Below are 57,671 nucleotides of genomic sequence, written 5' to 3' on the forward strand. Positions count from 1 at the left end.
AACACTATACCTTTTTGAGCCGCCCTGTTATTGTTGATGGTGATTCAATTTTCATCGGTAATAATAAAAAAGTGGTTGAGGCGGCTGTTGAGCATCTGCAACAAAATACTGCGTAACAGTCCGTTTCTTTTTTCACTAACTTTGCAGCCTTAATATTTTTGCATGATACAGTCTATGACAGGGTTTGGCAAAGCATCACTGCAGCTACCCAATAAAAAAATAACTGTCGAAATAAAATCGCTCAACAGCAAAGGGCTTGACCTGAGTGTCCGCATGCCGTCGGCTTTCCGCGAGATGGAGCTTGGCCTGCGCAACCGCATTGCTCAAAAACTGGAGCGCGGCAAGGTTGACTTTTCCCTTTTTGTGGAAGTTACCGGCGAAGAGACATCATCAAAAATAAATGTGCCGATAGTAAAGGCTTACATCAACCAAATGAAGGAGGTAATTGCCGATGCGGATGAAACGGAACTGATGAAAATGGCGGTACGTATGCCTGATGCCCTTAAAACAGAGCGTGATGAAATTGATATTGACGACTGGAAAGAGATTGAAAAAGTGATTGACCAGGCGCTTGAGAACATTCATAACTTCCGCGTGACAGAAGGTGTTGCGCTGGAGAAAGAATTTTTGCTGCGTATTTCATCTATACTCTCGCTGATGAATGAAACCGTAGCGCTTGACGGTGAACGTATACAGACCGTGAAGGACAGGCTGCACAACGCCATTGAGGAGCTAAAGGTGAACGTAGATGAAAACCGTTTTGAGCAGGAGCTTATCTATTATCTTGAAAAGATGGATATTACTGAAGAGAAAGTCCGTCTTGAAAACCACCTTAACTATTTTATAGAAACCCTTGCAGGAACCGAGGCCAACGGGCGTAAGCTGGGCTTCATTACCCAGGAAATGGGGCGCGAAATAAACACCATGGGTTCTAAAAGCAACCACGCCAAGATGCAGAAGCTGGTGGTACAGATGAAAGATGAGCTCGAAAAAATAAAAGAACAAGTGCTTAACGTTTTATAGTTTACGGTTTACTGTTTATAGTTGCCTACTTAACTACAAACCAACAACAACAAACAATACAAAAACACAACAACACAACTAAATGAACGGCAAACTTATAGTATTCTCGGCGCCATCGGGTTCGGGAAAAACAACCATAGTACGGCATTTGCTGGCACAACCCGAACTTAATCTTGAATTTTCGGTATCGGCTGCCACTCGTGAAGCAAGAGGAACTGAAGAGCATGGCAAGGACTACTACTTCATGTCTATCGAAGAATTTAAAAAACACATAAAAGCGGAAGATTTTGTGGAATGGGAAGAAGTGTACCGCGACAATTTTTATGGTACGCTAAAAAGCGAGGTTGAACGTATTTGGGCGCAGGGCAAGAATGTGATTTTTGATATTGATGTTGCCGGGGGCCTGCGCATCAAGAAAAATTCCCTGAAGAAACGTTGGCTGTGTTTGTAAAGCCGCCAAGCATTGATGAGCTGAAGATTCGCCTTAAGAACCGCAGCACAGAAAGCGATGATAAGATAAATATGCGCATCGCAAAAGCATCGGTAGAGATGGCTACAGCGCCGCAGTTTGATACCATCATCAAGAATTATGACCTTGAGACGGCCAAGCAGGAAGCGTATGAACTGGTAAAAACATTCGTAAGCAAATAGCACGATGAAAATCGGATTGTACTTCGGCACGTTTAACCCCATTCATATTGGCCACCTTGCTATTGCTAACCACATGGCAGAGTTTTCGGGACTTGACCAGATATGGCTGGTAGTTACGCCGCACAATCCGCTTAAAAAGAAAAGCACGCTGCTTGATGACCACCACCGCCTGCAGATGGTTCACCTGGCTACGGAAGATTACCCAAAGCTAAAGCCAAGCGACATAGAGTTTAAACTGCCGCAGCCTAACTATACAGTGAATACGCTGGCAAATCTTCAGGAGAAATTCCCGCAGCATGAATACGCTTTGATAATGGGCGAAGACAACCTGAACTCATTGCATAAATGGAAAAATTATGAGCACATCCTTCAGAACCATAAAATTTATGTTTACCCGCGTGTAAATACTGAAGTGATTGACGAACATATCGCGGCCCATAACTCAATTAACAGGGTTGATGCGCCGATTATGGAAATTTCGTCAACCTTTATCCGTGACTGTGTAAAAGCCGGAAAAAACATCCGCCCGCTGCTGCCTGAAAAAGTGTGGCAATACCTGGAGCATAACCTTTTCTACAGGAAATAAATTTCAGATTAACACTACTTTACAATTTCAGCCCGGCGCATTCAGTATCTTTGGTAAAGATAAAAGGCATTGAGGAAGATTCCCAATGCCTTTTAAAAACACCAAAAACAAAAATTTTAACTAACCTGAATGTAATCGTATGTGGAATTGATTCATAACTACAACGGTGATTTTACAGTTAAAGTATGTGCCGGTGAAAAATTAACATTTGTTGCAGTATATGGTGTGATTGATTGCCATTCTTACAATTTTAAGTACTTTTGGACTTCAAAAAACCGGATAGAACGACATGAACGAAACTCCTAAGTTCGCAGTGATAGGCGGCGGAAGCTGGGCAACGGCAATCGCTAAAATGCTGTGTGTAAATGTACCTGAAATTGCATGGTACATGAGGAATAATGATGCCATTGAACATATAAAGCTGCAAAAGCACAACCCCAATTACCTGAGCTCTGTTGAATTTGACACTAAAAAGCTGAGGCTTACAAGCGACCTGAATGAAGCCGTAGCCTATGCTGACTATATCATCTTTGCAATACCATCAGCATTTTTAAGCGGTGAGCTCGAGAAACTTACTGCAAGCCTTGACGGTAAGATAATTTTTTCGGCAATAAAAGGCATAGTGCCCGAAACCAGCCTGATTGTGGGTGAGCATTTTCATGAGAGGTATGACATCCCGTATGATAATATCGGCGTAATAACCGGCCCATGCCACGCAGAAGAGGTTGCCCTTGAAAAGCTTAGCTATCTTACCATTGCCTGCGGTAATGAGAAAAAGGCAAAGATTATGGGTAAGCACCTCAACAGTTATTACATACGCACTAAGATTACTGATGATATTGTAGGTACAGAATATGCTGCCATGCTTAAGAATATCTATGCCATTGCAGCGGGTATTGCACACGGCCTTGGCTATGGTGATAATTTCCAGGCGCTACTTATGAGCAATGCCATACGCGAGATGAAGAAGTTTATAAGAAAAGTGCATAAGATGAAGCGTAACATCAACAACTCTGCCTATCTGGGCGATTTGCTGGTGACGGGTTATTCTGTATTCTCACGCAACAGGATGTTTGGCAATATGATTGGCAAAGGCTATACCGTTAAATCTGCCATGATGGAGATGAGTATGGTGGCTGAAGGCTACTATGCCACCAAAAGCGCCTATAAGCTCAACAAAGAGTATGGCGCTAAAACGCCAATAATAGACGCTGTACACGATGTACTTTATGAAGGCAAAGATGCAAAATCAGTATTCAGCAAACTAACCGAAAAACTGGACTAATACTATGGACCACCTTATAAACCACCCGGGCGTACTGCTTGCTTTTGGCATTATAGTTATTGTAATGCTACTGCTGGACCTTGGTGTGTTTAACAAGCACAGCCATGTGGTTTCAAACAAAGAAGCCCTTGCCTGGAGTGTGGTCTGGATATCGCTGGCAATGATTTTCAGCGGGGTAATTTATTATTTTTTGGGCTTTGAACAATTTACTCAATTCCAAAGCGCCTATTGGATAGAAAAGGCGCTGTCTGTAGATAACCTCTTTGTGTTCATTCTTGTTTTTGGGTTTTTTAATGTCCCGAAGCATCTGCACCATAAGGTATTATTTTGGGGAATTATTGGTGCACTGCTGTTCCGTGCCATATTTATTTTTACAGGGGTTGAGCTTATCAACATGACCTACCTGCCAACGATGAATATCTTCGGATATAATGTGCGCATTAATGCTGTACTATCAATATTCGGGCTTTTCCTTGTATTTGCGGGTATAAAATCGTGGTTTGCCAATGACGATGACGACGAGGAAAAAGATTTCTCTAAGAGCCCGGGAGCACGCCTCATTTATAAATTTTTCAAGGTTACCAAGAATTATGAAGGCAGCCGCTTTTTTATAAAAATTAATGGTGAACTCATGGCAACGCCTTTGCTTGTGGTTGTCGCTGTAATTGAGTTTACCGACCTGATTTTTGCTGTTGACTCTATACCCGCAATTTTTGCTATAGCGCCAAACGACCCTTTCATACTTTACACCTCCAACATATTTGCCATACTTGGCCTAAGGGCGTTGTATTTCCTGCTGGCTAATTTTATGCATATGTTCAGCAGGCTAAAGTATGGCCTTGCCATTATCCTTGCATTTATAGGTATAAAGATGCTCATAAACCCGTTTTACCACATTTCTTCACCAACTTCACTAATAGTTGTAGGCGGAGTTTTATTGCTTGCCGTGGCTGCGTCACTGCTATTCCCTGAAAAGCAGAAACAATAAATTTCTATGTTTTTTCACTGCCATGCAACCTTTTTGGCTTTGCATGCGTCTACCTTATATCAATCACAATCAAAAACACTTTCCGCCGGGAGTAATCAACCCATCAAAGCGGAATCAGCATTAAAAAAGCCAACCTTATCAGTTGGCTTTTTTGTCTGTTTTAGGTATTATTTCACCAATATACCATCTTTAAAGATAACCGGGATTTCAGTTACATTACCTTCGCTAATCGTTCCTGCTTTAAAGATAAAGTTCTTGTCATAAAGCGTATTCCCTTTAAAGAATGTCACCATGAAACTGTTATCAAGCGCCAGTACACTCTCTTCAATCATTTCAATCTTTACAGCTGTCTCGGGCAAAACTTCTACAAATGCATGGCGCAGCATGCTGGTTTTGCGTTCTTCACCATTAAGGATTCCTGATGCGTTTGATACCACTATAACCGTCTCCAGCTTTTCATAACTGTCATTTATCAGGTAGGCATACCATGTCTTTTCCATGAAATCATCATTCCATTCCTGAAGGGCAGCTACATAAACATTTTCGACTTTTGGGATTATTATATCTTTTTTCATTTTCTTTGTTTTAAACTTTAAACATAGCTAAACCTAAATAAAGATTTACAATGAAACTACCGCATATTTTATGCATTGCTGCAATAACATTGCTAACAGCCTGCAAAAATGAGGAAAAATCGGGCGGCAGCCAAACAACTGATGCTGATGCAACAACATTTGCTGATACTACCGAAACAGCTAATACAACCGCACCGGTAAAAAAACCTGCAATACCTATAGTAAAGACAGCCTCATGGCACGGTAAATATTCCGGTGTATTGCCCTGTGGCGATTGCAAAGGCATCTTTACCCTTATAACAGTAAGTGGCGACAACACCTATAAGCTTATTTCTAAAAGGGTTGGAAAAGGCGAAAAAGAAGCTGTATATGACGGGACTTACCATTTTGACAGCGCCAAAAACATGATCACTCTTGATGCTGAAGGCGACCACCTTAAATTCGAAGTGAAAGACGGTATGCTTATAAAGCGTGATAAATTTGGCAATCCTGAGCAAGGTGGTGAGGAAGCACGGTACTACCTCCGCCCCATTAAATAAAAAAATCCCGGTTAATGCCGGGATTCGTTTTTATATGCTTGATTTGAACTGTTCCAGAAAGCGGACATCATTTTCATAAAACATCCTGATATCGCCAATTTGGTAGAGTAGCATAGCAATACGCTCAATACCCATACCAAAGGCAAAGCCATTATATTTTGTGGCATCTATTCCGCAGTTGGTGAGTACGTTAGGGTCTACCATGCCGCAACCCATGATTTCAAGCCAGCCGGTGCCTTTCGTTATACGGTAGTCGGTTTCAGTCTTGAGTCCCCAGTATACATCTACCTCAGCACTTGGCTCGGTAAAAGGGAAGTATGAAGGGCGCAGGCGTATCTTGCTCTTGCCGAACATCTCCTTAGTGAAGTATTGCAGCGTCTGCTTAAGGTCGGCAAACGATACATCTTTATCTATATATAACCCTTCAATCTGGTGGAAGATGCAGTGCGAGCGTGACGATATTGCTTCGTTACGAAACACACGCCCCGGCGAAATAGTCCTGATAGGCGGTTTGTTATTCTCCATATAGCGCACCTGTACTGATGATGTATGCGTACGCAGCAACACATCAGGATTTGTCTGGATGAAGAACGTGTCCTGCATATCGCGCGCAGGGTGGTATTCTGGCAGGTTAAGCGCAGTGAAGTTATGCCAGTCATCTTCAATCTCAGGCCCTTCGCTTACGTTGAAACCAATATTTGAGAAAATGTCGACAATCTGGTTCTTAACGATAGATATCGGGTGGCGCGACCCTACCTGAAAGGGTTCTCCCGGGCGGGTAAGATCGCCGTAAACACCTTTACTTTCTTCCTTGTTTTCAAGGGCTTCCTGTATGGCATTAACCTTATCCTGCGCCGCATTTTTAAGCGTGTTAATAACCTGCCCAAACTCCTTTTTCTGGTCGTTCGGTACATTCTTAAACTCCGCAAAAAACTCATTTAGCAGGCCTTTCTTCCCAAGGAATTTTATCCTGAAGGCTTCAAGTTCTTCTTTAGATGTACCATTAAACGCTTCGGCTTCGGCAATATATTCCTTTATCTTATCTATCATTTCTTCTTATGGTAAAGTGGTGCAAATTTAGCGATTTCGCTTTGCAAATGCATCAAAAAATTGTTGCAGCGTCTTATTTTATCAGTCCTTTTTCAAGGAAGTAATTCACGATGGCATCCTTCATCAGCACGCTTTGTTCACCGGCCTTAAGCGGTGGCAGTTCTTCTTTTACCGTGTAATGCGGCCAGCCGTCTTCATCAAAAAAATCGAAGGTATAGTAGCCATAGGGTTCCAGTAGCCTGCAAATGGCTATGTGCATCAGGTTTACCTTTTCGTCTTTCTTGAATTTACGGTTGAATTTTCCCAGTTCCTGCACGCCTATAAGATAAATTATGGCATCAAGGTCAAGCGTGTCACCATCGGCAAAACGGTCAGATAATATAGTAACAAGCTGCTCCCAGCGTTCTTTCAGTTGTTCGTCTCTTGACATTTGTCTTGTTTAAGCCTGCAAAGATACAACTTGAAATTTAACGGCTGTTGCCTACCTTTGCGCCATGACTGGTATCGATATCATTTTGGGCGGACTCCTTGCTTACGGCTGCGTAAAAGGCCTTTGGAAAGGTTTGGTTAGCGAACTTGCAGGCGTTGTCTCACTTTTGCTGGGCATCTTCATCGCGATAAAATTCTCAGGTTTTGTGGGGAGTATGTTCAGCGGAAACATTAATGAAAATCCCAGGCATGCTGCCATCGTAGCATTTATCATAACATTTGTGGCTGTTGTAATAGGTGTTTCAATTTTATCAAAAATCGTTACAAAACTGGCTGATTTTTCAGGATTAGGATTGGTAAACCGGTTGCTTGGCGGGCTGTTCGGCGGCATTAAAATGGTATTGATGCTTAGCGTGATATTGCACTTTTTCCTGAAGATTAACAGCAATCACACATTTGCCGAACAGGAAACGCTGGACAATTCGCTTTTCTTTAACCCGATTTTGAAAGTTTCGAACCTGATCTTCCCAACTTTGGAAGAATGGTTTGGGGAGTTAAAAAAGTAAGCTACCTCAAAAACCGCAGCGCAGTACTTTCAATCCATCCTTGCCTGTTGTCAGCAAGGCGTATTTTGCACCAATCCATTCCTTGGTCTTCAACCTGTACTTTTGTGCCTTCGTGCAGGGTAAAGGCATCTTCGGACTCGGTATCGGGATCAGTCTTCACAGCGACAGTTTTGCTGAAGACTATAGCAGGGCTGTCATCCATCGCTGCTGAATATAAAAATGCTGCTGAGGCGATGCTTATGATAAACAATACTACCGACAGACACAGCCCTGCAAAAAACAAGCGCTTATGTTTTTCCTTTTTCAGAAGATAATAACCCGCAAAGCCGATAAGCGACAAGAATGCAAATGTTACCGCGGCCCAAGCCCATGAGTCGTAATGATAGCCACCTGCCCAGCTTTCTACCAATCCGCTAAGGCCGGGTTTTGGTAAGGGCGTGATTTTATCCACCAGCTTCTGTTGCGCAAAATCAAGATTATTTTTTACATCGGCATTGTCAGGGTCAAGAATCAGGGCTTTCTCATAGTTGTAAATAGCAGGCGCGAGTTCGTTAAGCTTATAATACGCATTGCCTAAATTGTAATACAGTTCCGGCGACTCCTTTTTTGCGGCAATGATAATGCCGTAGCCCATCACAGCCTCTTTATATTTGCCTGCTGCATATTGCTTATTGGCCATCTCAAAAACATCACGCTCATTATTTGACGGGATCTCTCTTACTTGAGCAAAGGAAACTGAACTTATCAAGAGCAATATGTATAGCAACGTCTTCATTTTACAGCTGTTTTTCAAGTGAGTTCATTACTGTCCCCGCCAGATCATAATCCTGCTGCATGGCCGCATCGGTTGATGGCGCATAACGTGCAAACTCGCAGTTATTCATAATCATCAGGAAGTTATCAATAGTACCTGCATCTACATTTTTAGACGCCAGCAGCTCACGGATATTCTGTTTGCTCATATCGGCAGTTTCAATGCTTAGCTTAGCCCGAAGGAAATTGTGCAATGCACGCTCCAGCGCGATGTAAAACAGCTCCTTGCTGCCAATGTTTGCTTTTGCATCGCCAAGATATTTCTTCGCAAGTTTGCTCGTCTGCTTTTTCCTGTTGCCTTCGATATCGCTGTCAATTTCTTCTTTTCTGCGGCGAGCTATGATGATTACCGGAATCAAAGTAAACGGCAATACCATTAACACGTAAAACAACACCGACCCAAAGAAGTCTTCGCTATCCATCCTGCTGAAACGCGTATCCGTTGCATTGGCCCTGAACTGTGGTTTGTTACTTTCAGCCGAAGCAGCTGCAGCCAAGTCTTCTGCGGAAGCGTCGCTCAATACATTTACCGTAAACTCTCCTGACGTTATGGTTTTGTAGCTGCCTGTTGCCGGGTCAAAATAGCTGAAAGAAATGGGCGCAATAGTATACCTGCCTTTCTTCTGTGCGATGATGCTGTATTTATCGGTAATTCTTCCCTGCATGCCGGAAAGCGGAACATCAACCTCTTCGGTATGCGCCGGGTCATATGCTTCAAGGCCCTCCGGAACAATTGCCTTCGGCAGCTGGAAAAGTTTCAGGTTGCCACGCCCTTCTGAGGATAATGTCAGCTCAATGGCCTGCCCTCCTGAAACGGTAGTTTTAGACGGTACAACCTTAAAATCAAAGCTGCCGACAGCTCCCGTAAAGCTCGCTGGCCTGCCAGCGTCAGGCAGTGCTTTTACATTGATGATTTTCTTATCGGCACGAAGTATCTTTTTCTCCTGCCGTACAATCGGGTCGCCAAAGAAATCTACCTGTCCGGTTGGGACGTCCAGAATTATCTCCAGAGAAAGCGGGTCAATCTCTAATGCGCCGCTCTTTTGCGGGTACAGGACTGTAGGCATCAGTTCTACATAGTTGTACTCCTGCCCTTTGTATATTCCGCCGGTGTGTACGCGGGTATAGTCGCTCTCCAATCGCTGGCTCCAGAAGTCGTTATATTTTGGTGTCTCTGCAATGGAATAATTCCGTACATCCGCCTGGTAACCTACGTATAGCCTGTACACCACGCTCACTGCTTCATTCACGTACGGGTTGGTCTTATTCACTACTGCCACAAGGTACAAGCCTGCGCCGGTTTCGGGCTCAACAACAGGCACCGATGGCGCAGCATCTGTCACCGTGACCTTAAATGGCGCTGTTTTATAACGCTTGTTGTCTATCTCTACAAATGCCGAACCTATAGTAAACGTACCCTTCTTCCTGGGTTGAAGGATAAACGTGTATATCTTGCTGTACGAATGCTTGTTGTTAACCCAATAGTTCCTAATGTTGATCATAGGTCCCGAAGCATCAAACCCCGTGAATGACGGTGCCACAAAATCATCACCGTCACCATTCATGGTAAAGTCTATACGCAGGCGCTCATCAAGGCCAAGAGTGGTCTTGTCAGGTTCAGCCGTAAACTGAACCTGGGCGTACAACCCCTGCACAAATAATACTATCAGTAATAAAAAACGTTTCATTGCTGCTACCAGTCTTTTTCCTGTCTTGCAGGCTGCCCCTGCACTTTGCCTTTATTTACGCGTTCCTGTACTTTTTTCTCCTCATTATCCATAGCATCCAGCAGGTTTTGTATACGCTGCTGTGACGGGCCCTGCTCTGCCTTCTGCTCTTTGTCATTGCCGCCTCCGCCTTTGTTCTGGTCTTTATTTTCACCTTTGCTTTTTTCCTGGTCAGGGCGTTGCTTCTGGTCGTTCTGCTGGCCGTTAGGGTCGCTGTCAGGCCTGTTTTGCTTATTGTCATTACCATCACCTTTGTTCGGGTTTTGGCTCTTGTCATCACCTTCTTTCTGCTTGCTGTTGCCCTGCGACTGGTTCTCTTTCAGCATCTTTTTCGCCAGGGCATAGTTATAGCGCGTCTGTTCATCAGCAGGGTTATTACGCAACGCTTCCTTGTATGCCTCCACGGCACGCTGGTAATCTTTCTCCTTCATAAGCACATTGCCAAGATTGTGCAAAGCCATGTGTTTTTGCTGCTTTGTTTTTGCATTCTTAATGGCCTTTGCGTAAGAACCTGCCGCTTCAATTGGCGAACCCTGCCTGTATATGGCGTTGCCCAGGTTATATGCGGATGCAGATTTAGTCGGTGCGTTGGATGAAGACACCCTGTACTCCGCCTCCGCAGAAGGATATTCTTTCTTTACGAATTTCTTGTTGCCTTCCGGCAGGTGCGGGTCTTTATCCTTTTTCTTTTCCTGGGCGAAAACAGCAACCGTCAGGAAAAGCAGGCAGTAGGTCATCAGTCTTTTCATTGCTCCTTTTCGTTAAACAGGTTAAGCTTCTTTATCCAGGCGGTCTTTCTCTCAAGCAGGAAAAAGTCTAATATCAGCAACAGCAAAGCCGCAGCCAGGAACCACTGGTACTGCGAATCATATTCTGCAACGCGGCGCGATTCAAATCCGGTTTTTTTGCTGCTGCTGATTGTGTTTTTCACATAATCTGTAACAGCCTTGGTACTTTGCCCGGAAATATATCCTCCGCCCGTGGCCTGCGCCAGCGCCTGGAGAGCCTCGGGGTAAAGCTTCGTTGTCACGGTATTGCCTTCGCTGTCCTGCTTGTAGCTGTAGATGATGCCGTTGCGGCGCATCGGGATAGGACCACCCTTGGTTGTCCCTAAGCCTACAGTAATAATTTTAATGCCTTTTTCCTTCGCACGTTCAGCCGCAGAGATACTGTCTTCACCGTGGTCTTCACCGTCCGAAAGAAGGATAATGAGCTTGCTGCTGTCAGGGTCATCAAAAAAGGTTATGGCCATATCAATCGCCGCGCCAATAGCAGTCCCCTGAGACGACACAATATCGGTATTCACCCCCTCGAGGAACATCTTCGCTACGCCATAGTCTGTCGTTATTGGCAGTACCGGGTAGGCTGCACCGGCATAACCCACTATACCTATCCTGTCGCTGCCAAGGCCGTTTATTATTTGAGACACTATCTGCTTGCTGCGTTCAAGGCGGCTCGGGGCCATATCTTCGGCCAGCATACTTTTCGATACATCCATTGCAAATACAATGTCAATACCCTCACGCTTCACGGTCTCAACCTTTGTGCCGATTTTAGGGTTTACGATGGCTATTATCACACAGGTTATTGCCAAAAGCAACACTGCCCACTTAAGCGCCTGCTTGAAAACCGAACGCTCCGGCGCCAGTTTCTCAACCAGCTCTGCATTGCCAAATTCTCTTTGCTTCTTGCGGCGCCAGTACACTTCATACAGGTACAGGGCCACGAGCACCGGCACGAGCGCTAAAAGGTAGAGGTATATGGGCTTATCCAGTTCGTACATTATATAAAGCTTCTGTATAAGGTTTTACGCGCTAGTGCTTCTAAGAGCAGCAGGCCCAGCGCCAGGAACACAAACGGCCTGAACCATTCGGTATAGCTATAGTAGCGTATATCATCAAGTTCCGTAGTTTCCAGTTTATTTATATCTGCATAAATGCTTTTCAGGCTGCTGTTATCCGTTGCGCGGAAGTACTGCCCGCCGGTCTGCTTGGCAATGCCTTTTAATATTTCTTCATCAATCTTTACCGGCTGCATCTGGTAGCGCAGCTTCCCATCCGGGCCCAAAGCGTAAGGGAACTCAGCGTTGCCATTAGTCCCGATGCCGATGGTATATACTTTAATATTGAACTCCTTTGCCAGGCCGGCTGCTGTAAGCGGCTCTATCGTTCCGGCATTGTTCACACCATCTGTAAGCAAAATTATCACCTTGCTTTTGGCCTTGCTGTCTTTTATACGGTTTACTGCCGTTGCCAGGCCCATGCCTATTGCCGTACCGTCTTTTAATATTGTATTGTCAAACCTGATAGAGCGTATCGCTTCCTTTAGCAATGCTTTATCACTGGTAATCGGCGTACGCGTGTAGCTTTCAGCAGCGTATAATACCAAGCCTATACGGTCATTTCTTCGGGCATCTGTAAAGTCGGCCGCCACTTCTTTTAGGGCCGTGAGCCTGTCGGGTTTCAGGTCGCGCGCCAGCATACTGCCCGAAACGTCAATTGCCATAACAATATCTATCCCTTCCAGTTTGCGCGAACGGCTGTCGGGGTCCATAGTCCTCGGCCTTGCCAGCGCTATTATCATGAATACCATTGCAGCGATACGCATCCAGAACAAGGCAGGATACAGCCTCATCCGTAAAGAAGGTGATGCCTTAAACCCCTGTACCGAACTTACATTAAGCACAGCGCGATTCCGGCCTTTCTTTATAAAACGCCAGGCAACTATTGCCGGGATAAGCAGCAACAGCCAGAAGAAAGCAGGATTTAAAAATGATATGCCGCCCATCAGTTAAGTTTCTTAAATTCTATCGATTCTCTTATCCTCTTCACTATTTCAGCTCCGGCGGCATCACCTTCGCGGTGCATCATGATAACCTGCTGCAGGCCATTAGGCTGCTTATAATAAATCGCTTCATAATACACCCTGCCGCCTTCATCATCACCCTGCGCAGGGTAGCGCATTGTCCCGGTAGCCTTAAGCCCCTGAGTGCCATCTTTAACTGTAAAGGGATCCTGCTTAACCGAGATATTTGTCATACCTTGTTTCTCCCATAATTGCACGGTACTATCAAACGCTTGTGCCAAATCAGCATCACCCGGCTGCTTGTACAGCATGGTGGTTGCACTGATAACAAAATCGCCTTTTGCAGTGCCGAACGCAAATACTGCTGTTTCCTTGTTTTTCTCAATGATTTCTTTCGGCAAAATCTTCTTGGCATCTTCGCGCAAGAGTACTTTCGGGGTTTCCATTACTATTCCCGGCACACCGTATTCACTCTTCACCCACTCGCCCTCAAGCAGTTCCTGGGTTGTGTTACCTATGTAATTATCCCTTATGTACCTGCCTCCGAAGAACACACCAACTAATAGCAACAGGAATGCTGCTATGCCGATGCCGGTGTAAATCTTCCTGCGTTTTGCATCGCGCAGCTGTTTTTCGCGAAGCGCCATAGCCATTTTATCTTCCTCATCGATTACATCAACCGGAATGGCTTTTTCAATGATGATGATGCTCTGTTCTATCGTCTGCCTGTCTTCCGCAATGGTATTTTCAGGCGGAATAGCCTTCGCAAATTTCACCATGTCAGCTGTACGCAGCACCTTTTCAAGCTTTGCAAATATTTCTTCCGAAAGCCGGATTTTTTCTTTTGCGTAGTTTTCTGCATCGCCTCGATGAGCTCGCCTGTAGTGCTCTCCATCGCCGGGATTTCAATGGCCTCTTCAATGTAAGTACGGGCAATATCAGTCAGCTCACTGTAGTATTCTTTTACCGCGCCTTTTTGAAGCAACGACTTTTGTTCCAGCTCCTGTAAATGAGTTGTTGCTTTTTCAATTGGCGAAAGTTCGATTATTACCTCGCCTTTCTTCTGCCTTGGTTTTCTTTTCTTATACCATTTCCACCCGAAGTATCCCAACACGCCAACGGCAATCGCAATCAGCACATACAGCCACCAAAGGCTTGGTGCAGGCCCGGCAATTACAGGCTTTATGTCATACATCTTCTGCTTCAGCGTATCAACAACAACATCCTTAACTTCAAGGGTAACGGGCTTTGTATCGACAAGCTTTTTACCGATGACAACCGTAAGCGGCGGGATGGTGTATTTACCGGGATCGAACTGAGTGATGCCATACTTTTTAGATAGTTCCAGCAGTGCACCTTTCTTCACGGTATCTGTCGGGTAAGCCTCAAGCACTTCGAGCATACCGAAAGATTTTCCTGTCGGGAAATTGACTTTTGTGTTGCTGTTTACGGTAGCTTTGATTGTAAGATTAGCCTGTGCCCCTATTTTTATGGTGTCTTTATCAAGCGTTGCGGTAACGCCGTTTTGCTGGGCATAGGATACAAAACCCGCCAGCATTGCCAATAAGATATATAGTGTCTTCAGTTTATACATTCTCAAAAATTCATCAGGCCCGTGCCTTAAAGTAGCCTAACAATTTGGTTACGTAAGATTCATCTGTGCGCACGCTCACCGTTCCGGCACCACTCCGGCTAAAGGTTTCCTTAAAGTTCTGCACCATATCGCGGTAGTACTTTTCATAATTAAGGCGGACTGATTTGCTGCCAGTGTCAACCATCATAGTCTCGCCGGTTTCAGCGTCAGCCATTGGCACAAGTCCCACGTCAGGCATCTTTTCCTCACGGATGTCGTACACGCGCACGCCGGTTATATCATGTCTTTTCGCCGCAATCTTAAGTGTATGCTCATAGCCTGTCGCCATAAAATCACTTATCAGGAATACGATTGCTTTTTCTTTTGCGTACCGCTCAAAAATTGTAATGCCTGCGCCAGGTCGGTTTTTTTGCTCTTCGGCGTAAATTCCAAAAGCTCACGGATAATGCGCAGCACATGTGATTTTCCTTTCTTCGGCGGGATGTACAGCTCTATGATGTCACTGAACAGCAGCAGCCCTATCTTGTCATTATTCTGTGTTGCCGAAAAAGCCATGGTTGCAGCAATCTCGGTAATGATATCTTTCTTAAACCCGTTTTGCGTACCGAAACTCTCACTGCCGCTCACATCTACCATCAGCATCATAGAGAGTTCGCGCTCTTCCTCAAAAACTTTTACGTACGGCTCATTGTAGCGCGCGGTCACATTCCAGTCTATGGCCCTTACGTCATCGCCAAACTGGTACTGGCGCACTTCGCTAAAGGTCATACCGCGCCCCTTGAACGAAGTATGGTACTCGCCCGAAAACACGTGGTCACTAAGCCGCCGCGTCTTAATCTCTATCTTGCGTACTTTCTTTAAAAGTTCTTTTGTATCCATTTTTTGTTTGAATGTTGAAAGTTGTAATGTTTGAAAGTTCTTCGCGATGAACGGTGACCGTCCAACTTTTAAACTTTCAACTTTCTAACTTTTAACTATGGCACCTCAACCTCATTCACAATCTTGTTGATGATATCAACCGATGTGATGTTTTCAGCCTCTGCCTCATAGGTTACACCCACACGGTGGCGAAGCACATCATACACCACGGCTCGAACATCTTCAGGGATTACGAAGCCCCTGCGCTTGATGAAGGCATGGCATTTTGCCGCCATGGCCAGGTTGATGCTACCCCTTGGCGATGCGCCGAAACTGATGAGCGGCTTTACTTTCTCCAGCTTGTACTGCTCAGGGAAACGGGTGGCGAATACCAGGTCCAGTATATATTTTTCTATTTTTTCGTCCATGTACACCTCGCGCACTGCCTGCTGCGCGCGGGCTATCTGCTCCAGCGATGCTACCTGATTTACCGTGGCGTGGCTGCCCTTCAGGTTCTGGCGGATTACCAGGCGCTCTTCATCCATTTTAGGGTAATCGATAACCGTCTTCAGCATGAAACGGTCTACCTGCGCTTCCGGCAACGGATACGTTCCCTCCTGCTCTACCGGGTTTTGCGTTGCCATTACCAGAAACGGGCGCTCCAGCTTAAAGGTCTGCTCGCCAATGGTTACCTGCTTTTCCTGCATGGCTTCAAGTAATGCCGATTGTACTTTGGCCGGAGCACGGTTAATCTCATCGGCCAATACGAAGTTGGCGAAGATTGGCCCTTTCTTTATGGAAAACTCGTTTTGCTTTATGTTGTATATCATGGTACCAACCACGTCTGCCGGCAGCAAATCGGGCGTGAACTGGATGCGGCTGAAGCTGCCATGCACTGCCTGGCTTAGTGTATTGATGGCAAGCGTTTTGGCAAGCCCGGGGACACCCTCAAGCAAAATGTGCCCTTGCCCGAGCAGGCCGATAAGCAACCTTTCTATCATGGTTTTTTGGCCAACAATCACTTTGTTCATCTCCATTGTCAGGAGGTCAACAAAAGCGCTTTCGCGTTCTATTTTTTCATTGATGGCCTGTATGTTTATTGCGGAAGTATTTTGTTCCATTGTTTTCTATTTTGGAGTGTGAATTTACTAAGGTTTTTTGATACTGACAATCCATTGATAAACTTTATACGTGCGCTGTTAATGTATTGTTAAAGAAATAATTTTACTGCACTGGGGTTTACGCTGGCGACAAGTATTTTTGCTATTTTTAACGGCACCGTTTTAACAACGGAAAGTTTACAGATAAATTATTTTGAATACCTTTTTTAATTGATGGAAATAAATTTTTCGCCGATAATTGCCGGCTGTATGAACTGGGGCGCATGGCAGGCTAATTTCACCACAGCCCAGATGGCAGATTTAATGCAAACCTGCGTAAACAATGGAATCACGACGTTTGACCATGCCGATATTTACGGCGGCTACACTACCGAGGCCGAATTTGGCGCTGCCTTTGCCCAAAGCGGAATTGCCCGAGATGCCATCCAGCTTATTTCAAAATGCGGAATACAACATACAGTTGGCAGCAGGCCGAACAAAGTAAAGCATTATGATTACTCGAAGAATTACATTATCTGGTCGGCAGAAAACTCCCTTAAAAACCTGAAAACTGAATACTTAGACCTGCTGTTGCTGCATAGGCCGAGCCCTCTCATGCAGCCTGACGAAATTGCCGAAGCTGTTGAAAAGCTGAAAAGCTCAGGAAAAATCAGGAGTTTTGGGGTGAGTAATTTCACCAACAGCCAGACCGATTTAATACGCTCGCGTACTAAAGTTGATGTTAACCAGATAGAGTTTTCGGCAACGGCATATACCCCAATGCTCGACGGAAGCCTTGACTATATGCAGGTTAACAATATAAAACCGATGGCATGGAGCCCGGTAGGTTCGGTTTTCAAACATGATACGCCACAAACCCAGCGCCTTAACAAACTTCTGATTGATCTTGTAGCAAAATATGAAAGGCCGGCCGATGTTATTTTGTTTGCCTGGATTATGCAGCACCCGGCAGGTATTATCCCTGTGAGTGGTTCTATAAAAGCCGAAAGGCTCATCAATCAGATGAAAGCCAAAGATTTACGGCTTGATCTTGAAGACTGGTTCGCAATCTGGACGGAAAGTATGGGCGAAAAAGTGCCTTAATGAGTTGGAAAGTTAAAAGTGATAAAGTTGAAAAGTTCCACTCAAAACATTTTGAACATTAAACATTTAAACCTTACAGAAATAAAATGAAAACAGCTTTAATTACAGGTGCTACCAGCGGTATTGGCAGGGCGACGGCGCGGTATTTCGCCAAGAATCATTTCCGCCTTATCCTGTGCGGGCGCCGAGATGACAGGCTTGCTGAAGTTCAGGACGAGCTTTCTCCACTCACCATGGTACACACGCTAAACTTTGACGTTCGCAGCAAGAACTCTACCAACGAAGCCATTGCTTCTATTCCCGATGAGCTGAAGAACATTGATATCCTTGTAAACAATGCCGGCAATGCCCATGGCCTTGACCCGATTGAAAGCGGTGATGTAGCCGACTGGGACATGATGATCGACATCAACCTGAAAGGCTTGCTGTATGTTTCTCAGGCTGTTATACCGGGGATGGTAGAGCGCAAAAGCGGACACATCATCAACATAGGCTCGGTTGCAGGCAAAGAAGTGTACCCCAACGGTAACGTGTACTGCGCTACCAAACACGCTGTTGACGCGCTGAACCAGGGTATGCGAATGGACCTGAACCAGTACGGCATACGCGTTGGCGCTATTAATCCGGGTGCGGTTAATACCGAGTTCAGTGAGGTGAGGTTTAAAGGTGACACCGAACGTGCTGCCAATGTTTACAAAGGCTTTGAACCGCTCAAGCCCGAAGATATTGCCGATATCATAACGTTTGTCGTGACCCGCCCTTACCATGTAAATATTGCTGATTTACTGGTATTACCAACGGCTCAGGCGAGTGCAACACAGATAAAAAAGTTTTGAGTTGCGGGCTGCGGGTTGCGGGTTGCGAAGTAAAAGAAGACAAATAACTAATCAAATTTTATGGCTAAAATTCAAAGATTTGAAGATTTAGAGGTTTGGCAGCTTGCCAGGGAAATAAGCGTTGATATTTGGCGATTGATTGAGCAACTTCACTTAGCAAAGATTTCGAGTTAAAAAATCAGATAAGCCGCTCTTCAGGTTCAGTGATGGATAATATTGCCGAAGGTTTTGAGAGAAATGGCAATAGAGAGTTTATTCAATTCCTCAGTATTGCTAAAGGTTCATGTGGAGAAGTAAAGTCACAATTATATAGGGCTTTAGACCGCAATCATATCTCTCAACTGGAATTTGAAGAAATAGTTGCAAAGGCTGACACTGCAAATAGTAAACTCGGTTCCTTTATTTCTTACCTCAATTCAGCTAACTACAAAGGCAGCAAATTCAGTAATCCCGGAACTTTACAGGCTGGTCCCAACGCGCAACCCGAAACCCGCAACCCGCAACAACCATGATCAACAAACGGCTTCTTATCAAGAATCTGCTTGCTCACAATGATGAGGGTACTTTTTATGACAAGAAACGCCAACTAAACCTACACACAAAAGAAGGTAAGGCCAAATTTGTGAAGCATATTTGTGCGCTCTCAAACAGCAATCCTTCTAACAACTCCTACATTGTTGTTGGTGTGGAAGACCATGACAATGAGATAACCGGGACAGATTTCTACGATGACAGCCGCATACAGAACCTGGTAAATGCCTTTTTAGATAACCCGCCGACAATCCAGTACGAGAACGTCCCCTTCCCCAGCCTGCCGAAAGACAGGGTTATAGGCCTGGTGACAATTCATCCTGATGCACGGCCTTCATCTTTCAAAAAAATATTTATACCATACATGCAGGTATGAGCTTTTACAGGCGCGGAAGCAATTCTATTCCGGTTGATGTTCTCCCTGATGCAATTCCGGGAAACGCTGATACCGTTGCGGAGATTGAAAACAGTTCCCGCAACAGCATTGCCCATACGCTTGACGGCGTGCTGGACTTCATCAATAACCGGCACAAAGACATGACTGCAAAACACAAGGTTTTCAAAGAACTGTTTGTGGTGTGCTGGGCCGGGCATAAGAAAGTGGTGAAGGGCCAGACATATTTTTCGCGGGTCGACATAGAGCTTATCAATGAACAGGTGAAACTATTCTATTCTACGCTTGATGAAGTGAGCATAAAGTATGATGAAGACAGTTTTGTGATTACAGAGTATGTCGCACTCGGCCTGAATGACAAAACCAGTTACTACCCGCTGGAAGAAGTGACTATCAGTTTTCAGGACAATGGTGATTACCGGATAAACTCTACGCTGTTGTTTGACCCGCCTCAGTACAACCGCAAGATGATGCACCACATTTATAACGCCAATCTTGCGCTATTAGAAAAACTGGCAAAAGGTTTGGCATTATCTCCGCGCGAACATAAAGACCTTGAAAACCTGCCATCTACACTTATGCTTTGTTTCCTTAATGGGTTTACTGATGCAAAACAAAAACTGGCCGATGCTAAATCTTTACTAAAGAGTTACACTAATCCCACCGTATACATTTCCTTTAAAGAAGCCATGCGGGTACTGCGGAAGATGAAGTATGCATAGTTTACAATTCTGTAATATTTATTTCTGATATTTTTTGTAAGTTGCGGTATGAGCAGAACCCTTGTTATTGGCGACATCCACGGAAGTTATAAAGCGTTTGTACAGCTTTTGGAGCGGGCAGCTGTCACCAAAAATGACCACCTTATTTTTCTTGGCGATTATGTTGACGGTTGGGGGCAATCGCCTGAAGTGATTGATTACCTTATAGAGCTTAAATCCAGGTATAAATGCATATTCATGCGTGGCAACCATGACGACCTGCTGCTCTCATGGCTACGTGACGGCGAGTATACCGAGCAATGGTTTACCCACGGCGGTAGGCTTACCATGGAATGTTACGAGAGATTGCCGGAAGAGAAAAAGCAATTGCATATCCTCTTTCTGGAAAGCCTTCAGGACTACTATCTTGACAATGATAATCGCCTTTTTGTACATGCAGGGTTTACGAACCTGAACGGTGTGAAACATGAATATTTTACCCGCATGTTTTATTGGGAGCGCACGCTATGGGAAACGGCACTGTCACTCGATATATCTTTAAAGCACGAAGACCCGCTGTATCCCAAACGTTTTACGCTGTACAACGAAATTTTTATTGGCCATACACCTGTAACACGTATAAATAAAACAACCCCGGTAAACAAAGCCAACATATGGAATGTTGATACAGGCGCTGCTTTTAAAGGGCCGCTTACAATTTTAGATGCCGACACCAAAGAATATTGGCAGAGCGACCCTGTTTATACACTATATCCGGAAGAAAGTGGCAGGAATTAGTAAACAGTCGCAGTCTCAGTTTACAGTAAGCATACGAATACTAATTTACCTTTTCTCAACTGTAAACTGAGACTGTAAACTAAGCCTTATCCATCCTCACAATCTTCGGGTGGAATGTTCCTGATAATGATACCAGATCTTTTTGCTGCGCCATAACTTTAGTAATGTCTTTATAGGCCATAGGAGCTTCGTCAAGTCCCGCGCCTAGCAAAGTCACTCCATAGTCTGCAAGCGTTTTATGCAGCTCGCTGTGGGTGATGTTTCTCTTTGCGACTGTGCGCGACATTTGCCTCCCGGCGCCGTGTGATGCCGAGTTAAGAGATTGCTCATTCCCCAGCCCTTTCACGATATAGCCGGGTGCGGTCATACTGCCGGGAATGATACCCATAACATTTTTGCCCGCCGGTGTAGCACCCTTGCGGTGAACTATGAGTTCCTGGCCATCGACTAGTTCTTTCCAGGCAAAGTTGTGGTGATTTTCAATTATTGCCAATGGCTTTTCACCCAAAGCGGAAGCAATACGCTTATGTATATCATGGTGGCAGGCTGAAGCATAATCACCCGCAAGGTTCATTGCCAGCCAGTACTCCTGCCCTTCCTGCGTAGCAAGATCAAGCCAGCCAAGGTGGCGCGCTTCTTTAGGCAATGGTGTATGCTTCATTGCAAGATCGGTGTAATGTTTGGCAACATTGGCCCCAAGCCCGCGGGAACCGCTGTGCGACAATACTCCTACATACTTACCCGGCGGCACATTGAAATCATTATCTTCTTCTGAAATTTCTACCAACCCGAATTCTACGAAATGGTTGCCCCCGCCGGAACTTCCTAATTGCTGTACGGCACGGTCTTTCAGCCGTTTTACAACGGGAATCGTCCTGAACTCTTCCCTGTCAAAAATATCATGGGGAGATGGCTTTTTCTGAACTTCATTCGCACCAAACTTTGTATGCTCCTGCAGTATCTTAATATACTTATCCTTGTGCCCCTCAAGGTAAGATGGCGCAATGTCATAAATACTAAGGCACATCCGGCATCCAATATCGACACCCACGCCGTATGGAATTACTGCGTTTTCGGTCGCCAGCACACCACCAATTGGCAAACCATAACCCTGGTGCCCGTCAGGCATAAGTGCTCCTTTACGCGACACCGGTAATGTTAAGGCCGTGTACAACTGGTCTTTCGCCCCTTGCTCTATCTGGTCTTCGCCGTATATTTTGAATGGAGCCCGCTCAGTGTTTAGCGCTCTTGATTCCGTGTGTTTGTTCTCCAGCAAAGCCTTCGCCACCTTGGAAAATGCGTCATGGGTAAGGTAATTATCAGGATACGTTAATACATCCTTAAGCGCAGCGAGCGCTTTGGGTCTGGTTTCTTTTTTATAATATTTTTCCATGGCATCCAGCGCCAGGCTTATTGCCTTAGTCTGCGGATACCCTATATCTTTGAGGTCTTTACCTCTTAATTTTAATTTTGCCATTTTTAATGTTTTTAAAAAGCCGGCGGCGTACCCGCCGGCATTATTAGTGTTGGCATGACTTTTCAAGTATATTCAACAATATTTTCAACAGTATGAAGACGATGATACGCAAAGCCACACTATTTTCAGCCCGTATGGCTGCCCGGACCTGTGCTTCGGGAAGGTTCGCGACACACTCTTCTTCATGGCCAATACCAGAGTTCTCCTTTGCCGCCCATTGCTGCATCACGCTTTCAGCCTCCTCGCACAATTCATCATTATACTTTGCCTGTGCCTGTACAATCCTTCGGGTTTCCAACTGCAACTCAATAGTACCAAGCCTTTCAAATTCAACCTGGCCCTTCATCTGCTTCCGCAAAGAGAAGATGGCGCTGGTACCGTCAAGGCAATCCTGCACATAATCGGCCACACAGTGCGACATCTCGTAGCCTTCTTCATACAACTCCACAGAGTTGGTAAGCTGCACTACCTTAAAGGTAGCCATTTCGGTTTCAAGAGTAAAGTCGTTTAACATTCTCCTATCCCATTCGCGGTAGTTTGCAGCCTCCCTTTTCCGCGCCATGTCAAGGTGCCACGCTCTCGCGTTACGGCAAACTGCAGCCCATGTACGGCCTTTTAATGTGTAAGCCTTATTCTCGGCTTTCATTGCAAAGATGTATTCCCATACTTCGTTCAAATCGTTTATGCCAATTTCAACCCTCACCATTGCGGCAAACCTTATTGCCTCTGCCCTGAAGGTTTCATCTTCAAACGTATCGCTGATGTTTGACCATGCCACCACGTTAGCCACATCTTCAGTAGTGCCGTACGCCAGTGCCTGTGCGCGCCTTATTGCTTCAGGTATAGTAAATGCATTAGTTGTAAGCCTGAAGATATTCTCCATCCGTCCGGTAAATTCTACAGGGAAACCACTAAGTTTTTTTACAGAATCTCCCCTGCCCATCTGCACATACCAAAGCATGTGTATCCTGTTGTTGCAGGCAAAAGCGTACTCCATAAACTCAGGCACCTCGTATCTCGCAAAACAGTGCCTTATCAGCGATGAAAGCTGGCCTTCAGGGCTAAGGGCATCAAGTTTCCATGATGATGGGTCATTCACCATTTTATCGCCAAATACAGAGATATTTGAAACTATGGTTATGAACTCCGGGTTTTGTAACAGCTTGTAACATTTTTTGGTATGCAGCAATAGCAACAAACCTTTGAAAACATCGCGCCTCCATGCCCTGTTCCCCATCCGGGCAAATTCTACCCTGACAGCGCTTTCTATAGTATTTTCATAACCAACAATGCCTGCAGGTTGCTGCGAAGCCCTTTCGACCATCGCCCTAAAACCCATGCTGAACGCATGTGTTGCTGCCGTTTCTTTTAAAGTGTCCATTTCTTTAGATTTTGGCAGCATGCGTACAGGCTGCCGGTTTAGGTTTTACTCATTAAATTTTTGTTGAATTTTGTTCGGATTTGTGTTTCGGGGAAGAGAAGCTTTCCTGCAGAAGAAGCATAAAAAAACCCGGAACATAAGTCCGGGTGATATAACTGTTTCAGATGATCTATCTAAAATTCAGGTACGCACAACCCGGCCTGCAGTACAGGATATCTCCTGCACTTGATAGTTGATGTTTAAACATTATTGGGTTCATTGTGTGCGAATTATTATTTGATTTCGGCGGCAAATATAGAATGATTTCTTACAAAAACAAGAATGCTTTGCTAATTTGTATTTAGAACAAATAACAAAAAAAGAGGACTGCCTCACAGCAGCCCTCCAACCTATTGTAAAAGTAAGATGATTACAAATCAAAGCGTATGCCCTGTGCCAGTGGCAGCTGCGTACCGTAGTTTATGGTATTGGTCTGCCTGCGCATGTAAGCTTTCCAGGCATCAGAGCCACTCTCGCGGCCGCCGCCTGTTTCTTTTTCACCACCGAAAGCACCGCCAATTTCAGCGCCCGATGTCCCGATGTTCACGTTCGCAATACCACAGTCTGACCCTGCGTGTGAAAGGAAAAGTTCCATCTCGCGCATGTTGTTGGTAAATATTGAAGATGAAAGCCCCTGCGGCACACCATTCTGCAGTTCAATAGCCTGCTCGATAGTGCTGTACTTCATCACATAAAGTATCGGCGCAAAGGTTTCTTCCTGTACTATTTCAAAGTGATTTTCAGCCTCAATAATGCATGGCTTCACGTAGCAGCCGCTCTCGTAACCTTCGCCTTCCATCACGCCGCCTTCAACGATGATTTTACCGCCCTCGCGTTTTGCTTTCTCAATGGCATTCAGGTAATCCTGTACGGCACCTTTGTCAATAAGCGGACCTACGTGGTTGTTGCTGTCAAGCGGGTTACCTATCTTCAATTGGCCGTAAGCGCTCTTCAATACTTCGATAGTCTTATCGTACATGCTTTCGTGGATGATAAGCCTGCGTGTGGTTGTACAACGCTGGCCTGCAGTACCTACCGCACCAAAGACTGCGCCTACAAGCACCATATTAATGTCGGCGTTCTCTGAAACGATGATGGCATTGTTACCACCAAGCTCAAGTATTGTATTACCGAAACGCTCTGCAACAGTCTTGCTCACGTGGCGGCCTATGCGTGTTGAACCTGTAAATGATACAAGCGGTATGCGCTTATCATTATTGATAAGGTCGCCGCTCTCATTACCTACCACAAGGCAGCTTACACCTTCAGGCACGTCATTTCTTTCAAGCACAGTCCTTATAATGTTTTGGCAGGCTACTGCACAAAGCGGGGTTTTAGAACTCGGCTTCCAGATGCAAACGTCTCCACAAACCCAAGCCAGCATAGAGTTCCAGCTCCATACCGCCACAGGGAAGTTGAATGCCGATATGATACCCACCGTACCCAGCGGGTGGTATTGTTCATACATACGGTGCATAGGGCGCTCGCTGTGCATAGTCAAGCCATATAGCTGGCGCGAAAGGCCCACTGCAAAGTCACAGATGTCTATCATTTCCTGAACCTCGCCTAAACCTTCCTGAAGGCTTTTGCCCATTTCATAAGAAACAAGCTGCCCAAGAGGCTCTTTAAATTTACGAAGCTCATCACCCATCTGGCGTACTATTTCACCGCGCTTAGGCGCCGGCACCAGCCTCCAGGCCTTGAAAGCATCTGTAGCTTTAGCCATTGCCTGCTCGTAATCTTCTTTGGTAGAAGCTTTTACTTTTGCAATAAGCGTACCATCAACCGGTGAGTATGATTCTATAATTTTACCGTTTGCGTAGTTATTGCTCCCGGTAGATGTACCATCGTTTATTTCTTTAATCCCCAGTTTTGAAAGGGCTTCCTGTATCCCAAACTGGTCTGTCATTGTTGCCATTGTAACTTATTTGTTTGCTTGTGTTATATTTTACAAAGATATATTTTTTATCGGGACTGTCAATTTACCCGTGTTATGAAGTTGTCAGGCTGAGTTTTAGTGGAGCTTAAGAATATTATCCCACATATCTCGGGTCGGTCTCCATAACGGTACCACATTCATCACAGGTGCGCAGCTTTTCTGAATTATAAAAATGCTGGTAGTGCGGAAGGAAATCCTGCTCAATATCATTCAGCTCAAAAAACACCTCGTACAGCTTATGGTTACAGTTGTCGCAAAACCAAAGCAGGCCGTCGGTAAAGCCTTTACCGGCACGCTTTCGCTCAACCACCAGTCCTATTGAGCCTTCACCCCTTACAGGCGAATGCGGTATTTTGCCAGGATGCAGGTACATATCACCGGCATGAAGCTCCATTTCTTTACGCTCGCCTTCATCCTGCACTATGACTTTAATGCTCCCTTCAAGCTGGTAAAAAAGCTCTTCAGTTTCATTATAATGGTAGTCTTTGCGTGCATTGGGGCCGGCTACAACCATCACTATATAATCATCGGCATCTTTATATATATTACGGTTGCCAACGGGCGGCTTCAGCAGGTGGCGGTTTTCGTCAATCCATTTATTAAGGTTGAAGGGCGGTGTAATTGCCATGGCTTTTATTTTAGGAACACTAAGGTAAAAGAAAAAGGCTTCCGCCGAAGTGAAAGCCTTTTGAATATTATTTCTGCTCTTTTATCAGGTAAATATATACGGGGAAGTGGTCACTAAAGCCCACTTCGCCCCGGGCGCTACGAAGCGGGTAGCCTTTGTACTGCCCGGAAGTCTGGGTAAGGAAAGCCTTATTGTAAACACCTGCCTTCCAGAAACGGAATGAACTATAATCTTTACGGATGAGAGGCTCGGTCATCAAAATCTGGTCAAAAAGGTCCCATGCATCACGATAAGCCAGTGAGCCAATACCTTTGGCTGCCATGTCTTCCATAGGGTTGTATATGCCGCCTTTTTGCACCTGCTCTTTTTGGCTTTTGCGCCAAGCACTTTCTTTATGCTGTTATTATACGGCCCGTCATTAAGGTCGCCCATGGTTATCACTTTAGCTTCCGGGTTTATCCTGTATAATGAGTCAATAATCTTTTTGTTAAGCGCAGCGGCAGCTTCACGGAAAGGGCTGCTTCTTTTTTCACCGCCTGAGCGTGATGGCCAGTGGTTTACAATAACGTGTATCTCTTCACCATCAAGCAGGCCCGTTACAAGCAGCTGGTCTCGGGTGTAAACCATACGCGTTCGGGTGTCAACCTGTACTTTGTCGTCACTCTTCTCTTCTGTAGTTTCCTTTTCTTTTTTACTTGTACTCTCTTCCTGAGAATAAATTAAAAGCGGTACATTTTTAAAACTTGTAGGCTTGAAATGCTTTTTCTGGTAAAGCAGGGCAACATCAATACCCCTGCGGTCAGGCGAGTTAAAATGCACAATGCCGTAATCTTTAGGTGCAAGCAGCGGCTGGCTCACCAAATCTTCAAGCACTTTCCTGTTTTCCACCTCACTTACACCAATAATAGTAGGTGAGTTAGTGTTTTCTCCGCTGCCTATTTCTGCAAGCACACGGCTTAGGTTGCCCAGTTTCTTTTTATACTTTTTTAAAGTCCAGCCTTCAGACGGAAGATATTCCTCATCATTAATCGTCGGGTCATTAATAGTATCAAAAAGGTTTTCGCAGTTATAAAATGCCACGGTATGCACTTTAAATTTTTTGTCCTGCGCTTTAGCCCCATAAATTGCGAATATTGCAACGAAAAGGACTACAAAATTTCTAAACTTCATAAAAGGTATATTAATTTAACATCAAGTTTAATACAAACTTGAGGCCAAAAGTAAATAATATTATTAAATGATGTACATTTGCGCCCGTTAAGAAATATTTAACTTAACAAGGAAGAGAACTAATTTAAATTTATTTATGAAAAAACTAGTAATCAGTCTATTACTTGTAATGCAGGTAGTGTGTGCGTGGGCGCAGCAAACCGCTTTGGTAAAAGGTAAAGTTGTTGACAGCAAGTCACAGCAGCCTATGCTGAATGTGGTTGCAACCCTACAGGGCACCAACCAGACGGCCATAACTAATGCCGAAGGTGTTTTTGTTTTTGAAAAAGTGGCCGAAGGAAGCCAGACTGTAACGGTAAGCAGTACAGGGTATGTACCGCAAACTTTCAGGCTTGAGGTTACAGGCGGGCAGGCGCTTGACCTTGGCGTGGTTGTACTTGTTGAAGACATTACAACAGAGCAGCAGCTAAGCCTTATCACCATTACAGAAAATGACCTTGGTGATGACAACAGCGGCTCTGAAAATACTGCTGGACTTTTACAGGCATCGCGCGATGTATTTCAGCAGGCAGCTGCCTTTAACTGGGGACAGGCGCGTTTCCGTATGCGGGGGCTTGACAACCAGTATGGCGTTACCATGATTAACGGTATTACTATGAACAAGATATATGACGGAAGGCCGCAATGGAGCAACTGGGGCGGGCTTAACGATGCTACCCGCAACCAGGAGTTTACAATGGGCTCTGCACCATCTGATTACACTTTTGGAGGTATACTTGGTACTCAGGAGATAAATACACGCGCCTCAATTTTCAGGCCGGGTACAAGAGTTTCTTTTTCAGGAACCAACACCAACTATAGCTGGAGGGCTATGGCTACACATGCTTCAGGACTTGACGCCGATGGGTTTGCCTATGTAATTTCAGCCTCAAGAAGGTGGGCGCAGGAAGGTTACTTTGAAGGTACTGATTATGATGCGAACTCTTATTTTGTAAGCCTTGAAAAGCAATTTGGGTCTAACCACTCACTAAACTTTACAGGTATATATGCCCAAAACAGCCGTGGCAAAAACTCACCTAATACTGATGAAGTTACCAGCATTGCCGGTGAAAAATACAACTCATACTGGGGATGGCAGGATGGCAAAAAAAGAAACAGCCGCGACAAAGATGTTGAAGAGCCAATCTTTATGCTGAGCCACTACTGGAAAATTAATGAAAAGAACAGCCTTAACACAAACGTGGCCTACCAGTTTGGCTCTATAGGCAACAGCAGGCTTGATTTTCAGAATGCACAGAACCCCGATCCAACATATTACAGGAACCTGCCAAGCTACTTTACATCGCTTTACAGCCTGCCCGATGACCCAACCAATCCTGCCAGCGTATTTTTACCGGGAGGCCTTGGTGGCGTAGCTACACCAAATCTTCTTGGCGCTATGAATGCCAACTTCTTTAATAACAGGCAAATTGACTGGGCTGCTATGTACCAGGCAAATTCTGAAGCTATTACAGATGCCAACGGCAATGAAATAGGCAGGACACCAACTGTGAGCAAATATGCACTATATGAAGACAGAACCGATGACAAGACATGGACTGTAAACTCAATATACAGCTCGCAGCTTTCAGACAATATTACCTTCAACGGTTCGGCTTCATTCCGCAGACTTAAAAGTGAAAACTACCAGAAAATGCTTGACCTTCTTGGCGGTACACACTGGAATGATATAGATAACTTTCAGGAAGGAGCTGCACAGCAGGCCGACCTTAACAACCCTGACCGTCGTGTAATGGTGGGTGACCGTTACGGCTACAACTACAACCTGTATGCAAATCATATAGATGCCTTCACACAGTTTAAATTTACTTACCGCAAGATTGACTTTTATCTTGCAAATAACTTCAGCCGTTCAGAGTACCAGAGAGAAGGCCTGTACCGTGTAGGTGTTTATCCTAACAATTCTTATGGCAAAAGTGAAAAATTAATATTTGACAACTTTGGCTTTAAAGGAGGTATCACTTATAAATTTAATGGCCGCCACATGCTTGACGCCAATGGACTTTATATGAGTAAAGCTCCTGTATTGCGTAATGCATTCCCGAATGCCCGCCTTAACAATGTTGTTTTTGATGGCCTTGAAAGTGAAACCATATCAAGCGCAGATCTTAGTTATATCATAAGGGCGCCAAAGCTTAAAGCACGCTTAACAGGATTTTATTCTAAAATTGCCAATACTACAGAAACTTCATTCTTTTTTGCTGAAGGTGTTCTTGAAGGCCTTGACGGTGATAATGGCGACGCATTTGTTGCTGAAGTGGTACGCGGACTTGACAAACTTCAGTGGGGTGGTGAATTTGGTATTGAGTATCAGGTTACATCAACCATTAAAGTGAATGGTGCGGCAAGCTGGGGGCAGTATACATATGCCAACAACCCATTAGTTTACCTGAATAATGACAATTACCTTACCAACAACAACCCGCAGATAATCAATCTTGGTGAAGCTAAGATGAAAAATTACAAGCAGCCGGGTATGCCACAGCAGGCATATTCATTAGGTATAGAGTATCGTGACCCAAAATTCTGGTGGATTGGCGCCAATGTAAACTATCTTGCTGACAATTACGTAGATGTTTCTCCGGTACTTAGGACAAATAACTTCCTTAGAAACCCGCTTGACAGTAACAACCTTAACTTCCCTGAAGCTACAGAAGAGCGCACGCGCCAATTGCTTAAGCAGGAGCGTTTTCAGGATTTTACACTTGTAAACCTTGTAGGCGGTAAATCTTGGAGATACAGTTCTCAAAACAGGAATACATTCGGTTTCTTTGCATCTGTAAACAACCTTTTTGATATTACTTATAAAACCGGCGGATTTGAGCAGGCTCGTAACGCAAACTACAGGCAGCTTAACCAGGATCAGTCAAGTGGCACACCTTCTTTCGCGCCTAAATATTTTTATGGGTACGGCAGAACATATTTCGTAAATTTATACATTAACTTCTAAAAAAAATTATCTACATACTATGAAAACAACATTTTACAAACCGGTGCTATTTACAATGTTGGCGGCAGGTATGCTGGCCAGCTGTATCAATGACGATGATTACGGCATTGTTAATGTTCCGTGTACAGAAACAACATTGCAGAAAAATTTTGAGGTTGCTGATGTACCTGCTGGTACAGTACTGGCTCAATTTACCCAAGATAAAGTTATTGAGGCTTATGTAACCTCTAGTGACAGGAGCGGTAACTTCTTCAAATCTATATCTTTCCAGACACTGAACGGCTCACACGGTTTCAGTGTACCTGTTGATGTATCTTCTACATTCATTAATTTTGAGCCGGGACGTAAAGTTTATATTAAGCTGCAAGGGCTTTATACAGATCGCAGGAACGGAGTGCGCATTGGTGATGTTTACCTGAACGGCAGCGCTGCTGAAGTAGGCAGGCTACCAGAATCTAAATACAGGACTGCTTTACAGCGTTCTTGTACAGTAGTTGACGAAGATGTACTTGCAAGGCCTATGACAATAGCACAGGCGCTTAATGATGCTAACCTTAACACGCTTATAGACCTGCAAAATGTGCAGTTTGAGAGCGGTGCACTTGGAAGGAACTACTATGATGCTACTGACCAGATTGGCGGTGCTACAAATCATGACCTTCTTGATGCTACCGGCGCAAAAATAATTTTCAGGACAAGCAGTTTTGCAGATTTTGCTCCGCGCAAAGTTGCTGAAGGAAGTGGTACTGTACGTGGAGTACTTACTAAATTCAACAACGATTACCAGTTCATAGCAAGATCTGAAGCTGATGTTAATCTTACAGGCGAACGTTTTGCAATAGATCTTTCTGCTCCGGCGCTTACAGGAAATAACATCACTTTTGCAGGTAATTACTCTGAAACTTTTGAAAGCTATGCAGTTGCCAACAGAAACTTCCCGCGTGCGGTGAATGACCCAACTGAAGGTACAAGATATTGGGAGGTAAAGCAATTCCCTGCAAATACCGGTAACAAATACATCGAGATGACATCATTTAATGGTAGCAGCAACCCGGGCGTGCCTGCAAAAGTACTTTACTTTGTACCTGTAGATTTTACAGCAGCAAGTAATTTTACTTTCAAAAAACAATTCAGGTTTATGGCTGGTGCAGCACTTAATGTTTATTATGTTACTGCGGCTAACTATACAGCTGGTGGCCCTGTAAATATGGCTAATTTTGTGCCTATTACAGGTGATTTTAATAACCTTCAATATCCTGCAACAGGCCAGTCACAAAATTCATTTACAACTGCCGGTAATTATGCAATCCCTGCATCACTTACGGGTAATGGTTTCTTTGTGTTTGAATATGTGGGTACAACAACTGTTACTACAACTGTACAGATAGACGATATCGAAATTAACTAATTCACTCTTTGAGAATTATACTATGAAGAAATTTTTAATACTTGGTGTCCTGGCTGTTTCAGGTTGGCTTGTGTCATGCGAGGAAGAAGAAGTGCCCGGGTTTGTGCAGCAGGACTACCTTAAAGGTGATTGGCTTACAAAGCAGGTTGGCGAATTGGTTCCTTTTAATAATGGTACAACTACCGTACAGATTGTAGAATATACAGATGTTGTTAATGATCCTGCCTGCAACGAAGACAATTTTATTCTTAACGCAGACGGTACTTTTGCACTGAATGATTACGAAAACGTTAGTGGTACTTGTGAGAATGATGCCATTAGCGGCACCTATACCCGTACCGACAATCGCATTTATCTAAATTATATGGATGGTGCCACTGAGCGACTAATCATAATGAATATAAGTGTTTTGACCTATACTGAGTTACATGCATCGTATACAATGCCGGGCACTAGTGACCTGGTGTTTGTAAAATTTGCAAAGCATGAAACTGCTAACTAATAAAAACAACTCTATAGATAAGAAAGAGGTTCAGCAATGAGCCTCTTTTTTTATTTACATTATTTACCACTGCGCTGATATTACATTTTAAGGCCAGTATTACAGACTTTCTAATAGCTAGGCTGATTGTGATTAAAAAACGCAACACAGGGCTTTATTTAAAGCCATATGATATGATGGTAAATTATCTTGCAATCATCTTTTCGCTGATGACGTAGCTTGGTGCTTTCGGGATTGTAGCTATGGTTTGCTCATTACAAGACTTAGATGAACGTCTATACACTTTTGTGCGTATGACTGCTTGTAATTACTGCTCTTAACCTTTAACTAGATTGTCATTTTATGGACATCGTTTTATTTTGGATCAATTGTGGGTATCAACTTACGATAAACAAGAATTAATTGCTTAAGCATGTTTGCTTGTAATAGAGATTAGATTCTTATGTGTCTTTATATTGAAGTCCGTAATTCATAAATAAAAAAAGCACCCGTTTTCACGGATGCTTTTAAAGTATTGGGTGGTTTGTAAAGTTATTTCTTCACGATAAGGAACTCTGAGCGGCGGTTCTGTGCGTGCTGCTCTTCGGTACAGTTGTCACCGCATGGTACCTTAGGCTGGCTCTCGCCATATCCCTGGCCTGATATCCTGGCTTTGTTGATGCCGCGTGATATCACGTACTGCACTGCGCTCTTAGCCCTACGGTTTGACAGGTTCATGTTGTACTGGTCACTGCCGCGTGAGTCGGTGTGGCCTTTTACCATAATCACCATGTTCGGGTTGGCTTTCAGCGCTTCTACAAGCTTGTCAAGCTCAAAGGCGCCTTCTTTGGTGATGTTGCTCTTGTCAAACTCAAAGTATACATCGTTCAGCACTACTTCGGTCTCGGTCACAATCTTGGCTATCTCGTTCAGGCTGGCGTCAATATTTACCGTGCCGCCTTTGGTCTTGGCTATCGGGAAGGTGTTGTTCTCATACCCTTCAACTGATGCCTGTACCGTGTAGGCCCTGTCACAGTCTATGGCATAGGTTACCTTGCCGTCTGCGCCTGTGGTGCGTGTCTCTATCACGTTGTTCTTCTCATCAAGTATCGCTACTTTGGCCGAGGCAAGCGGTGCGCCTGTCTTGGCATCGCGTACCATCACGATGGCTTCCACTCCGCATACCGGCGTTGCTGTATAGAGCTGGTCTACCCCGCTGCGGTTGCTGGCAAAGAAGCCAAGGCCTTTCTTTTGGTTGATCGAGAAGGCGAAGTCGTCTTTTGGCGAGTTTACCGGCATGCCTACGTTCATTGCATCGCCGCCTTTGGCAAGGTCTATCACGAAGATGTCCATAGCGCCGAAACCTTTTCTTCCGTCTGAGGTGAAGTACAGCTTGCCGTCATCGGCTATGAACGGGAAGTTCTCTGCGCCTTCGGTGTTTACCTTGGTGCCAAGGTTCTGCGGCTCGCCATAGGTGTTGCCTTCCATTACGGCTACCTTCCAGATGTCTGCCCCGCCTATCGAGCCTTCACGGTCGGATACGAAGTACAGCGTCTTGCCGTCTGCGCTTATCGAAGGGTTGCCTGTTGAGTACCTCTTGTCATTGAACGGAAGCGCTACGGGCTTGCCCCACTTGCCGTTTTCTTTTACTGACCTGTACAGGTATACCTGGCCTTTCTTGAGGTTGTTTTCCCTGTCTCTCTCAAACTTCTTTTCCTTGAAGCTTTCGCTTGAGAAGTACATGGTGTTGCCGTCAGCCGTTACGGCCACAGGGCCGTCATGCCACTTGCTGTTCACCTCGGCCACAGGGGTCGGGGCTGAGAAGGTGCCGTTGGCATTGTAGGTGGCTGTATAGATGTCAAGGTACGGCTGCTCGTTCCACCCGTAGGTTTTGCGGGCGGTGTTGCGTGCGCTGGTGAAGTACAATGTGTTGTCATTGGTCAATACCCCGCCGAATGAGCTGTATTTCGGATCATTGATGTCCATAAGCTTCTCATCAAATAGCTTCTCCTGGTTCCTTAGCTTCGGAAGGTAGTCAGGGTCACGCTTGAAGATGATGGCACGCTGGTCATTCGGGGCTTTGGCCGCAAACTGCTGCATCTGCTTGTTGGCCTCGTCATACCTGCCCTCTGCCTTAAGCATCTGCGCATAGTTGTAGTTAAGCTCTGCATCTGCATTGCCGGCTATGGCTTTAGGGTACCATTTTACGGCTTCTTTTGAGTTGAATACGTTGTAGTAGCTGTCGGCAAGCCTTCTGTATACATACGGGTCTTCGCTCTTTTCGGCTAGCTTCAGGTAGGCGTCTGCAGCCTCTACATATTCCAGCCTCTCATATAGCTTGTCAGCTTGTTCGGTATCCTTGTTCTGGGCGCTTACTGCCATCACCGATAGCAGCATCCCAAGGCTTATATAGATATTTTTCATGTCTTTCTCTGGCGTTTAGGTTAGAAATAACGTGGTGAACGGGATACTTTCTTCGGGAAGTTCAGGTCGAACAGCAGCATCACCTCGTGTGACGATGGCGTGGTCACGTTCAGGTCTGACACAATGTGGTCATACGCATAACCTATCCTCAGGTTCGGGGTGATGGCGTAGTTTACCATCGCGCCGAAGCTGTCATCTATCCTGTAGGTGGCCCCTATCTCAAAACGCTCATAGAACAAAAAGTTGGCCGATACGTCAAAGCTCGGCGAAACGCCAAAGGCTGACTTGAGCAATCCTGATGGCTTGAACTTGATGTTGTCATTCAACTGGAATACATAACCCGCCGTTAAGAAGTAGTGCTGGGTCTCTGAGCCGAACTGCCTCTCCTGCCCGTTGTCGGTTATGTCAAGGTGCTTGCTCTTGAGCATGTTCGGCACCGAGAAGGCTACATAGTAATTCTCTGTATAATAGAAAAAGCCTGCCCCTACGTTGAAATAGGTATTGTTGGTGTTCTCGCTGAAAGCCGGGTCATTGGCATCGGGTACGTTGTTCTGCCCGATATCGGTATACAGGCCTACATCATGAAGCGTTAAGCCTGCCTTGATCCCCAGGGCCAGGCGGTGCTCACCTCCAAGGTTCAGCGTGTAGCTGAAATCGCCGTAAAAATTGGTCTCCTCCACCGGGCCTATCTTATCGTTTACTACCGATAAGCCTAAGCCTACATTCTTGCCTACCGGGCTGTGGCCCGAAAAGGTCATAGTGGTGGGTGAGTCTTCTATGTCTACCCACTGCTTGCGGTATAACAGGCCAAAGGCTAAATTCTCCTTCGAGCCCGCATAGGCCGGGTTGATGACGTTCATGTTGTACATGTACTGCGTGTAGTGAGGGTCCTGCTGGGAATATCCCTCAGCAAAAAAACCCAACGCAGCCAATGCTGCAAAATATAGTTTCTTCATGTTTGTTGGTTAGATTTTATATAAAAGATAAGGGTGCAGCTGTTGCCACACCCTTACTTTTTTGTATTAGTTCTCTTCACGGTTAATGTAAACCCATCCTGTGGCTTTCTCTCCGTTGGCACGCTCAAAGCTGTAGAAATAAGTTCCCGTAGGAAGCTCATCACCGCCTTTGCCCTGGCCATGCCACTGGTCTGTATACGCACCGTAACTAAACACTTCCTGACCGTAGCGGTTAAAGATGCTTATCTTGGTAACATCAAGCGCTGACAGGTTAAATGTGTCGTTCTTACCGTCATTGTTCGGCGATATACCGCGCTGTACCATACAGGTTGTATTATCTACCTGAACCGGTACTGTTACAGCACAAGCGCCCGCAGCATTAGGGGTAACAATAACATTATAAGTGCCGGTTGCAGTAACAATAACCTCACGCCCTGTTTGGGTAAGCGTGTTGCCTGAAGGGTCAATCCAAGAGAAGGTTACCGTATCTTCAGTATAAACATCATCATTGTCAAAGTTAACTTCAAGTACATAATTGTTACCATCACAACCCTGCTCTACAAAAACATCAGGGTTTGCAATTACTGTAATTGTTGCTGTTTCAAAGAATGAAGGACATTCTGTAGAAGCTGCTATGGTATTAGTTACTGTATATGTACCAGGCTCGCTCATTGCAAGGTCAACCTGGCCTGTTGAAGCGTTTATAACAAGCCCTGCTGTTGAAGAGAATGTACCTGCAACACCGTTAAGTGTTGGTGATGCAGTGCCATCATCTTTACAATAAGGCGATGCTGTATAATTGAATGTTGCAACCGGAGCGGCATTGATTGTTACCGTAAATGTATCTGATACAGCAGGACAGCCATTTGCTGCAGCAATAGTATTTGTAACTATATATGTACCCGGTGTACTTGTACCCGGAGTGATTGCGCCGGTTACAGGGTCAATAGTAAGGCCAGGGCCTGAAGTAAATGTACCCGCAGTAGAGCCGCCACCCAACGTTACAGCTACGTTTGCCACATTTTGGCATACAATAGCAGGGCTATAGGTAAATGCCGCTACAGGAAGCGCAGTAACTGTTACTGAAGCGGTAGCTGTAACAGGGTCACATCCTCCGGTTGCAGCAATAGTGTATGTTACAGTATATGTACCTGCAGTGCTTGCACCAAGGTCAATATCACCTGTAGTGCCATTGATTGACAGGCCGGTTGAAGATGTATATGAACCTCCTGTGGTCCCTGTTTGTGTTACCGAAATAACACCACCGTTTGAACAGAATGGACCAGTACCATAATCAATAGTAGCTGTAGCGATTTGTGTAATAACTATTTGTGCTTGTGTTGAAAACGCAGCACAATCTGCTGTGGCTGCTATGGTATAGGTTATATCATATGTTCCAGGTGTACTTGCCGCTATATTAATTTCACCTGTAGCAGGGTCTATTATAAGGCCTGCAGTAGATGTATAGGTACCGCCTGCAGTAGCAGTTTGCGTTACCTGTGCCGTTGTACCGTTACTGCACAATGGTGTGGTATAGCTAATTGTTCCTGACGGAGCTTCAACTATAGTTACCTGAGCAGTTGTTGTAAATTCATCACAGGTAGCTGTTTGGGCAATTGTATATGTAACAGTATATGTACCCGGTGTACTGGCAGCTATATCAACAGCGCCTGTAGCCGCATCAATTGAAAGTCCTGTTGTTGATGAGTAAACACCTCCTGTATCACCTGTTTGTGTCACTGTTCCTGTAGTCTCATTTGAACAGAATGGCGATGATGGATAATTGATAGTAGCCGTAGCAGCTGCGGTTATAACAACCTGCGCCTGTGTTGAAAATGCAGCACAATCTGCTGTAGCTGCTATGGTATACGTTACATCATACGTTCCGATTGTACTTGCCGCTATATTGATTTCACCTGTAGCAGGGTCTATCACAAGGCCAGCAGTAGATGTATATGTACCGCCAGTAGTACCTGTTTGTGTTACCTGAGCCGTTGTACCGTTACTGCACAATGGTGTAGGATAGCTAATTGTAGCCGTTGGGGCTTCTACTATAGTTACCTGGGTAGTTGTTGTAAATTCATCACAGGTAGCTGTTTGTGCAATTGTATATGTAACAGTATATGTGCCCGGTGTGCTGGCAGCTATATCTATAGCACCAGTAGAAGCATTAATTGAAAGTCCTGTTGTTGATGAGTAAACACCTCCTACGTTACCGGTTTGTGTTACAGTTCCTGTAGCTTCGTTTGAGCAGTAAGGAGAACCTGTATAAGATATGGTAGCAGCAGGGGCAGTAACAATATTTACAACAAGCTCGGACGTATCAAAACATGTAGCTGCTATGGCGCTCTCTACTCTTACAAATAGTGACTGGCCGGTGAGCGTAACGGCAATAGCAGGATCTAGAGGGGCTGTACCCGCATTTGCTGCTGCCTGGGTCAGATAATATTCAACAACATATTGTGAAGGGTCAAGCGAGCCCAATACTGTGTTGTTGAAAGTTGGAAGCAATACACTTGCAGTACCGCCTGCTCCGCATACAGATGCAGTGATTTGGGTCGGCAGGTTAACCGCAGGGCCAAACGTCAGGCTGATTTCATCTGTAATTACTGATAAACACTCCGGCTTATCAACAATAACCTTGTAGATACCTGTTTGTGTTGCGGTGTAGGTTGATGATGTGGCACCTATAATTTCTTCAGTGCCTAAGAACCACTTATAACCGTCAGCATCAATAACGGTAGCTGTTAGCACTTTTGAAGGTATACCACAAAGTATTTCGTCAGGGCCAAGGTCAACTGTACATATGGCATTACAGTCAGACTGGGCAAAACCTGGGTTAGTGTTTTGTGTAAAGTTTACTGTACTACGGCCACCATTAAAGTTAGTAACCATAATTGTATACCACTGTCCTGGCAGTGCGTTAGGTATATCTATCTGCTCTACTGCAGCTGTTGAATAACTACAGTCTTTAACATTAGCAGGAATCAAGCCTGCTGCGCAGCCTGCTGTAGGGCCTGTAAACGGACCGTAAGCAATAAAGTCAACATCTATACCGCCACCACCTATAAGTGTTTGAGATACTGTAAACTGAAGCGGACCTGGAGTAAGTACTTTAACCGTAAAGAAAGTAGGGTTTGGTGTAGTTGAAAGACAGTTTCTTGTGCCAAGGTTTGGTACACCCACAGAACCAAGGAACTGGAACGGAGGTGAATCAGGACCAGCGCAGAAAGTCGAAGAGTTATCCTCACAATTAAATACTACACCCACACATATCCTGAATGACCAGTTGCGCGGCGTTGTACCGGCACTGTATATCCTAACTTTATATGTTTGGCCAGGTATAAGGTTCGGAATTATCCTGTTATTATCAGGACTACAGCTTACTTGCGTAAGCCCTGTAGTACAATCACCACTATATACAGCAAAAATTAAATCATCTGTTGATAATCTTGTACCGTTAGGCCCATTCGTGTCCAGAAGTGCAATATAATGTTCATCATGAGTTGCTGTAAACTGGAACCATGCATCATCATCATCCGCAGTACCTGTACAAGAGTTTGGCTGTGGCGATGCTGTTGCACCATTTATAGTTCCTAATGTAGTAACACCACAAAGAGAGTCAGGGTTTACTGTAAGCGTAATGGCTTGGTCGCATTCATCATTCGCAATTTTGGTAGAGAATTGGAATGGACCTGCCCATTGGCTGATGCCATTTGTACCGCCACATACAGCACGTACCCAGAAGTTATACTGCGTACCGGCCGTAAGGCCATCTGCAGGATAGGTAGGTAAGCCACCTGTTACATCTATTCCCGGTGTAGCTTCAGTTGGTGCCGTACCGCCTATTACCGGAGATATAAAAATATCCCATTCTGTAGCGCCGTTCGGGTCAACCCAGCTTAGCTGTGCAGTAGTCTGCGTTATTGTAGCAAGCGGTGCAGCAAGGTTTGTAGGTTTTTTACAAGTTACAATCTTAATATTGATATTATCAACCGCTGCTGGCGGCTGGGCGCCATCAGTAGCGTCATTACGCCATTCAAATACAATACGTCTTGTTGTGCCAAGGTATTGCTGAACGTTAAGTGTATTTAGAACTGTTGTCCAGTTAGTGTTCTGGTTAAAGTTTCCGCCAATTTGTACCCTGCCCTGGGCCGCAGATGCAGTTATTTGCGTACCTGCTGTCGGGTTAAATGTTACAGGAACAATCCAAACCCTCAAATAGTCAAATGTACTCTCGCCTGCACCTTTCCAGTCAAAGCTTACATCAATCTCATTGTGAGGCAGTGTAGCCGGTATTGTAAAGTCGCGATAAGCAAAAACGGTAGTAGTGGTTGTTGTGGTGGTATAAGCATTGTCTGTACCGTTGTTATTAGATATATACAATGATTTTGTACCTCCGTTTGCAGTTGCAGAGCCAACAGCCCATTTATTTACGAAGTTACCGTTTACAAAGCTGAAGCTTGAAGTTGTACCTTCAAAACCTTCGCTGTAATTTAGGGTAGCCGGAATTTGCGGAGTCATAAACATAACCGGGCCAAACCAAAGGCTTTTGCCGTTTGTACCGCTACATACGCTGCGTACCCATACATAATATGTAGAAGCATCCACAAGATCTGTAGGGTTTGCAAAAAGGTTTGCAGTATTTCCGTTTTCCGGAGTTGCATCAGTTGGAGGAACAGGCGATGTAGAATAGTAATAGTCATACGATTCAGCGCCACCGTTTGCCGGTGCGTTCCATGTAAGATTAACAGAGTTTATTGTAGGGTTTGTTGCCTGCAGGTTACTTGGTTTTGCACATAAAATTAATCTTACATTAAGATTATCAATCGCCGCTGGAGGCTGATTGCCTACAGTAGCATTGTTACGCCACTCAAATACAAGCCTCATTATTTGTCCGGCAAATGGCTGTACGTTTTGTGTGTATTCAATATTCGTCCATGCAGTATTATTGAAATAATCCGGGCCTAGCTTTATACGCTGGTTGGCAAGTGCGGTTATACCTGTAGCCGGAATAGTGTAATTTGTTGGCACAAGCCACACCCTCAAATAATCATTTGCATCTCCAATACCCTTCAGGTCAAAAGCAACACTTATTTCATTTGATGCGCCCAGCACCGCCGGGATTTGAATATCCCGATAAGCATGTACTATAGATGTAGTTGTTTCTGTATAAGCATTTGTTACGCCATTATCATTTGATATATAAAGAGCATTTGTGCCTCCGTTACTTGTGGCATTGCCAACAACCCACTTGTTAGGCTGCGTTCCGCTTATAAATGAAAAGCCTGATGGCAATGTTTCAAAGTCCTGGCTGTAGTTTAATATTGCAGGCACCTGTGTTGTTGAGAACAGGTATGGCCCTGCCCATGCACTAAAGGTACCGTTATTACAATTATTACGTATCCAGTATTCATAAGGTGTAGCTTCCTGAAGCCCATCAGCAAGATACGCTGTATTGTTATCCGTAGTTATACCTGTGCCCTGTGGTATTCCGCCCCCCTTGTGGCTGCACCACAATTTGCCACTCAACAATACCTGTTGCAACAGGATCCCATGAAAGTGTCGCCGAATTTGGACCTATACCTGTTGTAGGAGGCGTACTTGTAGGCGGCGTACAGCTTGCTGCCTGTACAATTAATGTATAAGGAGTAGTTTGGGTTGAACCTGAAGTAGAAATTACTATATAATAATCCTGACCTGTAGTAACTGCAAAGTTGTTAAGGTTTATAGGCACATTGCTGCCCGTACCACCGGCAGCACAAATAGCACCAATGTTATCACAGCTTGTATACACAAACATGGTTGAATTAAGGCCATTATTAGTAAGGTTTATATTGATAAGGCCTGTAAAAGTAGCTGTATATCTATATATTACTTCATTACCATTCAATGCTGTAGCGCCTGCATTACAAGATGTTCCGGGAGTACCGTCTACAAAGTCACCAAAGTTGACGGTATTATTACTGGTTTGGAACGGAAGGTTGTTAATTGGCAGTGGCTCTCCACATCGTGCGCCCAGCGACACTGTGCTAAAGTTAAAAGGGCCTGCCCACTCACTGGGGTTTGTTGGCGAGCAAAGTGACCTTACATAATATTTATAAGCAGTAGCCGGTGTAAGGTTTGGTGCGCCTCCCGCAGGCCAAACAACTGATGTAGTTGCATTAACCACATATCCTATGCCTGTAGGGCTGGCCGCTACCGGCACAACTTCAATTTCATGGCTTGTTGCCCCGCTTGGGTTTACCCATTGCAATGTAGCTCCTGATGTAGTTGGGTTTGTAAACACAGGATTTGCCGCTGTAGGCTTATCACAACGCTTGTCAACGCTTACGGCGTCAATAAGCCAGCGGTCTCCCTGGTTAGTCACGCCTTTCATAACAAAAGCTATATAACATGTTTTTCCTATATAGCTGTTTGGTATTGTTATAATCTTATTTAAATATTGAAGCTGGTCGCCGTTTTCCATTAGCTGGGCCTCACTTAAAGGAAATGTTCCTGTTGAGCCGTCAATTAAAGAAACATAATTTCCATAAGCCAGCTGGGTCGGATTTTCAGAGATACGAATGTCAAATTCATTTCCCTGTCCTGCCTGCAAAGTAAGTTTGGTACAAAATTTCAAGATAGGGTTTGTAGGCACCGTAAATGCCGGCGAAATAAGCCAGTCAATAGGCCTGCCATTTGGCGGAAGCAGGTTTTCACGTTGAAGGAAGGCCGCATACGTGCCGTTACAACCAGCCTGAGCACCGGAACCCGCTGATTGTACCCATGTCACCGTAGACTGGGGTGCATCTGTCACATCATTATATATTGCCCATCCCGGAGCAGGCCAAACCTCGAAAGATTCGAAAGCCAGCTGTGCATATGCGCCGCAGATGGTAAATATCATCATGAAAAGTGATAGCGTAAATTTTTTCATAGATTTTAGTTTTGGTAATAGAATCTCCAAATTTAAAAAAATATAACTTCCTATTAACATTTAAATAAAATTTAACATTGAATGGCGTTTTAACATATTTTTTTGAAAGAATGTTCTCGTTTAGTTTCTAAATTTGCAAATTGATATCTATTTTATGCTTGAAAAGGAAACTACAAATTTTGAAAAGACAGTAATTGCAGGAATAATTACACAAAATCAGTCTGAAGATAAACTTAATGAATATTTGGATGAACTGGAATTCCTGACTTTTACCGCTGGCGGAGAGGCTATAAAGCGATTTTCGCAGAAAATGGATAAACCAAATCCAAAAACATTTTTAGGCACCGGAAAAATTGAAGAGATTAATACATATATTAAAGAGTATGGTGTTTCTACCGTAATCTTTGATGATGAGCTTACTCCTGCCCAGCAAAAAAACCTGACCCGCGAGCTTGACTGTAAAGTACTTGACCGTACCAACCTCATCCTTGACATTTTTGCGCAGCGTGCGGAAACATCTTATGCACGCACCCAGGTTGAGCTGGCGCAATGCCAGTACTTACTGCCACGCCTATCGGGTATGTGGACACACCTTGAGCGCCAGCGTGGCGGTATAGGTATGCGCGGACCCGGTGAAACAGAAATTGAGACTGACCGCCGTATTGTGCGCGACCGAATAGCTTTATTAAAAGAAAAAATCAGGACTATAGACCGCCAGATGAGTGTACAGCGCAGCAATCGGGGCGCTATGGTACGGGTAGCACTGGTAGGATATACAAATGTAGGCAAGTCAACCCTTATGAACGTGATAAGCAAAAGCGAAGTATTTGTTGAGAACAAGCTCTTCGCCACACTTGATACTACTGTACGTAAGGTGGTAATTAAAAACCTGCCGTTTCTACTGAGCGATACCGTTGGTTTCATCAGAAAATTACCTACTCAACTGGTAGAATCGTTTAAAAGCACACTTGATGAAGTGCGTGAAGCTGACCTGCTGCTACATGTAGTTGATATTTCGCATCCTGATTTTGAAGACCATATTGCATCGGTAAACCAAATATTGCAGGACATAAAGAGCATTGACAAGCCTACTATTATGGTTTTCAATAAAATTGATGCTTATAAGCCGCTGAAGATTGATGCTGATGACCTGATGACCGAAAAAACATCGCAGCACAATACCCTGGAAGAATGGCGCGAAACCTGGATGAGCAATGTAGGCGAAAAAAATGCGCTATTCATTTCAGCAACCAATAAAGAAAATTTTGAAGAATTCCGCGAAAAGGTGTATGAAGCAGTAAGAGAAATACATATCACGCGTTTTCCGTATAATAATTTCCTTTATCCTGATTACAAGGAAAATCTTTCAGAAGATAAGGAATAAATGTAAGGGTTACCATCAGGGTAATCCTTTTTTAATACAACACATATAATAATGCAGGACCAAAACACAACAGCGCCTTTACTTACGTCATATCAAAAGTTTGTAATATTTATACTTGCCATAACACAGTTTACAGTAATACTCGATTTTATGGTAATGTCGCCATTGGGTGATATCCTTATGAAAGACATGAAGCTGTCGCCTTCCCAATTTGGCATAGCTGTTTCGGCATATGCTTTTAGTGCAGGTGCTTCAGGGTTATTAACTGCAGGCTTCGCTGATAAATTTGACAGGAAGAAGCTGTTGCTGTTTTTTTACATAGGCTTTATTATCGGCACCTTACTATGTGGTGTGGTTGATACCTTTGTTACGCTGGTGGCTGCACGTATTTTCACCGGCCTCTTTGGCGGGGTTATCGGCTCTATATCTATGGCTATCGTAGCCGACTTGTTTGCACTGCAACAGCGTGGGAGAGTTATGGGATTCCTGCAAATGGGGTTTGGGGCCAGCCAGGTTATGGGTATACCCATCGGGCTGTACCTTGCCGATAAATGGCACTGGCATATGCCATTTTTATGGATAGCCATTATGGCCGCTATTGTGGCGGTACTTATAGGTGTACGAATGGGGCCTATTAACGCGCATCTGGCTGTAAAGCAAGACAAAAGCCCCTTCCTGCATTTATGGCACACGGTAAGGAATGCTGATTACCGTATAGGTTTCACCGCAACGGCGCTTCTTTCGATAGGCGGCTTTATGATGATGCCTTTCGGTACAGCCTTCGCAGTAAATAATCAAGGCGTGAGCCACAGCCAGCTGCCACTCATATTCATGGTGGCGGGTGTGAGCACACTGTTCCTGATGCCGATGATTGGTAAACTGAGCGATAAGGTAGATAAATTGAAGCTATTTGCCATTGCCTGCTTATGGATGATTGCCGTGGTAGTGGTTTATACTCATCTGGCCAATGCTGCATTATGGATAGTTATTGGCTTTAATGTATTAATGATGATTGGCATTACTGGCCGTATGGTACCATCTACAGCGCTTGTAACCGGCGTGCCCGAGATGAAAGATCGCGGCGCATTTATGAGTATAAACTCATCTTTACAGCAAATTGCAGGAGGTGTGGCAGCCGCTTTTGCAGGTACAATCGTTGTACAGCAAACAACTACCAGCCCATTGGAACATTATGACATTGTAGGATATATTGTTGCCGCAATCACGTTGATAAGTATTTGGCTTATGTGGCGGGTAAATAAAATGGTAAAGCGCAAACTTGCCGCTGCCCCGCCTGTTCATACCGAGTTTACCGATGTGCCCGTACAGGAGATATAGTCCTCTTCCATTTGGCTTCGCCGAACCACTTCGTTAGGTGTCGAGCGAAATGTAATGAAACTGAGAAATGTCAAACAATACTGAGATTTCTACTTCCCCGAAATGGAAGACGTTAATGCTGTTTAAAACCCGTAATTAACTGCTACCCCAAATACCTGCCTTACCTGGAATCCGCGGAAGGCATTATCATCATAAATCGTCTGGAATGACAGGTTGGTGGTAAGGTATCGGTTAATCTTCATAACTATATTCAACTGGTAGTCGATATCTACGTTCTGTGGGTCTTCCAGATAATTTGAATATAAATTCAGGATGTTTTCAAACGTCACATTGGCAATCACATCAAGTTTATAGTAAGCTGATGCATTAAAACCAAGTTCATATCGCGTAGATTTGCCTTCTTTCACGCCAAAGTATTCTTCATCAGGTAGTGTAAAAGCCTTATCTACAAAAGTGAATTTTGATGTTGCCGGACTCAGGTTTACTTTCAGGTTTTCATCGCGTTTGTACAGCATACCGGGACCGGCATACAAATAGCCTGGCGACATAAAGTTGGTATATTCCTCACGCACCTCAACACCTTCATCGGTACGCTCATACATGTAGCCTTTGGTAAACTGGGTTTTGAAGTTAGCAAAAGCGGAGTAATACCAGTATCTTGAAATTTGCCTGCCCAAAACGGAATTTATTTCGAGCCTGTCATCTGTCTTTTTTGCAAAGGCGCTGGTACGCGTTTTCACGATACCGTATGATGCTATGAACTTATTATCCCAAGACCAGACACCCTTTTTATAATTTACATCATAGTTAATCCCTACGTTGCCCGATATATTATTTTCACCACCGGCCAGCCAGTTGTCAAAAGTAGACTGGTTAAACAGTAGTGATGCATTTCCTTTAGCCATCCACGGGCTTATTGTATCAGTCACAATACCCGAAGGTGCAATCGTATCTTGTTGTGCATACAGCGCCGGAACTGCGAATAATGTTAGAAGTGCAAATAGTTTCTTCATGATGTTTATTGGTTTAGGCGGATTATCTCTTCTTATAGAGCGGGACAGATGAACATGCCTCGCCAAACATTATACTTTTGGCAACAGGCAACAGCTTTTGGGTAGCCAGTGTATATACCTGCTGTGGCACAGGCTTTCGGGCACAACCTTTAATGATAACAGGCTTGCCTTCGTATTGGCTGTAGTCTAACCCCGCAAGTATTTCACTATATAATATCGTGTTCATTTCTTCAACAGAGCCTTGTATCACTTTCTTCGCAAATGGTTGCAGATAAGTTGTAATAAGCATATAAGCCCAGGCGGGCACAATAGCATCGGTACTGCATTGAATGGCAATAAACTTATCCTCATATTGCTGCCAGTCATGGTTTTTAAGGCTCTCGCGGAATTCTTTTTCCCTCAGTACAAAACCTTCCCACAGCCATTGTGAAATATCAATTACCACGCGCTCACCATCAGGGTAATAATCTTCAAGGTCAAATACCTGCAGGGCGCTGTTGGCAACGCGGTTTATTATTTCGTCTTCTATATTTGTTTCAGGTTTCATGTTTCAGGTTTGTTTTTACAATTCTTTTTCGCGCCATTTAAGCAGCAAATAGAACTTTATAACTTTCAACTTTAAAACTTTATGACTTCTTAAAGCATTCCAAGCTCCAGCTTAGCCTCTTCGCTCATAAGGTCGCGGCTCCATGGCGGGTCAAAAGTAATCTCTACCTCAGTGTCTTTTACGCCCTCTATTTTATTGATCTTATCCTGCACTTCCTGCGGAAGGCTCTCCGCTACCGGGCAGTTAGGTGATGTAAGCGTCATGAGTATCTTCACTTCGTTATCGGTATTTACCATTACATCATATATAAGCCCAAGCTCATATATATCTACCGGGATTTCAGGATCATAAATACCTTTAAGTACTTTTACTATTTGCTCGCCAAGTTGTGCAGTGTCTATTTCGTGTTCCATAAGTTTATTGTTTGGCGCTGAAAGCCAGCGCATACATTTTTATTTGTTTTATCATGCTCACCAATCCGTTAGCTCGGGTTGGCGAAAGGTGTTCCTTTAAACCTATTTCATCTATAAAGGTGGTATCAGCATCAAGAATATCTTTCGGGCTTTGATTAGAAAACACCCTTATTAATATAGCAATGATGCCTTTGGTAAGGATGGCATCGCTATCGGCTGTAAACACAACTTTACCATCCTGTTGTTCACCGTGCAGCCACACTTTGCTTTGGCAGCCTTTTATGATATTCTCTTCGGTTTTATACTGCTCTTCAACTAACGGAAGTGTCTTCCCAAGGTCGATAACGTACTGGTAACGCTCTTCCCAATCCTCAAACATTGAGAATTCATCGATGATATCGTCCTGTATTTCTTTAATTGTCATTATTCTTTTACCTGTATTTTACCTACTCCCGATATTCCGGTAATTTCATCAACCAATGCTTTTATCTCAGCCGGCGGGTTGCCGTCATCAAATGTTACACTACGGTAAATTGCATCACTTGCTGTAATAGTAAGGTGTGCCGCCATTGCACCGTCATATTGGTGTGCTTTGGTTGGCGCCTCAAGGGTTTCCATCTTTTCAAGGTTCACTTTTTTAGCCAGTGCTGTGAGTTTGTCCCAGTTATCTTTACTGAGCGGATAAGTTGCTTCTATATTTTTACCAAGCCTAAGCTCCTTCACTTCAACTTTATCACGCGTTATGGTAACTTCTTTATTTGAGCCGCGGGTATAGGCTTTGTACTCTAATACGGTAATATCAGTACTGGCCTGCTTTTGGCTATTCTGTGATGATGAGCAGCCGGCACCTGCTACTATCATTATTACTATTGCAAGATATTTTTTCATACTTGTAAAGTTACTCTTTTTAAGCGAGCATCATTTTGGCTTTGTTAAGTCCTGCCACAAGCGCATCAATCTCTTCTTTTGTATTGTAAAAAGCGAATGACGCCCTTATTGTTCCGGGTATCCCGAAATACTGCATAATCGGCTGTGTACAGTGATTGCCCGTGCGCACCGCTATACCCATCTTATCAAGAATCGCGCCGACATCATAAGGATGCAGGCCTTCAATCATAAATGATATAACCGAAGTTTTGTGTTCCGCGGTGCCTATAATGCGGAGGCCTTCAATCTTTAGCAGTTGCTCGGTACCGTAATCCAATAGTTCCTGTTCGTAAGCAATGATATTATCAAATCCTACGCTATCAAGATAATCAATAGCAATGCCAAGCACTATTCCGCCCGCAATATTTGGTGTACCTGCTTCAAACTTATGCGGAAGGTCGGCATAGGTAGTTTTCTCAAAACTCACATCCTTTATCATTTCACCACCGCCCTGGTATGGTGGCAGCTTGTTGAGCCATTCTTCTTTACCATATAGCACGCCGCTACCCGTTGGCCCGCATGCTTTGTGTCCAGAGAAGGTATAAAAATCACAATCCAGCGCCTGCATGTCAGGACGCAGGTGCGGGGCAGCCTGTGCACCGTCAATCAACACGGCAGCGCCTACAGTATGGGCTTTATCTATGATATACTTTATGGGGTTGATAGTGCCCAGCGCATTACTGATATGGTTTACGGCAACAATCCTGGTCTTATCTGTTAACAGTTTGTTAAACTCTTCCATCACTAGCTCACCGTTGTCATTCATCGGGATCACAACCAGTTTTGCACCGGTACGTTCACAAAGCATCTGCCAAGGCACAATGTTGCTGTGGTGCTCAATAGCCGATACCATTACCTCATCACCTTCTTTTACAAACTTTGTAAAACCATTTGCAACGAGGTTAATCCCGTGTGTTGTCCCGGCAGTAAACAATACTTCGTGCGCGTACCTGGCGTTCAGGTGCTTCTGTATCTTTTGCCGTGAGGCTTCATAGGCATCGGTAGCCAGCTGGCTCAGGGCATGCACCCCGCGGTGAATGTTACTGTTTATTTCGCTATAGTATTTTGAGATGGCATCAATAACCACCTGCGGCTTTTGCGAGGTCGCGGCATTATCAAAGTACACGAGAGGCCTGCCGTTTACCTTTTGGTTAAGTATCGGGAAATCTGCCCTTACCTTTTGTATATCTAACATAGTCTTTTCCTGAAAATTAAGGCTGTAAAGCCAGTACAAAGGTAGTCATGTTTAGCTAAAAATCCGAACTGTAAAGGCTTTAACATTCAGCCCTGAAATTATTCTGTTTACGGCTTTTTCAGATGGGAAATAGTTTGTAAGTTTGCGCTTATTTAGATTTAGTAAAAACAACAATCGTTCATAACCAATGAAAAAACTCACCGCTATTGTTGCCTTTTGCCTTATAATGGCAGGCGTTTCATGCAAAAAATCTGAAAAATCTACTGAAACTGAAACTGCAAAAGACACAACCACTGTTGCAAAAACAAACAATAAAATCGTATCGCTTAGCGGCGCCGTTACCGAAATTGTAGCTGCTCTTGGCCATGAAGGCGAGATTGTGGCACGTGATGTTACCAGCACCTACCCTGAAAGCGTGAAAAATTCCGCTAAAGACCTTGGGCACGTTCGCAGTATCTCAATAGAATCTATCATGGCGCTGCAGCCAACCCTTATATTGGCTACAGATAAGGATATGAATTCTGACCTTCTTGAAAAAATCAAGGCTGCAGGGGTTGACGCACATGTATTTACTCAGGATTTCTCTCCTGAAGGCACAAAAAAAACTCATTGCCGATGTTGCAAAAGCTCTTAAGCATGAAGACTATAGCGCCCTTACCAATAAAATTGATGAAGACCTGAAGCAGGTACAGCCACTTGCTAAAGCGCCAAAAGTGCTTTTCATATATGCACGTGGCGCAGGCACACTGATGGTTGCCGGTAAAAACACTCCTGTTGAAAAAATTATATCTGTGGCAGGCGGACAAAATGCTATTACAGAATTTGAAGACTTCAAGCCGCTTACTGCTGAGGCACTTATAAAAGGCAATCCTGATGTTATCCTGATGTTTGACTCTGGGCTTGGAAGCCTGGGTGGCCCTCAAGGTGTATTGAAATTGCCGGGGGTTGACAAGACTAACGCAGGCAAGAACAAAAAAATTATAACTATGGATGGCGCTTTGCTTTCAGGGTTCGGGCCACGCACTGGCGAGGCTGCGGCACAACTGAACAAGCTGCTTGCTGAAAATGCAAAATAGATTATCAATATACATGACATTTAGTGTGCTACTGCTGGCTGTGCTGGCGGTAGTTTCGCTATATATGGGCGTGTATATTTTTGAGAGGCATTCTGTTTTTGAATTACTTTCGGGCATTATTACCAATGACGGTTCCATCAGTGAAAGCGATCGTTTTGTAATGATGGGCCTGCGCCTGCCTCGTATTGTTATGGCTGTACTTATAGGCAGTGCACTGGCGGTTTCGGGCACGTGTATGCAAGGTATGTTCAAGAACCCGCTTGCCACGCCCGACCTTATCGGGATAACATCCGGTGCATCATTATTTGCTGCCGTAACAATCGTACTTGGCAGTTCGTTTAAAGACTATATCCCCGAATACCTGCACTACTCTATGCTCAGCATAATGGCTTTTGCAGGAGCGCTTATTACCATGATTTTGGTATACCGCATATCTACCAGCGGTGGGCGCACCAACGTTATCATTATGCTGCTTACAGGCGTGGCGATAACGGCTTTGGGATTTGCTATTACAGGATTCCTCATCTATATCTCAAAGGAAGAGCAGCTGCGTGACCTTACCTTCTGGAACCTGGGCAGCCTTGGAGGCGCTACATGGACAAAGAATGCAATACTGGCCATTGTAATTTCAATATCGTACTTCTTCCTCATCAACAAAGGAAAAGCGCTCAACGCAATGATGCTGGGCGAAAAAGATGCCGCACACCTGGGGATACCTGTTGAAAGAATAAAAAAACAAATTGTGGTGCTCACAGCCCTAATGGTTGGCGCAACGGTAGCATTTGCCGGCACTATTAGTTTTGTGGGCCTTATTGTGCCTTACATCCTCCGCCTGGTTTTTAAATCGAATTACCATATCATTTTACCGCTTTGTGCCGTTTTAGGAAGCGTGCTTATGCTTACGGCCGATACCATAAGCCGTACTATTGCCGCCCCAAGCGAGGTGCCTATAGGCATACTTACCGCACTTATGGGCGCGCCCATTTTTATAGCGATCCTGATACGTAGCCGAAAAACAATGTAGACTGAATTATGCTGGAAGCAAAACAAATAACCTACTCTCACCGCAAGTTTGCCATACTGCATGGCATTGATGTGGAAATAAACCAGGGCGAGCTGCTTGTCATTGTGGGCCCGAACGGTGCAGGAAAATCGACACTGCTTAGTGTGCTTGCCAACGAAATGGATAAGAGCGGTGATGCCATTGTCTTCAAGAAAAAGACGTTTAAAGAATGGGACGATAAAGACCTGGCGCACAACAAGGCTAAGTTCTCCCAAAACAATAACCATGACATACCACTCACGGTGAAAGATGTTGTGATGATGGGGCGCTACCCTTACTTTAATGCCACACCGCACAAAGCTGATAAAGATGCCGCTGTAAAAGCCATGGAAGAAACTGATGTTGCTGCCTTGAAAGACCGGGACTATAACTCGCTTTCCGGCGGGGAAAAGCAACGTGTACACCTTGCCCGTGTGCTTTGCCAGTTGGATAATGATGTAAGCAACAAGCTCATTTTTCTTGATGAGCCGCTTAATAACCTTGACGTTTTGCACCAGCACCGCATACTGCACACCGTAAAAAACTTTACAGAAAAAGGCAATACGGCAGTTATGGTGCTGCACGACCTTAACCTTGCCGCACAATTTGCCGACAGGGTAATGCTGTTGAAGAAAGGCAAAATAGTGAGCCATGATGTGCCTGACAAGGTTTTTACTAAAGAAATTATAAGCCGGGTGTACAATTTCCCGTGCACCATATGCCCTAACCCGGTAAACAAGAACCCTTTAATAATTTTCGGAATTTAAATACACGCATATATGAGTACAACAACTGAAACACTGAAATCACAATGGGAAGCCCTTAAGGCTGAAAACCCGCATATGAGAATACGCAACGCTGCTGAAAAGCTTGGTGTAAGCGAGGCTGAACTGGTAGCAACATCTATAGGAGAAGGCGTAACAAGGCTTCGCCCTGAGTTTGCTGCAATACTTACCGAGGTTGAAAAACTTAGTAAGGTAATGGCGCTTACCCGTAATGATGAGTGTGTTCACGAGCGCAAAGGCGTTTATCTTAACCCTGATTTCAGTTCACCGCATGCAGGATTGTTTGTAGGTGAGGACATCGACCTCCGTATCTTCCTTTCAGCTTGGGACAAAGCGTATGCAGTAGTAGAAAAAGGTGAAGACCGCGACAAGAAAAGCCTTCAGTTCTTCGGGAAAGACGGCCTTGCCATTCACAAGATATATACAACCAGAGACAGCAATGATGCCGCTTTTGATGTAATTGTCGAGCAGTTTAAGAGTGATAACCAAAGTAATGAAGAAACTACTGTGGCCGTTCCGCTGGATATCGACGAGAAACCGGATAGTGAAATTGATGTGGACGGATTTAAAGCCGCCTGGATCGATTTAAAAGACACGCATGAGTTCTTCGGTATGCTGAGGAAGTTTGGCGTAACCAGGACGCAGGCATTGCGTTTGGCGCCAAGCGAAGAGCATGCACATAAAATTGAGAAAGACGCTATAGTGAAAATGCTTGAAGGCGCTGCAGCACAAAAACTGCCGATTATGTGTTTTGTAGGCAACCGTGGCAATATCCAGATTCATACAGGCCTTGTACGCAAAACAATGTGGCACAACAACTGGTTCAATGTGATGGACCCTGACTTTAACCTTCACCTTGACATGGATAAGATTGCACAGACATGGATTGTGCGCAAACCAACAGAAGACGGTGTTGTGACTGCTATTGAGGTATTCAACGAAATGGGCGAAATTATCGTTCAGTTCTTCGGCAAGCGTAAGCCGGGCATACCTGAACTTACAGAATGGAGAGAGCTTGTAGCTTCATTATAATCAGGTTATATTTCAACAAAAGCCGTTCCTTTTCAGGAACGGCTTTTTTGTTGGCCAGAAATTGGGATTCGATTATACCAAGGCATGCAAACCTTTGATGAAAACTACTGGAGACAACTTGTAAGGTTTTTGATAGTTATCCTCAATGAAACCTCAGGAGCTTAGGCACTAAGAGTCTCAGGGGCTTTCTCAAATAAAAAAGTCCCGGCAGGAAATACATCCTGCCGGGACCTAACAAAAACAAACTTACTTACTATGTATATTTTATTATTGAAGTAGTGTATATTGGAATGTTGGGAAGCCTCTCTCACCATTTTGAGCTACCCCGCCGGTCATCTTTACTTTATAAATATTTCCTGCAGGATCTTTTACTACGTAGAACCGGTCTGTTCTAACAGTAAACTGTGCTACAGTACCACCAACTCCACCTGCTGTGCCTCTCCAATTAGAGCCGATGTTTCTTTGGTCATTTGTAAATTTAGACTGGTCAACATCAGCAAGTGTAAAGGCCTCATAAGTAATGGCACTGGTCATTACCTGGTAAGACCTTGCACCACCTTTTGTATTTGTTACGATAAAATCAGCGAAATAATACGGAACTGCAGGGCCACCCATAGAGAATGAGTTTACAAACGGTGTAAATGCAAGATCCCACTGATTCTTTTGTGGTTCAACCTGCGCAGTAGCATTGTTTACAAGGCTAAAGAATGTAAAGTTGTAGGCAGCATTTTTAGTAATTATTACTTCCTGATGTGTAGTTGCATCAATATCAGCATATTGAAGCTTATAATCATTTCCGCTCCTTAATACTCGGATTTTTTTCCACCCTCTGTGCTCACCTCCGGCAGAACCGTCTGAACCTAGAGCCGGAGCTGTAGAAGCAGGACCATTTCCAAGGTTTACAAGATATACTTTATTATCTGCATCATTAGCAGAAACATTAATCAGCAAACCTTCAACAAGCCCTTGAGGCTCATCAATTTGTGACAGAGATCCTGAACCCTGAGCTATAAACATTGACTCGTCAGCCTGGGCAGGAGCATCAATATTTGTTGTTTCAAGAGCTTTTGCAGACATTTTTATAGAATTATTTGTACCAACCCTAAAATCAGAGCCTCCATAAAATCTAAGCTCCCAAGATGTTCTTAATGCAGAAACATCATTACCTGTGCTAAGGTCAACAAATACAGCGTTAGGAGCAGTAGCGCCACCTGTTGCAGGTTGCTCAGCTCCACCAGATACTGCAGTGTCGTTAAGGTTTACCTGAATGGTTGTGTTACCTGTCAAATTTGCAGTAAATGATGTATTTACAATAGTGAATTTTACATTTTTAGCTGTTGTAGGTATGTTGGCAAGCAGCTTGTTAAATGTAAATTCAGCTGATGTTGCTCCTGCGTTAAAAGGTACAACTATGGTATTGTTGGTTAGTGCTGGCGAAGTAGAGAAATCTGTACCGTAAACAACGTTTGTAAGCTCTGTTGATACCGTTACCGTACCTGCCTGCGGAACTGCATTCTGGAAAAGGATCTGTACCGGTGTAGCGGCATCAGTAATGTTTATTGAAGGGTTTGCGAACGATACGCCTATTGATGGGCCCGCAGCCTGGTTAGAATCATCATCGCCACAGCTTGTAAAAACTGCCGCAACAAAAGCAAAAAGTAAAACGAAACTTTTTTTCATGTTTATAGATTATTAATTAAAATTGAGGTTATACGTTAGTTTTAAAAAGTAAGAGCGTCCATATCCCATTAGCAGGTTGGCTGAACTTGCAGTATGTATGCCATTACCGCCGGGCTGGTTAAATTGTACACTGGTAATATCAAGCAGGTTACGTGCACCTATAGTTACATCAAGCCTGTTACCAAAGAATGGCTGGCGGATAGAGGCATCCATCATTCCGAAGGCATCGATTTCTGATAATACAAAGTCAGGGTTGCCATTCGTATCAGGCGCATACACAAGCTGCTGGAAGCGACCGTTATATTTGTAATACACGGCAAGTTGCATATTCCATTTCGGGATGCGGTAACCTACAGAAGTATTTAAGTTGAAATTATAATAATAGTCATCGCTGCTGCGGGCATTTAAAGCGGCCAGGTCTATAACTTGCGAAACACCTATGAATGCAAAGCCAAGCTTTACATCAAAATTTTTATAATTTAATTGGTGTGATGTACTCAGGTTCCACATTTTATATGCATCAATATTCATGTACCTGTTACGTTGCAGCGGTGTCACTTCTGTCAGCACAAGGCTTATCCTGTCATCTACATCAAGGAATGTTACTGAAAGATTGTTCTGCAGCTGTGCGCCTGAAGCGAAATAAGTTGTTTTGCGGGCATTTGCCTCGTATGACATACTTTGCTCAGGAGAAAGGTCGGGATTGCCCTGCACATCGTGATTGCTGTCAACAAAATACGTATACAGCTCATCAAAGTTGGGTGTACGGTAAGAACGCCCAACAGAGGCACGCGCTTCAATACCGTGGCTGAATAAATAGCGGAGGCCGCCTGAAACCGCGTACTGATCTTCAAACTTCGACTGGAATGAATACCTTACACCGGGCCTGAAAGAAAACTTATCTGTAAAGTTATATTCTGCAGACAGGAAAGCATCATAATTCTCAAGGCGCTGGCGCACATTAGCTTTCTGTGCATTCTGGTCAAGGAACAAACCTGCATCAGCCGAGCCAAAACCGCGCTCGTTTACAGCTTCATAACCCAATTGCAGGTCATATTTTTTATCTTTAAAGAAATTAGTAAAAGTACCTGTTGAGTATAATGTCTCTTTAGATAAGTAGGTGTTAGTTACATTATCTCTTTCTTCTTCACTTAATATATAGTAGTTGAAATTTTCTAAATCACGCTGTTGTTTTTGATGAGAAAGCGAGATGTTAAAAATTACCTGCGAAAAGAGAGTACCGTATGAATTTATATGGTGAACATAACGGTTTGTTTTGTATCGCTTATCTCTTGAGTAATAGGTTTCAGGGAATGGGTAATTATCAATTGGAATAACAACCGGATTAAAGAAATCTACATTTTCGTCATAAAAGTCAAACTTATAGAAAACACGATAGTCTGCTTTTCGATATCCTATAAGCGCATTTGCGGCTATCTGCTGTTTAGGCAGCCAGCGGAAACCACGCCTGCCATCGTTTACAGCATATTCACCACCCTCCAGGCCATCATAAAACCCTGCAAAATCATTACGGTTTGCCCCTACTGTGGCAAACCAGTTCGGGCTGAAATTATGTGATACTTTCAGCGCCTGTATATGGCGGCCTTCATCAAACAATGCATATTCTTTACCTATAGTTTCTTCCTGTACGGTAGCCGTGATTTCTGTTTTATGGTTTGACGATTTTTTGGTGATGATATTCAACACACCTGTCACCGCGTTTGCACCATGTGTTACGCCCATTGATCCTTCAATGATCTCAATCTGCTCTACATCATCCAGATTTATTTGGGTAAGATCAGCATTATTGCCAAGGCCTGTATCGCTTACCAGCGGAACATTATCTACAAGAATCTTAAAATATTGCGCATCAAGCCCAAACATAGAGACTTGTGAACGCCCGTCGCTGCCATTGGTGCGAACAGTTATATTAAGATACTGGTTAAGAACATCTGCAAGGTTATTGGCTGCCTGGCGACGAATGTCTTCCCGGGTTATGACACGAACATTGTGTACGGCTTTTTTAAGTGACTGCGGTTCAAACTGGCCGGTAACTACTACTTCATCCAGCTTTTGGGGGCCAATGCTGTCCTGAACCGGCTGCTGTGCTAAGGCTGTAAAGCCTGATAATATTGATGTATAGAAAAGTGCGTTTGTAAATCTGCGCATTGCGGCTTTTAACTTAGATTAATTCTAAATTGCAAAGGTAAATGCCGGATAGTATATATGCAAATTATTTTTATTAATTCTAAATAAAACAAATCAGCGGCAAATGCCGCTGATTCAATATATTATGCAAATAGTAATATTTAAAGGTCAAAGCCCATATTTACACCAAGGTTCTGGGCTATAATTTTGGTGATGCGGTTCTTTAATTCAGGTATGCGGATGCTCTCTATGACCTCATTGCTGAAGGCATACATAAGCAGGGCCTTTGCTTCCTTTTGCGGTATA

46 protein-coding genes and 6 pseudogenes (2 of these 52 cut by a window edge) are annotated in these 57,671 nt (G+C 44.2%); 22 read left to right on the plus strand and 30 right to left on the minus strand.

The genetic code is table 11. The features are described from left to right. From LRS05_RS02485 to LRS05_RS02510, 6 genes and pseudogenes are all read left to right on the plus strand, one after another. Window positions 1–116: the final stretch of an arsenate reductase family protein gene (locus LRS05_RS02485; protein ID WP_257866873.1), read on the plus strand. 247 nt of this gene lie to the left of the window's left edge; only the last 116 of its 363 coding nucleotides appear in the window; its start codon lies off the left edge, out of view; it ends in the stop codon at window positions 114–116. A gap of 46 nt (window positions 117–162) precedes the next feature. Then, a complete protein-coding gene (locus LRS05_RS02490; RefSeq protein WP_257866874.1) occupies window positions 163–1,023 on the plus strand; it encodes a YicC/YloC family endoribonuclease in 861 nt (286 codons plus the stop codon). Between the two features lie 82 nt (window positions 1,024–1,105). After that, window positions 1,106–1,674, plus strand: a pseudogene (gene gmk / locus LRS05_RS02495) (guanylate kinase). A gap of 4 nt (window positions 1,675–1,678) precedes the next feature. Next, on the plus strand, window positions 1,679–2,260 hold the full coding sequence (gene nadD, locus LRS05_RS02500) for a nicotinate (nicotinamide) nucleotide adenylyltransferase (RefSeq protein ID WP_257866875.1): 582 nt from the start codon (window positions 1,679–1,681) through the stop codon (window positions 2,258–2,260). Between the two features lie 289 nt (window positions 2,261–2,549). Continuing rightward, window positions 2,550–3,545 carry an NAD(P)H-dependent glycerol-3-phosphate dehydrogenase gene (locus LRS05_RS02505; protein ID WP_257866876.1) on the plus strand — a complete coding sequence of 332 codons (996 nt, stop codon included), beginning with the start codon at window positions 2,550–2,552 and terminating at the stop codon, window positions 3,543–3,545. 4 nt (window positions 3,546–3,549) lie between these two features. Continuing rightward, complete coding sequence (locus LRS05_RS02510) at window positions 3,550–4,533, plus strand: TerC/Alx family metal homeostasis membrane protein (RefSeq protein WP_257866877.1); 984 nt, start codon at window positions 3,550–3,552, stop codon at window positions 4,531–4,533. 167 nt (window positions 4,534–4,700) lie between these two features. Here the strand turns inward: LRS05_RS02510 and LRS05_RS02515 are convergent, their stop codons facing one another. Continuing rightward, window positions 4,701–5,108, minus strand: a complete 408-nt coding sequence (locus tag LRS05_RS02515) for a hypothetical protein (protein ID WP_257866878.1) — start codon at window positions 5,106–5,108, stop codon at window positions 4,701–4,703. Between the two features lie 50 nt (window positions 5,109–5,158). On the opposite strand from LRS05_RS02515, the gene LRS05_RS02520 reads away from it, so the two are divergent. Continuing rightward, on the plus strand, window positions 5,159–5,647 hold the full coding sequence (locus tag LRS05_RS02520) for a copper resistance protein NlpE (protein ID WP_257866879.1): 489 nt from the start codon (window positions 5,159–5,161) through the stop codon (window positions 5,645–5,647). Window positions 5,648–5,677: 30 nt separating this feature from the next. On the opposite strand, the gene pheS is transcribed toward LRS05_RS02520, so the two are convergent. Both pheS and LRS05_RS02530 read right to left on the minus strand, forming a co-directional pair. Continuing rightward, window positions 5,678–6,697 carry a phenylalanine--tRNA ligase subunit alpha gene (gene pheS, locus LRS05_RS02525; protein ID WP_257866880.1) on the minus strand — a complete coding sequence of 340 codons (1,020 nt, stop codon included), beginning with the start codon at window positions 6,695–6,697 and terminating at the stop codon, window positions 5,678–5,680. 73 nt (window positions 6,698–6,770) lie between these two features. After that, complete coding sequence (locus LRS05_RS02530) at window positions 6,771–7,127, minus strand: hypothetical protein (RefSeq protein ID WP_257866881.1); 357 nt, start codon at window positions 7,125–7,127, stop codon at window positions 6,771–6,773. 64 nt (window positions 7,128–7,191) lie between these two features. On the opposite strand from LRS05_RS02530, the gene LRS05_RS02535 reads away from it, so the two are divergent. After that, window positions 7,192–7,692 carry a CvpA family protein gene (locus LRS05_RS02535; protein ID WP_257866882.1) on the plus strand — a complete coding sequence of 167 codons (501 nt, stop codon included), beginning with the start codon at window positions 7,192–7,194 and terminating at the stop codon, window positions 7,690–7,692. 1 nt (window position 7,693) lies between these two features. Here the strand turns inward: LRS05_RS02535 and LRS05_RS02540 are convergent, their stop codons facing one another. The 9 genes and pseudogenes from LRS05_RS02540 to LRS05_RS02580 all read right to left on the minus strand — a co-directional run bounded on the left by LRS05_RS02540 (window position 7,694) and on the right by LRS05_RS02580 (window position 16,610). Then, window positions 7,694–8,467 carry an SH3 domain-containing protein gene (locus tag LRS05_RS02540; RefSeq protein WP_257866883.1) on the minus strand — a complete coding sequence of 258 codons (774 nt, stop codon included), beginning with the start codon at window positions 8,465–8,467 and terminating at the stop codon, window positions 7,694–7,696. 1 nt (window position 8,468) lies between these two features. Next, the gene (locus LRS05_RS02545) at window positions 8,469–10,193 is read right to left on the minus strand and encodes a BatD family protein (RefSeq protein ID WP_257866884.1); all 1,725 of its coding nucleotides are present in this window, start codon (window positions 10,191–10,193) and stop codon (window positions 8,469–8,471) included. A 5-nt stretch (window positions 10,194–10,198) separates the two neighbouring features. Further along, window positions 10,199–10,981: a tetratricopeptide repeat protein gene (locus tag LRS05_RS02550; RefSeq protein ID WP_257866885.1), complete on the minus strand. Its 783-nt coding sequence runs from the start codon at window positions 10,979–10,981 to the stop codon at window positions 10,199–10,201. Next, window positions 10,978–12,015 carry a VWA domain-containing protein gene (locus tag LRS05_RS02555; RefSeq protein WP_257866886.1) on the minus strand — a complete coding sequence of 346 codons (1,038 nt, stop codon included), beginning with the start codon at window positions 12,013–12,015 and terminating at the stop codon, window positions 10,978–10,980. Before LRS05_RS02555 ends, LRS05_RS02550 begins: the two co-directional genes overlap by 4 nt. After that, window positions 12,015–13,019 (minus strand): VWA domain-containing protein, encoded by a 1,005-nt coding sequence (locus LRS05_RS02560; protein WP_257866887.1) that lies wholly within the window; start codon window positions 13,017–13,019, stop codon window positions 12,015–12,017. Before LRS05_RS02560 ends, LRS05_RS02555 begins: the two co-directional genes overlap by 1 nt. Next, complete coding sequence (locus tag LRS05_RS02565) at window positions 13,019–13,834, minus strand: hypothetical protein (RefSeq protein ID WP_257866888.1); 816 nt, start codon at window positions 13,832–13,834, stop codon at window positions 13,019–13,021. The genes LRS05_RS02560 and LRS05_RS02565 overlap by 1 nt, the downstream gene beginning before the upstream one ends. Further along, on the minus strand, window positions 13,810–14,631 hold the full coding sequence (locus LRS05_RS02570; RefSeq protein ID WP_257866889.1) for a BatD family protein: 822 nt from the start codon (window positions 14,629–14,631) through the stop codon (window positions 13,810–13,812). Before LRS05_RS02570 ends, LRS05_RS02565 begins: the two co-directional genes overlap by 25 nt. Window positions 14,632–14,644: 13 nt before the next feature. Further along, window positions 14,645–15,510 (minus strand): annotated as a pseudogene (locus LRS05_RS02575) (DUF58 domain-containing protein). A 95-nt stretch (window positions 15,511–15,605) separates the two neighbouring features. Beyond that, entirely contained in the window at window positions 15,606–16,610 is a 1,005-nt protein-coding gene (locus tag LRS05_RS02580; RefSeq protein WP_257866890.1) for a MoxR family ATPase, read from the minus strand. A 210-nt stretch (window positions 16,611–16,820) separates the two neighbouring features. Between LRS05_RS02580 and LRS05_RS02585 the strand changes: the two genes are divergently transcribed. The 5 genes and pseudogenes from LRS05_RS02585 (at window position 16,821) to LRS05_RS02605 (ending at window position 20,953) form a co-directional block, all read left to right on the plus strand. Further along, window positions 16,821–17,693: an aldo/keto reductase family oxidoreductase gene (locus tag LRS05_RS02585; RefSeq protein WP_374707752.1), complete on the plus strand. Its 873-nt coding sequence runs from the start codon at window positions 16,821–16,823 to the stop codon at window positions 17,691–17,693. Between the two features lie 86 nt (window positions 17,694–17,779). Further along, the gene (locus LRS05_RS02590) at window positions 17,780–18,529 is read left to right on the plus strand and encodes an SDR family NAD(P)-dependent oxidoreductase (protein WP_257866892.1); all 750 of its coding nucleotides are present in this window, start codon (window positions 17,780–17,782) and stop codon (window positions 18,527–18,529) included. A gap of 60 nt (window positions 18,530–18,589) precedes the next feature. Next, a pseudogene (locus tag LRS05_RS02595) lies at window positions 18,590–19,041 on the plus strand (four helix bundle protein). Next, window positions 19,038–20,176: pseudogene (locus LRS05_RS02600) on the plus strand (ATP-binding protein). Before LRS05_RS02595 ends, LRS05_RS02600 begins: the two co-directional pseudogenes overlap by 4 nt. Window positions 20,177–20,224: 48 nt before the next feature. Then, window positions 20,225–20,953, plus strand: coding sequence for a metallophosphoesterase family protein (locus LRS05_RS02605; protein WP_257866893.1), 729 nt, complete (start codon window positions 20,225–20,227; stop codon window positions 20,951–20,953). A gap of 79 nt (window positions 20,954–21,032) precedes the next feature. Here LRS05_RS02605 and LRS05_RS02610 read toward each other — a convergent pair whose 3' ends face one another. The 5 genes and pseudogenes from LRS05_RS02610 to LRS05_RS02630 form a co-directional block, all read right to left on the minus strand. Beyond that, the gene (locus LRS05_RS02610) at window positions 21,033–22,430 is read right to left on the minus strand and encodes an RtcB family protein (RefSeq protein WP_257866894.1); all 1,398 of its coding nucleotides are present in this window, start codon (window positions 22,428–22,430) and stop codon (window positions 21,033–21,035) included. A gap of 43 nt (window positions 22,431–22,473) precedes the next feature. After that, complete coding sequence (locus LRS05_RS02615; protein ID WP_257866895.1) at window positions 22,474–23,811, minus strand: PcfJ domain-containing protein; 1,338 nt, start codon at window positions 23,809–23,811, stop codon at window positions 22,474–22,476. 409 nt (window positions 23,812–24,220) lie between these two features. Beyond that, window positions 24,221–25,768: an aldehyde dehydrogenase family protein gene (locus LRS05_RS02620; RefSeq protein ID WP_257866896.1), complete on the minus strand. Its 1,548-nt coding sequence runs from the start codon at window positions 25,766–25,768 to the stop codon at window positions 24,221–24,223. Between the two features lie 115 nt (window positions 25,769–25,883). Next, window positions 25,884–26,417, minus strand: a complete 534-nt coding sequence (locus LRS05_RS02625) for a 3-hydroxyanthranilate 3,4-dioxygenase (RefSeq protein WP_257866897.1) — start codon at window positions 26,415–26,417, stop codon at window positions 25,884–25,886. 67 nt (window positions 26,418–26,484) lie between these two features. Next, window positions 26,485–27,587: pseudogene (locus tag LRS05_RS02630) on the minus strand (endonuclease/exonuclease/phosphatase family protein). A gap of 136 nt (window positions 27,588–27,723) precedes the next feature. On the opposite strand from LRS05_RS02630, the gene LRS05_RS02635 reads away from it, so the two are divergent. Genes LRS05_RS02635 through LRS05_RS02645 form a run of 3 tightly spaced genes read left to right on the plus strand, consistent with a single transcriptional unit; the run spans window position 27,724 to window position 32,507 of the window. Beyond that, window positions 27,724–30,597, plus strand: coding sequence for a TonB-dependent receptor (locus LRS05_RS02635; protein ID WP_257866898.1), 2,874 nt, complete (start codon window positions 27,724–27,726; stop codon window positions 30,595–30,597). A gap of 19 nt (window positions 30,598–30,616) precedes the next feature. After that, on the plus strand, window positions 30,617–32,005 hold the full coding sequence (locus tag LRS05_RS02640) for a DUF5689 domain-containing protein (RefSeq protein ID WP_257866899.1): 1,389 nt from the start codon (window positions 30,617–30,619) through the stop codon (window positions 32,003–32,005). Window positions 32,006–32,027: 22 nt separating this feature from the next. Beyond that, window positions 32,028–32,507, plus strand: coding sequence for a lipocalin family protein (locus LRS05_RS02645; protein ID WP_257866900.1), 480 nt, complete (start codon window positions 32,028–32,030; stop codon window positions 32,505–32,507). Between the two features lie 531 nt (window positions 32,508–33,038). Here LRS05_RS02645 and LRS05_RS02650 read toward each other — a convergent pair. The 4 genes from LRS05_RS02650 to LRS05_RS02665 all read right to left on the minus strand — a co-directional run bounded on the left by LRS05_RS02650 (window position 33,039) and on the right by LRS05_RS02665 (window position 42,785). After that, window positions 33,039–34,910 carry an OmpA family protein gene (locus tag LRS05_RS02650; RefSeq protein ID WP_257866478.1) on the minus strand — a complete coding sequence of 624 codons (1,872 nt, stop codon included), beginning with the start codon at window positions 34,908–34,910 and terminating at the stop codon, window positions 33,039–33,041. A gap of 20 nt (window positions 34,911–34,930) precedes the next feature. Further along, window positions 34,931–35,866, minus strand: coding sequence for a type IX secretion system membrane protein PorP/SprF (locus LRS05_RS02655; protein ID WP_257866479.1), 936 nt, complete (start codon window positions 35,864–35,866; stop codon window positions 34,931–34,933). Window positions 35,867–35,932: 66 nt separating this feature from the next. Beyond that, on the minus strand, window positions 35,933–41,398 hold the full coding sequence (locus tag LRS05_RS02660; protein WP_257866901.1) for a gliding motility-associated C-terminal domain-containing protein: 5,466 nt from the start codon (window positions 41,396–41,398) through the stop codon (window positions 35,933–35,935). Beyond that, entirely contained in the window at window positions 41,328–42,785 is a 1,458-nt protein-coding gene (locus LRS05_RS02665) for a choice-of-anchor J domain-containing protein (RefSeq protein WP_257866902.1), read from the minus strand. The genes LRS05_RS02660 and LRS05_RS02665 overlap by 71 nt, the downstream gene beginning before the upstream one ends. 154 nt (window positions 42,786–42,939) lie before the next feature. Here LRS05_RS02665 and hflX point away from each other — a divergent pair, with 154 nt between their 5' ends. Further along, a complete protein-coding gene (hflX, locus tag LRS05_RS02670) occupies window positions 42,940–44,169 on the plus strand; it encodes a GTPase HflX (RefSeq protein ID WP_257866903.1) in 1,230 nt (409 codons plus the stop codon). Between the two features lie 51 nt (window positions 44,170–44,220). Next, complete coding sequence (locus LRS05_RS02675; RefSeq protein ID WP_257866904.1) at window positions 44,221–45,507, plus strand: MFS transporter; 1,287 nt, start codon at window positions 44,221–44,223, stop codon at window positions 45,505–45,507. Window positions 45,508–45,629: 122 nt separating this feature from the next. Here the strand turns inward: LRS05_RS02675 and LRS05_RS02680 are convergent, their stop codons facing one another. The 6 genes from LRS05_RS02680 to LRS05_RS02705 form a co-directional block, all read right to left on the minus strand. After that, entirely contained in the window at window positions 45,630–46,520 is an 891-nt protein-coding gene (locus LRS05_RS02680; protein ID WP_257866905.1) for a DUF3078 domain-containing protein, read from the minus strand. A 22-nt stretch (window positions 46,521–46,542) separates the two neighbouring features. After that, on the minus strand, window positions 46,543–47,067 hold the full coding sequence (locus LRS05_RS02685; RefSeq protein WP_257866906.1) for a DUF2480 family protein: 525 nt from the start codon (window positions 47,065–47,067) through the stop codon (window positions 46,543–46,545). Window positions 47,068–47,156: 89 nt separating this feature from the next. Continuing rightward, complete coding sequence (locus LRS05_RS02690; protein WP_257866907.1) at window positions 47,157–47,480, minus strand: SUF system Fe-S cluster assembly protein; 324 nt, start codon at window positions 47,478–47,480, stop codon at window positions 47,157–47,159. Window positions 47,481–47,484: 4 nt separating this feature from the next. Then, complete coding sequence (locus tag LRS05_RS02695) at window positions 47,485–47,904, minus strand: SufE family protein (RefSeq protein ID WP_257866908.1); 420 nt, start codon at window positions 47,902–47,904, stop codon at window positions 47,485–47,487. Next, window positions 47,904–48,368 (minus strand): hypothetical protein, encoded by a 465-nt coding sequence (locus tag LRS05_RS02700; protein WP_257866909.1) that lies wholly within the window; start codon window positions 48,366–48,368, stop codon window positions 47,904–47,906. Before LRS05_RS02700 ends, LRS05_RS02695 begins: the two co-directional genes overlap by 1 nt. Before the next feature lie 19 nt (window positions 48,369–48,387). Continuing rightward, on the minus strand, window positions 48,388–49,602 hold the full coding sequence (locus LRS05_RS02705) for an aminotransferase class V-fold PLP-dependent enzyme (protein ID WP_257866910.1): 1,215 nt from the start codon (window positions 49,600–49,602) through the stop codon (window positions 48,388–48,390). 187 nt (window positions 49,603–49,789) lie between these two features. Between LRS05_RS02705 and LRS05_RS02710 the strand changes: the two are divergent. The 4 genes and pseudogenes from LRS05_RS02710 (at window position 49,790) to LRS05_RS02725 (ending at window position 53,537) form a co-directional block, all read left to right on the plus strand. After that, a pseudogene (locus tag LRS05_RS02710) lies at window positions 49,790–50,678 on the plus strand (hemin ABC transporter substrate-binding protein). Continuing rightward, window positions 50,668–51,702: an iron ABC transporter permease gene (locus LRS05_RS02715; protein ID WP_257866911.1), complete on the plus strand. Its 1,035-nt coding sequence runs from the start codon at window positions 50,668–50,670 to the stop codon at window positions 51,700–51,702. The pseudogene LRS05_RS02710 and the gene LRS05_RS02715 overlap by 11 nt, the downstream one beginning before the upstream one ends. 8 nt (window positions 51,703–51,710) lie before the next feature. Further along, the gene (locus LRS05_RS02720) at window positions 51,711–52,487 is read left to right on the plus strand and encodes a heme ABC transporter ATP-binding protein (protein ID WP_257866912.1); all 777 of its coding nucleotides are present in this window, start codon (window positions 51,711–51,713) and stop codon (window positions 52,485–52,487) included. 12 nt (window positions 52,488–52,499) lie between these two features. Further along, on the plus strand, window positions 52,500–53,537 hold the full coding sequence (locus tag LRS05_RS02725; RefSeq protein WP_257866913.1) for a hemin-degrading factor: 1,038 nt from the start codon (window positions 52,500–52,502) through the stop codon (window positions 53,535–53,537). A gap of 267 nt (window positions 53,538–53,804) precedes the next feature. On the opposite strand, the gene LRS05_RS02730 is transcribed toward LRS05_RS02725, so the two are convergent. The 3 genes from LRS05_RS02730 to sufD form a co-directional block, all read right to left on the minus strand. Further along, window positions 53,805–55,217, minus strand: coding sequence for an HmuY family protein (locus LRS05_RS02730; protein WP_257866914.1), 1,413 nt, complete (start codon window positions 55,215–55,217; stop codon window positions 53,805–53,807). Between the two features lie 12 nt (window positions 55,218–55,229). Then, entirely contained in the window at window positions 55,230–57,386 is a 2,157-nt protein-coding gene (locus LRS05_RS02735) for a TonB-dependent siderophore receptor (protein WP_257866915.1), read from the minus strand. Window positions 57,387–57,526: 140 nt separating this feature from the next. Then, window positions 57,527–57,671 carry the final stretch of a Fe-S cluster assembly protein SufD gene (gene sufD, locus LRS05_RS02740; protein WP_257866916.1) on the minus strand. The gene runs 1,172 nt beyond the window's last position, so the window shows 145 of its 1,317 coding nt (coding positions 1,173–1,317); its start codon lies beyond the right edge, outside the window; its stop codon occupies window positions 57,527–57,529.

The organism is Flavobacterium sp. J372 (assembly GCF_024699965.1).
GTDB lineage: Bacteria > Bacteroidota > Bacteroidia > Flavobacteriales > Flavobacteriaceae > Flavobacterium.

Excerpts from the sequence above, each read along its gene's own strand:
- LRS05_RS02490 (WP_257866874.1), top strand. The coding sequence starts at position 163 with ATGATACAGTCTATGACAGGGTTTGGCAAAGCATCACTGCAGCTACCC.
- nadD (WP_257866875.1), top strand. The coding sequence starts at position 1,679 with ATGAAAATCGGATTGTACTTCGGCACGTTTAACCCCATTCATATTGGC.
- LRS05_RS02505 (WP_257866876.1), top strand. The coding sequence starts at position 2,550 with ATGAACGAAACTCCTAAGTTCGCAGTGATAGGCGGCGGAAGCTGGGCA.
- LRS05_RS02510 (WP_257866877.1), top strand. The coding sequence starts at position 3,550 with ATGGACCACCTTATAAACCACCCGGGCGTACTGCTTGCTTTTGGCATT.
- LRS05_RS02515 (WP_257866878.1), bottom strand. The coding sequence starts at position 5,108 with ATGAAAAAAGATATAATAATCCCAAAAGTCGAAAATGTTTATGTAGCT.
- LRS05_RS02520 (WP_257866879.1), top strand. The coding sequence starts at position 5,159 with ATGAAACTACCGCATATTTTATGCATTGCTGCAATAACATTGCTAACA.
- pheS (WP_257866880.1), bottom strand. The coding sequence starts at position 6,697 with ATGATAGATAAGATAAAGGAATATATTGCCGAAGCCGAAGCGTTTAAT.
- LRS05_RS02530 (WP_257866881.1), bottom strand. The coding sequence starts at position 7,127 with ATGTCAAGAGACGAACAACTGAAAGAACGCTGGGAGCAGCTTGTTACT.
- LRS05_RS02535 (WP_257866882.1), top strand. The coding sequence starts at position 7,192 with ATGACTGGTATCGATATCATTTTGGGCGGACTCCTTGCTTACGGCTGC.
- LRS05_RS02540 (WP_257866883.1), bottom strand. The coding sequence starts at position 8,467 with ATGAAGACGTTGCTATACATATTGCTCTTGATAAGTTCAGTTTCCTTT.
- LRS05_RS02545 (WP_257866884.1), bottom strand. The coding sequence starts at position 10,193 with ATGAAACGTTTTTTATTACTGATAGTATTATTTGTGCAGGGGTTGTAC.
- LRS05_RS02550 (WP_257866885.1), bottom strand. The coding sequence starts at position 10,981 with ATGAAAAGACTGATGACCTACTGCCTGCTTTTCCTGACGGTTGCTGTT.
- LRS05_RS02555 (WP_257866886.1), bottom strand. The coding sequence starts at position 12,015 with ATGTACGAACTGGATAAGCCCATATACCTCTACCTTTTAGCGCTCGTG.
- LRS05_RS02560 (WP_257866887.1), bottom strand. The coding sequence starts at position 13,019 with ATGGGCGGCATATCATTTTTAAATCCTGCTTTCTTCTGGCTGTTGCTG.
- LRS05_RS02570 (WP_257866889.1), bottom strand. The coding sequence starts at position 14,631 with ATGTATAAACTGAAGACACTATATATCTTATTGGCAATGCTGGCGGGT.
- LRS05_RS02580 (WP_257866890.1), bottom strand. The coding sequence starts at position 16,610 with ATGGAACAAAATACTTCCGCAATAAACATACAGGCCATCAATGAAAAA.
- LRS05_RS02590 (WP_257866892.1), top strand. The coding sequence starts at position 17,780 with ATGAAAACAGCTTTAATTACAGGTGCTACCAGCGGTATTGGCAGGGCG.
- LRS05_RS02605 (WP_257866893.1), top strand. The coding sequence starts at position 20,225 with ATGAGCAGAACCCTTGTTATTGGCGACATCCACGGAAGTTATAAAGCG.
- LRS05_RS02610 (WP_257866894.1), bottom strand. The coding sequence starts at position 22,430 with ATGGCAAAATTAAAATTAAGAGGTAAAGACCTCAAAGATATAGGGTAT.
- LRS05_RS02615 (WP_257866895.1), bottom strand. The coding sequence starts at position 23,811 with ATGGACACTTTAAAAGAAACGGCAGCAACACATGCGTTCAGCATGGGT.
- LRS05_RS02620 (WP_257866896.1), bottom strand. The coding sequence starts at position 25,768 with ATGGCAACAATGACAGACCAGTTTGGGATACAGGAAGCCCTTTCAAAA.
- LRS05_RS02625 (WP_257866897.1), bottom strand. The coding sequence starts at position 26,417 with ATGGCAATTACACCGCCCTTCAACCTTAATAAATGGATTGACGAAAAC.
- LRS05_RS02635 (WP_257866898.1), top strand. The coding sequence starts at position 27,724 with ATGAAAAAACTAGTAATCAGTCTATTACTTGTAATGCAGGTAGTGTGT.
- LRS05_RS02640 (WP_257866899.1), top strand. The coding sequence starts at position 30,617 with ATGAAAACAACATTTTACAAACCGGTGCTATTTACAATGTTGGCGGCA.
- LRS05_RS02645 (WP_257866900.1), top strand. The coding sequence starts at position 32,028 with ATGAAGAAATTTTTAATACTTGGTGTCCTGGCTGTTTCAGGTTGGCTT.
- LRS05_RS02650 (WP_257866478.1), bottom strand. The coding sequence starts at position 34,910 with ATGAAAAATATCTATATAAGCCTTGGGATGCTGCTATCGGTGATGGCA.
- LRS05_RS02655 (WP_257866479.1), bottom strand. The coding sequence starts at position 35,866 with ATGAAGAAACTATATTTTGCAGCATTGGCTGCGTTGGGTTTTTTTGCT.
- LRS05_RS02665 (WP_257866902.1), bottom strand. The coding sequence starts at position 42,785 with ATGAAAAAATTTACGCTATCACTTTTCATGATGATATTTACCATCTGC.
- hflX (WP_257866903.1), top strand. The coding sequence starts at position 42,940 with ATGCTTGAAAAGGAAACTACAAATTTTGAAAAGACAGTAATTGCAGGA.
- LRS05_RS02675 (WP_257866904.1), top strand. The coding sequence starts at position 44,221 with ATGCAGGACCAAAACACAACAGCGCCTTTACTTACGTCATATCAAAAG.
- LRS05_RS02680 (WP_257866905.1), bottom strand. The coding sequence starts at position 46,520 with ATGAAGAAACTATTTGCACTTCTAACATTATTCGCAGTTCCGGCGCTG.
- LRS05_RS02685 (WP_257866906.1), bottom strand. The coding sequence starts at position 47,067 with ATGAAACCTGAAACAAATATAGAAGACGAAATAATAAACCGCGTTGCC.
- LRS05_RS02690 (WP_257866907.1), bottom strand. The coding sequence starts at position 47,480 with ATGGAACACGAAATAGACACTGCACAACTTGGCGAGCAAATAGTAAAA.
- LRS05_RS02695 (WP_257866908.1), bottom strand. The coding sequence starts at position 47,904 with ATGACAATTAAAGAAATACAGGACGATATCATCGATGAATTCTCAATG.
- LRS05_RS02700 (WP_257866909.1), bottom strand. The coding sequence starts at position 48,368 with ATGAAAAAATATCTTGCAATAGTAATAATGATAGTAGCAGGTGCCGGC.
- LRS05_RS02705 (WP_257866910.1), bottom strand. The coding sequence starts at position 49,602 with ATGTTAGATATACAAAAGGTAAGGGCAGATTTCCCGATACTTAACCAA.
- LRS05_RS02715 (WP_257866911.1), top strand. The coding sequence starts at position 50,668 with ATGCAAAATAGATTATCAATATACATGACATTTAGTGTGCTACTGCTG.
- LRS05_RS02720 (WP_257866912.1), top strand. The coding sequence starts at position 51,711 with ATGCTGGAAGCAAAACAAATAACCTACTCTCACCGCAAGTTTGCCATA.
- LRS05_RS02725 (WP_257866913.1), top strand. The coding sequence starts at position 52,500 with ATGAGTACAACAACTGAAACACTGAAATCACAATGGGAAGCCCTTAAG.
- LRS05_RS02730 (WP_257866914.1), bottom strand. The coding sequence starts at position 55,217 with ATGAAAAAAAGTTTCGTTTTACTTTTTGCTTTTGTTGCGGCAGTTTTT.
- LRS05_RS02735 (WP_257866915.1), bottom strand. The coding sequence starts at position 57,386 with ATGCGCAGATTTACAAACGCACTTTTCTATACATCAATATTATCAGGC.